Origin of the sequence: Plantactinospora sp. CA-294935, from assembly GCF_050936445.1 — a bacterium.
Lineage (GTDB): Bacteria > Actinomycetota > Actinomycetes > Mycobacteriales > Micromonosporaceae > Plantactinospora.
Window position 1 is genome coordinate 8,438,608 of record NZ_JBNJMU010000001.1, and the last position, 56,445, is coordinate 8,495,052.

General features: G+C 71.6%; 50 protein-coding genes and 2 pseudogenes (2 of these 52 cut by a window edge). 28 read left to right on the forward strand and 24 right to left on the reverse strand.

All coding sequences use genetic code 11. The features are described from left to right. On the reverse strand, positions 1-535 hold the 5' portion of the coding sequence (locus ACQEVC_RS37015; protein WP_432887576.1) for an iron chelate uptake ABC transporter family permease subunit. 140 nt of this gene lie to the left of the window's left edge; 535 of the gene's 675 nt are visible here — the first part of the coding sequence; its start codon is at positions 533-535; its stop codon lies beyond the left edge, outside the window. 294 nt (positions 536-829) lie between these two features. On the opposite strand from ACQEVC_RS37015, the gene ACQEVC_RS37020 reads away from it, so the two are divergent. The 5 genes from ACQEVC_RS37020 (at position 830) to ACQEVC_RS37040 (ending at position 5,687) form a co-directional block, all read left to right on the forward strand. Beyond that, positions 830-1,834 carry an ABC transporter substrate-binding protein gene (locus ACQEVC_RS37020; RefSeq protein WP_432887578.1) on the forward strand — a complete coding sequence of 335 codons (1,005 nt, stop codon included), beginning with the start codon at positions 830-832 and terminating at the stop codon, positions 1,832-1,834. Further along, entirely contained in the window at positions 1,821-2,873 is a 1,053-nt protein-coding gene (locus ACQEVC_RS37025) for a FecCD family ABC transporter permease (RefSeq protein WP_432887581.1), read from the forward strand. Before ACQEVC_RS37020 ends, ACQEVC_RS37025 begins: the two co-directional genes overlap by 14 nt. Positions 2,874-2,877: 4 nt before the next feature. Beyond that, positions 2,878-3,951 (forward strand): FecCD family ABC transporter permease, encoded by a 1,074-nt coding sequence (locus ACQEVC_RS37030; RefSeq protein ID WP_432887584.1) that lies wholly within the window; start codon positions 2,878-2,880, stop codon positions 3,949-3,951. Next, on the forward strand, positions 3,948-4,721 hold the full coding sequence (locus ACQEVC_RS37035) for an ABC transporter ATP-binding protein (RefSeq protein ID WP_432887587.1): 774 nt from the start codon (positions 3,948-3,950) through the stop codon (positions 4,719-4,721). The genes ACQEVC_RS37030 and ACQEVC_RS37035 overlap by 4 nt, the downstream gene beginning before the upstream one ends. A gap of 120 nt (positions 4,722-4,841) precedes the next feature. Continuing rightward, positions 4,842-5,687 (forward strand): siderophore-interacting protein, encoded by an 846-nt coding sequence (locus tag ACQEVC_RS37040; protein WP_432887590.1) that lies wholly within the window; start codon positions 4,842-4,844, stop codon positions 5,685-5,687. Here the strand turns inward: ACQEVC_RS37040 and ACQEVC_RS37045 are convergent. From ACQEVC_RS37045 to ACQEVC_RS37090, 10 genes are all read right to left on the reverse strand, one after another. Further along, positions 5,674-6,711, reverse strand: coding sequence for a Gfo/Idh/MocA family protein (locus tag ACQEVC_RS37045; protein ID WP_432887594.1), 1,038 nt, complete (start codon positions 6,709-6,711; stop codon positions 5,674-5,676). The genes ACQEVC_RS37040 and ACQEVC_RS37045 overlap by 14 nt on opposite strands. Before the next feature lie 5 nt (positions 6,712-6,716). Then, a complete protein-coding gene (locus ACQEVC_RS37050; protein ID WP_432887597.1) occupies positions 6,717-7,967 on the reverse strand; it encodes a pyridoxal-phosphate dependent enzyme in 1,251 nt (416 codons plus the stop codon). Then, a complete protein-coding gene (locus ACQEVC_RS37055) occupies positions 7,964-8,878 on the reverse strand; it encodes an IclR family transcriptional regulator (protein WP_432887600.1) in 915 nt (304 codons plus the stop codon). Before ACQEVC_RS37055 ends, ACQEVC_RS37050 begins: the two co-directional genes overlap by 4 nt. Next, complete coding sequence (locus ACQEVC_RS37060; RefSeq protein WP_432887603.1) at positions 8,875-10,077, reverse strand: M20 family metallopeptidase; 1,203 nt, start codon at positions 10,075-10,077, stop codon at positions 8,875-8,877. The genes ACQEVC_RS37055 and ACQEVC_RS37060 overlap by 4 nt, the downstream gene beginning before the upstream one ends. A gap of 74 nt (positions 10,078-10,151) precedes the next feature. Continuing rightward, complete coding sequence (locus tag ACQEVC_RS37065) at positions 10,152-11,693, reverse strand: xylulokinase (RefSeq protein ID WP_432887605.1); 1,542 nt, start codon at positions 11,691-11,693, stop codon at positions 10,152-10,154. Then, positions 11,690-12,631 (reverse strand): sugar phosphate isomerase/epimerase family protein, encoded by a 942-nt coding sequence (locus ACQEVC_RS37070; protein WP_432887607.1) that lies wholly within the window; start codon positions 12,629-12,631, stop codon positions 11,690-11,692. The genes ACQEVC_RS37065 and ACQEVC_RS37070 overlap by 4 nt, the downstream gene beginning before the upstream one ends. Before the next feature lie 50 nt (positions 12,632-12,681). Next, positions 12,682-13,458 carry an SIS domain-containing protein gene (locus ACQEVC_RS37075; RefSeq protein WP_432887610.1) on the reverse strand — a complete coding sequence of 259 codons (777 nt, stop codon included), beginning with the start codon at positions 13,456-13,458 and terminating at the stop codon, positions 12,682-12,684. Further along, positions 13,455-14,303, reverse strand: coding sequence for a carbohydrate ABC transporter permease (locus ACQEVC_RS37080; protein ID WP_432887612.1), 849 nt, complete (start codon positions 14,301-14,303; stop codon positions 13,455-13,457). The genes ACQEVC_RS37075 and ACQEVC_RS37080 overlap by 4 nt, the downstream gene beginning before the upstream one ends. Then, positions 14,300-15,262 (reverse strand): carbohydrate ABC transporter permease, encoded by a 963-nt coding sequence (locus ACQEVC_RS37085; RefSeq protein ID WP_432887615.1) that lies wholly within the window; start codon positions 15,260-15,262, stop codon positions 14,300-14,302. The genes ACQEVC_RS37080 and ACQEVC_RS37085 overlap by 4 nt, the downstream gene beginning before the upstream one ends. Continuing rightward, complete coding sequence (locus tag ACQEVC_RS37090; protein WP_432887618.1) at positions 15,259-16,581, reverse strand: ABC transporter substrate-binding protein; 1,323 nt, start codon at positions 16,579-16,581, stop codon at positions 15,259-15,261. Before ACQEVC_RS37090 ends, ACQEVC_RS37085 begins: the two co-directional genes overlap by 4 nt. 229 nt (positions 16,582-16,810) lie before the next feature. Here ACQEVC_RS37090 and ACQEVC_RS37095 point away from each other — a divergent pair, with 229 nt between their 5' ends. From ACQEVC_RS37095 to ACQEVC_RS37120, 6 genes are all read left to right on the forward strand, one after another. Next, positions 16,811-17,536: a GntR family transcriptional regulator gene (locus ACQEVC_RS37095; protein ID WP_432887621.1), complete on the forward strand. Its 726-nt coding sequence runs from the start codon at positions 16,811-16,813 to the stop codon at positions 17,534-17,536. Continuing rightward, entirely contained in the window at positions 17,533-17,928 is a 396-nt protein-coding gene (locus ACQEVC_RS37100) for a RidA family protein (RefSeq protein ID WP_432887624.1), read from the forward strand. Before ACQEVC_RS37095 ends, ACQEVC_RS37100 begins: the two co-directional genes overlap by 4 nt. 5 nt (positions 17,929-17,933) lie before the next feature. Further along, positions 17,934-18,683, forward strand: a complete 750-nt coding sequence (locus tag ACQEVC_RS37105; RefSeq protein ID WP_432887627.1) for an MBL fold metallo-hydrolase — start codon at positions 17,934-17,936, stop codon at positions 18,681-18,683. 150 nt (positions 18,684-18,833) lie between these two features. Beyond that, positions 18,834-19,226, forward strand: coding sequence for a hypothetical protein (locus ACQEVC_RS37110; RefSeq protein ID WP_318396327.1), 393 nt, complete (start codon positions 18,834-18,836; stop codon positions 19,224-19,226). Then, on the forward strand, positions 19,226-21,721 hold the full coding sequence (locus ACQEVC_RS37115) for a DUF4132 domain-containing protein (RefSeq protein ID WP_432887631.1): 2,496 nt from the start codon (positions 19,226-19,228) through the stop codon (positions 21,719-21,721). The genes ACQEVC_RS37110 and ACQEVC_RS37115 overlap by 1 nt, the downstream gene beginning before the upstream one ends. Before the next feature lie 145 nt (positions 21,722-21,866). Continuing rightward, a complete protein-coding gene (locus tag ACQEVC_RS37120) occupies positions 21,867-22,211 on the forward strand; it encodes a hypothetical protein (protein WP_432887633.1) in 345 nt (114 codons plus the stop codon). A gap of 153 nt (positions 22,212-22,364) precedes the next feature. On the opposite strand, the gene ACQEVC_RS37125 is transcribed toward ACQEVC_RS37120, so the two are convergent. The 4 genes from ACQEVC_RS37125 to ACQEVC_RS37140 all read right to left on the reverse strand — a co-directional run bounded on the left by ACQEVC_RS37125 (position 22,365) and on the right by ACQEVC_RS37140 (position 25,634). Next, complete coding sequence (locus tag ACQEVC_RS37125; RefSeq protein WP_432887636.1) at positions 22,365-23,792, reverse strand: NAD(P)-binding domain-containing protein; 1,428 nt, start codon at positions 23,790-23,792, stop codon at positions 22,365-22,367. A gap of 185 nt (positions 23,793-23,977) precedes the next feature. Further along, positions 23,978-25,240, reverse strand: a complete 1,263-nt coding sequence (locus tag ACQEVC_RS37130; protein WP_432887639.1) for a M28 family metallopeptidase — start codon at positions 25,238-25,240, stop codon at positions 23,978-23,980. Beyond that, a complete protein-coding gene (locus tag ACQEVC_RS37135; protein ID WP_432887641.1) occupies positions 25,237-25,470 on the reverse strand; it encodes a hypothetical protein in 234 nt (77 codons plus the stop codon). Before ACQEVC_RS37135 ends, ACQEVC_RS37130 begins: the two co-directional genes overlap by 4 nt. A gap of 17 nt (positions 25,471-25,487) precedes the next feature. Continuing rightward, on the reverse strand, positions 25,488-25,634 hold the full coding sequence (locus tag ACQEVC_RS37140) for a hypothetical protein (RefSeq protein ID WP_432887644.1): 147 nt from the start codon (positions 25,632-25,634) through the stop codon (positions 25,488-25,490). An 83-nt stretch (positions 25,635-25,717) separates the two neighbouring features. Between ACQEVC_RS37140 and ACQEVC_RS37145 the strand changes: the two genes are divergently transcribed. The 4 genes from ACQEVC_RS37145 (at position 25,718) to ACQEVC_RS37160 (ending at position 28,272) form a co-directional block, all read left to right on the forward strand. Next, positions 25,718-26,095 carry an ArsR/SmtB family transcription factor gene (locus ACQEVC_RS37145; protein WP_432887647.1) on the forward strand — a complete coding sequence of 126 codons (378 nt, stop codon included), beginning with the start codon at positions 25,718-25,720 and terminating at the stop codon, positions 26,093-26,095. A 106-nt stretch (positions 26,096-26,201) separates the two neighbouring features. After that, positions 26,202-26,507 (forward strand): ArsR/SmtB family transcription factor, encoded by a 306-nt coding sequence (locus ACQEVC_RS37150; protein ID WP_432887649.1) that lies wholly within the window; start codon positions 26,202-26,204, stop codon positions 26,505-26,507. Next, entirely contained in the window at positions 26,507-27,595 is a 1,089-nt protein-coding gene (arsB, locus tag ACQEVC_RS37155; RefSeq protein WP_432887652.1) for an ACR3 family arsenite efflux transporter, read from the forward strand. Before ACQEVC_RS37150 ends, arsB begins: the two co-directional genes overlap by 1 nt. Before the next feature lie 260 nt (positions 27,596-27,855). Beyond that, positions 27,856-28,272, forward strand: a complete 417-nt coding sequence (locus tag ACQEVC_RS37160; protein ID WP_432891915.1) for an arsenate reductase ArsC — start codon at positions 27,856-27,858, stop codon at positions 28,270-28,272. Positions 28,273-28,299: 27 nt separating this feature from the next. On the opposite strand, the gene ACQEVC_RS37165 is transcribed toward ACQEVC_RS37160, so the two are convergent. After that, the gene (locus ACQEVC_RS37165) at positions 28,300-29,139 is read right to left on the reverse strand and encodes a M55 family metallopeptidase (RefSeq protein ID WP_432887654.1); all 840 of its coding nucleotides are present in this window, start codon (positions 29,137-29,139) and stop codon (positions 28,300-28,302) included. Positions 29,140-29,194: 55 nt separating this feature from the next. Beyond that, on the reverse strand, positions 29,195-30,406 hold the full coding sequence (locus ACQEVC_RS37170) for a PP2C family protein-serine/threonine phosphatase (protein WP_432887657.1): 1,212 nt from the start codon (positions 30,404-30,406) through the stop codon (positions 29,195-29,197). Positions 30,407-30,584: 178 nt separating this feature from the next. On the opposite strand from ACQEVC_RS37170, the gene ACQEVC_RS37175 reads away from it, so the two are divergent. Further along, positions 30,585-31,580, forward strand: a complete 996-nt coding sequence (locus ACQEVC_RS37175) for a helix-turn-helix domain-containing protein (RefSeq protein ID WP_432887660.1) — start codon at positions 30,585-30,587, stop codon at positions 31,578-31,580. A gap of 230 nt (positions 31,581-31,810) precedes the next feature. On the opposite strand, the gene ACQEVC_RS37180 is transcribed toward ACQEVC_RS37175, so the two are convergent. Continuing rightward, the gene (locus ACQEVC_RS37180) at positions 31,811-35,587 is read right to left on the reverse strand and encodes a S8 family serine peptidase (protein WP_432887662.1); all 3,777 of its coding nucleotides are present in this window, start codon (positions 35,585-35,587) and stop codon (positions 31,811-31,813) included. 197 nt (positions 35,588-35,784) lie between these two features. Between ACQEVC_RS37180 and ACQEVC_RS37185 the strand changes: the two genes are divergently transcribed. Both ACQEVC_RS37185 and ACQEVC_RS37190 read left to right on the forward strand, forming a co-directional pair. Then, entirely contained in the window at positions 35,785-36,129 is a 345-nt protein-coding gene (locus ACQEVC_RS37185) for an ArsR/SmtB family transcription factor (RefSeq protein WP_432887664.1), read from the forward strand. Next, positions 36,129-36,860, forward strand: a complete 732-nt coding sequence (locus ACQEVC_RS37190) for a cation transporter (RefSeq protein WP_432887666.1) — start codon at positions 36,129-36,131, stop codon at positions 36,858-36,860. Before ACQEVC_RS37185 ends, ACQEVC_RS37190 begins: the two co-directional genes overlap by 1 nt. Positions 36,861-36,945: 85 nt before the next feature. On the opposite strand, the gene ACQEVC_RS37195 is transcribed toward ACQEVC_RS37190, so the two are convergent. Next, positions 36,946-38,139, reverse strand: a complete 1,194-nt coding sequence (locus ACQEVC_RS37195; RefSeq protein WP_432887669.1) for an FUSC family protein — start codon at positions 38,137-38,139, stop codon at positions 36,946-36,948. A gap of 508 nt (positions 38,140-38,647) precedes the next feature. On the opposite strand from ACQEVC_RS37195, the gene ACQEVC_RS37200 reads away from it, so the two are divergent. Next, entirely contained in the window at positions 38,648-39,574 is a 927-nt protein-coding gene (locus tag ACQEVC_RS37200; protein ID WP_432887671.1) for an SDR family NAD(P)-dependent oxidoreductase, read from the forward strand. Positions 39,575-39,725: 151 nt separating this feature from the next. Here the strand turns inward: ACQEVC_RS37200 and ACQEVC_RS37205 are convergent, their stop codons facing one another. After that, positions 39,726-40,469, reverse strand: a complete 744-nt coding sequence (locus ACQEVC_RS37205) for a DUF2470 domain-containing protein (RefSeq protein ID WP_432887673.1) — start codon at positions 40,467-40,469, stop codon at positions 39,726-39,728. A 49-nt stretch (positions 40,470-40,518) separates the two neighbouring features. Here ACQEVC_RS37205 and rpsD point away from each other — a divergent pair, with 49 nt between their 5' ends. Then, positions 40,519-41,127, forward strand: a complete 609-nt coding sequence (gene rpsD, locus ACQEVC_RS37210; protein ID WP_432887675.1) for a 30S ribosomal protein S4 — start codon at positions 40,519-40,521, stop codon at positions 41,125-41,127. A gap of 136 nt (positions 41,128-41,263) precedes the next feature. Here the strand turns inward: rpsD and ACQEVC_RS37215 are convergent, their stop codons facing one another. Beyond that, complete coding sequence (locus ACQEVC_RS37215) at positions 41,264-42,310, reverse strand: lytic polysaccharide monooxygenase auxiliary activity family 9 protein (protein WP_432887678.1); 1,047 nt, start codon at positions 42,308-42,310, stop codon at positions 41,264-41,266. A gap of 381 nt (positions 42,311-42,691) precedes the next feature. Here ACQEVC_RS37215 and ACQEVC_RS37220 point away from each other — a divergent pair, with 381 nt between their 5' ends. From ACQEVC_RS37220 to ACQEVC_RS37235, 4 genes are all read left to right on the forward strand, one after another. Then, on the forward strand, positions 42,692-43,342 hold the full coding sequence (locus tag ACQEVC_RS37220; RefSeq protein ID WP_432887679.1) for a GntR family transcriptional regulator: 651 nt from the start codon (positions 42,692-42,694) through the stop codon (positions 43,340-43,342). A 2-nt stretch (positions 43,343-43,344) separates the two neighbouring features. Continuing rightward, on the forward strand, positions 43,345-44,385 hold the full coding sequence (locus ACQEVC_RS37225; RefSeq protein WP_432887682.1) for a 1-aminocyclopropane-1-carboxylate deaminase: 1,041 nt from the start codon (positions 43,345-43,347) through the stop codon (positions 44,383-44,385). Between the two features lie 214 nt (positions 44,386-44,599). Next, complete coding sequence (locus ACQEVC_RS37230) at positions 44,600-45,493, forward strand: sulfotransferase domain-containing protein (RefSeq protein WP_432887684.1); 894 nt, start codon at positions 44,600-44,602, stop codon at positions 45,491-45,493. A 638-nt stretch (positions 45,494-46,131) separates the two neighbouring features. Then, a complete protein-coding gene (locus ACQEVC_RS37235; RefSeq protein ID WP_432887687.1) occupies positions 46,132-47,484 on the forward strand; it encodes a hypothetical protein in 1,353 nt (450 codons plus the stop codon). 61 nt (positions 47,485-47,545) lie between these two features. On the opposite strand, the pseudogene ACQEVC_RS37240 reads toward ACQEVC_RS37235, so the two are convergent. Beyond that, positions 47,546-47,824: pseudogene (locus ACQEVC_RS37240) on the reverse strand (hypothetical protein); the annotation flags it as partial. A gap of 40 nt (positions 47,825-47,864) precedes the next feature. Between ACQEVC_RS37240 and ACQEVC_RS37245 the strand changes: the two are divergent. Both ACQEVC_RS37245 and ACQEVC_RS37250 read left to right on the forward strand, forming a co-directional pair. Then, positions 47,865-48,482, forward strand: coding sequence for a GNAT family N-acetyltransferase (locus tag ACQEVC_RS37245; RefSeq protein ID WP_432887690.1), 618 nt, complete (start codon positions 47,865-47,867; stop codon positions 48,480-48,482). Between the two features lie 464 nt (positions 48,483-48,946). Then, positions 48,947-52,021, forward strand: a complete 3,075-nt coding sequence (locus ACQEVC_RS37250) for an AfsR/SARP family transcriptional regulator (RefSeq protein WP_432887692.1) — start codon at positions 48,947-48,949, stop codon at positions 52,019-52,021. A gap of 156 nt (positions 52,022-52,177) precedes the next feature. Here the strand turns inward: ACQEVC_RS37250 and ACQEVC_RS37255 are convergent, their stop codons facing one another. Continuing rightward, positions 52,178-53,791, reverse strand: a complete 1,614-nt coding sequence (locus ACQEVC_RS37255; RefSeq protein ID WP_432887695.1) for an FAD-binding oxidoreductase — start codon at positions 53,789-53,791, stop codon at positions 52,178-52,180. 569 nt (positions 53,792-54,360) lie between these two features. On the opposite strand from ACQEVC_RS37255, the gene ACQEVC_RS37260 reads away from it, so the two are divergent. After that, positions 54,361-55,080, forward strand: coding sequence for a hypothetical protein (locus ACQEVC_RS37260; RefSeq protein WP_432887697.1), 720 nt, complete (start codon positions 54,361-54,363; stop codon positions 55,078-55,080). Positions 55,081-55,455: 375 nt separating this feature from the next. Here ACQEVC_RS37260 and ACQEVC_RS37265 read toward each other — a convergent pair. Next, positions 55,456-55,842, reverse strand: a pseudogene (locus ACQEVC_RS37265) (DUF4394 domain-containing protein); the annotation flags it as partial. Between the two features lie 158 nt (positions 55,843-56,000). On the opposite strand from ACQEVC_RS37265, the gene ACQEVC_RS37270 reads away from it, so the two are divergent. Then, positions 56,001-56,445, forward strand: the 5' end (the start) of a protein-coding gene (locus ACQEVC_RS37270) for a TolB family protein (protein WP_432887699.1). The gene runs 791 nt beyond the window's last position; only the first 445 of its 1,236 coding nucleotides appear in the window; it begins with the start codon at positions 56,001-56,003; its stop codon lies beyond the right edge, outside the window.

Consider the following 56,445-nt stretch of genomic DNA (forward strand, 5'->3'; position numbering starts at 1 on the left):
CCCACCAGCCGGGACGCTCGTCACCGACCATGGCGGTGACCAGACCGGCCGGGATCTGTGCGGGTGCGATAGGCGTCCGACCGAGCGTGTCGGCCAGGCTGACCAGGATCGCCCCGACCAGCGCGGCGACCGGCAACATCCGGGCGTGCCGGCCACCGACGAGCGCCCGTGCGATGTGCGGGGCGACCAGGCCGACGAAGCCGATCACACCGATGGCGGAGACCGCGGTGGAGGTCAGCAGCGCCGCGCCGGCCAGCGCGACCAGCCGGGTCCGTCCGAGGCGTACGCCGAGCACGCGGGGCGTGTCGTCGTCGAGCGACAACAGGTCCAGGTCGCGCCGGGCCAGGGCCACGACCGGGGTGAGCAGCAGCAGGGCGATGGCCACCGGCACCACCTGAGCCGCCGTACGCCCGTAGGTCGAGCCGGAGAGCCAGGTCAGGGCCTTGGCGGTGTTCCAGGGGTCGGACCGGCCACCCCGGTGACATCCATCGCGAAGCCGATCGCACGCGGCCCGTCCGGGTCGCCGGCACGCCACCGGCCACGGTAGGGATGCCGGCCGTACCCGACGACGTCGCGCACCAAACCTTTGATCAAGTCAAGCCGACGTAGATCACAACCGGGTACCCGGGGCGGCCGTGGATAGCGGAGTTCGCGACCGGCCGCACCATTCGACGGCGCCCCGGCGCCTCGTCCGAGCAGCCCGCCGGGACCTGGACCTTCGGGTGAGTCCGATCATGCCGGCTAGCCAAGAGGCACTGCTGTGCTTAGCCTAACCTAACCGCTGAGCCGCCGAGGCTCGGTCGATCCCGAGAGAACGGAAACCACCACCATGCGCGCATGGCGTCCGGTCCTGGCCGTGACCGCGTTGAGCGTCGTGCTCGCCGGCTGCGGCAGCGGCTCCGACACCGCCGACACCCCCGCCGCCGGCGGTCCCTGGTCCTTCACCGACGGCTCCGGCCAGCTCGTGAAGGCGGACAAGACCCCCAGCCGGATCATCGCGCACGCGGGTGAGGCGGCCGCGCTGATGTCCTTCGGCATCAAGCCGGTCGGCATCTTCGCCGACGAGTCGGTCAAGACCGACCCCAACCTGCGCAACCTCGACCTGGCCGGGATCGAGATCCTCGGCGAGGAGTGGGGGAAGATCGACGTCGAGAAGGCCGCCGCGCTGCGCCCGGACCTCATCGTCGGCGACTGGTGGCCGGCGGAGAAGGCGCACAGCGGCCTGGAGGAAGGCGTCGACGAGAAGAGCAAGAAGCTCGCCGAGCTGGCCCCCGTCGTCGGCGTCACCCAGGGCAAGTCGATCGTCGCGCTGGCCGAGGGGTACGAGGATCTCGCCGAGAGCCTCGGGGCCGACGTGGACAAGCCGGAGATCGCGGCGAACAAGAAGCGCTTCGAGGAGGCGGTCACCGCCTTCAAGGCCGCGACCGCCGGCAAGCCCGGGCTGACCGTCGCGGCGATGTCGCCGGCCGACGACAAGGTGTACGTGGCCAACCCCGAGTACGCGCCCGAACTGCTCGACCTGCAGGGCTGGGGACTGAAGGTGATCAACCCGGGCAGCCCGGACCCCGGCTTCCCGTACTGGGAGAACCTGAGCTGGGAGAACGCGGACAAGTACCAGCCGGACCTGATCCTGTGGGACGGCCGCTCCTTCACCCCCACCGCCAACGCGGAGTGGGGCAAGAAGCAGCCGACCTGGTTCAAGGTCAAGGCGGCCAAGGCCGGCGCGACCGTCTCCTGGCCGGCGTTCTGGCTGCACACCTACGGCGACTTCGCCACCGAACTCACCAAGCTGACCGAGGCGGTCAAGGCCGCGGATCCGAATGTCGGCAGCTAGCCGCTACGCGACGCACGCCCCGGGGCGCGGCGGGCGGCGAGCCTCGGCTCTCTGGCCCGGGCTCGCCGCACTCTGCGTACTTCTCGTCATCGTCGGATTCCTGAGCGTGACGATGGGCTCGCGCTCCATCGGGCTCTCCGAGGTGCTGCGCGCCCTCGGCAACCTGGGCGACGACGGGTCGATCGCCAGCACCGTCACGCTGGAACTGCGGGTCCCCCGTACCCTGCTCGGCATCCTGGTCGGGGCCGCGCTCGGCGTCGCCGGGGCGATCCTGCAGGGCGTCACCCGCAACCCGCTCGCCGACGCCGGGATCATGGGCATCAACTCCGGTGCCGCCGTCCTGGTCGTTTTCGCCATCACGGTGCTCGGGGTACGCGGCGTCGGCGTCTACATCTGGTTCGCCTTCGCCGGAGCGATCGCCGCGCTCGTGCTGGTGTACGCGATCGCGTCACTGGGCCGGGAGGGCGCCACGCCGGTCAAGCTGGCCCTGGCCGGAGCGGCGGTCACCGCCGGTCTCGTCTCGGTGACCACCGGGATGGTGATGACGAACGTGGACGCGCTCAACGAACTGCGGTTCTGGCAGGTCGGCTCGCTCGCCGGCCGGTACACCCCGATCCTGACCGGGGTCGCGCCGTTCCTGCTGCTCGGCCTGGCCGCGTCACTCGGCTTCGGGCGCGCCCTCAACGGCCTCGCGCTCGGCGAGGACACCGCCCGCGGCCTCGGCCAGCACGTCACCCGGACCCGCACAGCCGCCTTCGCCGTGGTCGCGGTACTCGCCGGCGCCGCCACCGCCGCCTGCGGGCCGATCGTCTTCGTCGGACTGGTCGTACCGCACGTGGCCCGGCTCATCTGCGGTCCCGACTACCGGTGGATCCTGCCGTACTCGATGGTGCTGGCGCCGATCGTGCTGCTCCTCGCCGACGTGCTCGGCCGGGTCGTGGCCGCCCCCGACGAACTCCAGGTCGGGGTGGTGCTCGGCGTGCTGGGCGCGCCCGCGTTCGTGACCATCGTCCGCTACGGCCGGCTCTCGGAGGTGTGAGCGGATGACCACGACGACGACCCACCCGACCACCGCACCGACCGGTACCGGGGCAGGCTCGGCGCTGCGCGGCAACCGGCGGCGGCGCCGGGCCCGCTCCACCGCCCTGACCTGCGCCCTGGCCGTGGCCGTGGCCGCGCTCTTCGTCCTGACCATGATGGTGGGCAGCTTCCGGCTCGGCGCCGGTGAGGTCGTCGCCTCGGTACTGCACCTACGCGACAACCCCAGCGTCGACTTCGTCGTGCGCGGCCTGCGGCTGCCGACCGCCGCCTCCGCCCTGACGGTCGGGCTCGCACTCGGCGCCTCCGGGACGATCTTCCAGCAACTCCTGCGCAACCCGCTCGCCTCGCCGGACTTCGTCGGCATCACCTCCGGGGCCGGGCTCGCCGCCGTCACCGGGATCGTGCTGCTCCAGGCCGGCGGGCTCGCCGTCAGCGGGCTCGCCCTCGGCGGCGCGATCCTCGCCGGCCTGCTCATGTATCTGCTGGCCTGGCGCGACGGGGTCACCGGCTACCGCTTCATCCTGATCGGCATCGGCACGTCGGTCTTCTTCGACGGTCTCATCGGCTACGTGCTCAGCCGCGCCCGGCTCTTCGAGGCCCGCCAGGCGATGCACTGGCTGACCGGCTCCGTCGGGCAGGCCAGCACCGACGAACTGCGCCTGCTCGCCGGTGCCCTGCTCGTCCTGCTCCCCGTCGCGGTACTGCTCCAGCGACCGCTGCGGGCCCTCGAACTCGGCGACGACGCCGCCCGTACCCTCGGCACCCGGCCCGACCTCAGCCGGGCCGGCCTGCTCGCCACCGCCATCGTGCTGGTCGCCCTGGCGGTCTCGGTGGCCGGCCCCATCGCCTTCGTGGCCCTCGTCGCCGGCCCGATCGCCAACCGCCTGCTCGGCCCGGCCACCGGCGGGATCCTGCCTGCCGCGCTGGTCGGCGCCGCGCTGCTGCTGACCGCCGATCTCGTCGCCGTGCACCTGCTGCCGACACCGCTGCCCACCGGCGTGGTGACCGGCGCGGTCGGTGCTCCCTATCTGCTGTGGCTGCTGGCCACCACGAACCGGCAAGGAGTGGGTGGATGACCCGACTGCGCGCCGAGGACCTGACCCTCGGCTACGACAACCGGACCGTCGTCGCCAACCTCGACGTCACGGTGCTGGACGGCCGGATCACCGCGATCGTCGGCGCCAACGCCTGCGGCAAGTCCACCCTGCTACGCGGTCTGGCCCGGCTGCTGCCGGCCCGCGGCGGCGCCGTCTACCTCGACGGCCGGGCCGTCGCCGACCTGCGCACCCTCGACGTGGCGAAGGTGCTGGGGCTGCTCCCGCAGACCCCGGTCGCGCCCGACGGCATCACCGTCGCCGACCTCGTCTCCCGGGGCCGCTATCCGCACCAGGGCTGGTTCCGGCGCTGGACCGACCGCGACCACGAGGCGGTCACCCGGGCGCTCGACGCCACCGGCACCGCGGACCTGATCGACCGGCCGATCCGGGACCTCTCCGGCGGCCAGCGCCAGCGCGTCTGGGTCGCCATGGCCCTGGCCCAGGAGACCGACCTGCTGCTGCTCGACGAGCCCACCACCTTTCTGGACATCAACCACCAGGTCGAACTGCTGCGCCTGCTCCGCAAGCTGAACGCCGAGTCCGGCAAGACCATCGTCGTCGTCCTGCACGACCTCAACCTCGCCTGCCGGTTCTGCGACCACGTCATCGCGATGTCGGACGGCGCGATCGTCGCCGAAGGCTCCCCGACCGACGTGGTCAGCGCCGAACTGGTCGAGAAGGTCTTCGGGCTCGACTGCATGATCGTGCCCGACCCGATCGCCGGCACCCCGATGGTGGTACCCGTCTGAGGGCGCGCGCCCGGTGCGCCGCGCCAACCGCTCCCGCTCGCCCGGATCCGGGCGCCCGGGCGTGCCGCGACAACCACTGAAGTACCCGACTACGGACCGGAGACCGGAGGCGAGCAGAAGATGGCCAGGACGAACCTGAATGCGACCAGGGTCAAGCCGGAGGTGTCCGAGCTGCTCCACCTGCGGGTGCTGCGCAGTGAGCGGATCTCGCCGCACTTCCAGCGGGTGACCTTCGGCGAGCAGGACGCCGGACGGTTCCGCCCGATGGGATTCGACCAGTGGTTCCGGCTGTTCATCCCGGTCGCCGACGACTCGCTCGGCAAACTGCCGGACCGGCTCAACACCCTGGCGTATCTGCGGTTCCTCACCATCGCCAAGTCCTCCCGGCCGGTGCTGCGCAACTACACGGTGCGCGGCTACCGCAACGAGCCGGGCAACGGACCGGAACTCGACGTCGACTTCGTCATCCACGGTACGGCCGGCGATCCGGGCGCGGGTCCGGCCGCCACCTGGGCGCAGACCTGCCGCCCCGGTGATTCGGTGGCCATCCTGGACGAGGGCATCGGGTTCAACCCGCCCGCGCCGGTCGACCAGGTGCGCCTGGTCGCCGACGAGAGCGCCCTACCGGCGGTCGCCGGCGTGCTCGCCTCGCTCCCGCCGGACACCCGGGGACACGCCGTCATCGAGGTACCCGCCGAGGCGGACCGGCAGCCCCTTTCCGCGCCGGCCGGCGTCGAGGTCCGCTGGCTGGTCCGCGGCGACCGGCCCGGCGTACCCGGGACGCTGGCGCTCGCCGCGGCCCGGGACCTGCCGGCGGCCGACTCGCCGTACTACGGCTGGGTGGCCGGCGAACAGGCGCTCGCCACCGGGCTGCGCCGGCACTGGGTCAGCACCGGTGTGCCGAGGGAGAACATCATGTTCTGCGGCTACTGGCGGGCCGCCCGCACCCGGGTCAGCGCCGCCTAGGCTCCACCGGGGCGCCGGTACGCAGCGACTCGACGACGGCTTCGGCCGCCGCGACGCCCCAGCACGCCTCCTCGACCGGCATGACGTCCGGCTCGCGCCGGCCGGTGAACACCGCGATGGCGTACCCCACCTCGCGGCGCAACGCCCCGCCGACCACACCGTCCTCCTCCGGCCACAGCGACAGGTCGGGAACCTGGACCCCGGCCCGGGTCCACTCCACCAGCGCGTCGCTGACCAGTCGCTGCTTGAGGATCCCGTCCAGGCCCAACACCTCGACCTCGCCCACGATGGCCCCGTCCAGGGTCAACGGACCGTCGTCCAGGGTGCCGGGCGCGGTCGCCGGCACGAGCCAGGCGGACTCGACAGTCGCGATCACCCCGTTGTCGAACTCGAGGAGGGCGCTGACCACACTGGGTGCCGCGTCACCGGCGGCGCCGCTGCGCATCGCCACGACCCGGCGTACCGGGGTGCGGGCGAACGAGATCGCCAGGTCGATGTCGTGGATGCAGGACTCCCAGACCGGATGCACCCGGTCGCCGAAACTGAGGAACCAGGCGCGGCTGAAGTCCCGGCGCAGCCGCAGCGCGCACGGTGTGCCGACGGCGCCCCGTTCGATGCCGGCCCGCATCCGGGACATCGGTGCGGTGAACCGGGAGATGTGCCCCACCACGACCTGCCGCTGGTGGGCCGCGGCGGTGTCGGCGATCCGCCACGCGTCGGCGGCCGACAGGGCCAGCGGCTTCTCGACGAAGACGTGGCTGCCCGCCGCCAGGGCGGTCACGGCCAGCCCGACGTGTGAGGCCTCGTCGGAGGCGATCACCACGACCTCCGGGCGGATCCGGTCGAGCAGCGGGGTGAGGTCGGTGTCGGTCGCCTCGACGCCGTGCGCCCGGGCCACCTCGGCGAGCCGGGCGGTGTCCGGGTCCACCAGGCCGACGATCCGGGCTCCTGCCTCGGCCCAGACGCGGGCGTGCAGGGCCCCGAACCGCCCCACTCCGGCGATGACCACGGTCGGTCCGGCCATGACGATTACCTCCCGGGGATGGACGGGTCTTTGGCACTCCGGCCGGTGGGCACCGTAGGAGCCGAGGGTGCCTGCGCACCCCGGCCGGCGGGCCCGGCGGGAGTGAAGGGTTCTTCGGCGCCGTGGCCGGCGTCGTCGGCGAGGGTGGAGGGTTCCTTGGCACCGTGGCCGGTGAGCACGGCGACGGCGCGCGATCCCGCAGGCACGGCGGAGGTGTGCAGGGCCGCCACGGCGGCGGCCGCGGCCGGCTCCACGAACAGCCCGTGCCGGGCCAGGTCACGGGCTGCCGAGGCGATGGCCGGCTCGTCGACGGCGACGATCGCGCCGCCGCTGTCCCGCGCGGCGGCCAGGGTCAGCAGGCCCTCGTCCTCGTAGCCGCGCAGCGCGTCGGCGATGGCGGTCGCGGCGGTCGGGGCGACCACGACGGGCTCGCGCAGCGACGACTCCCAGTCCGCCGCGTCCCAGGCGCGGGCCAGCGGAGCGCACGCCTGAGCCTGCACCCCGACCATCCGGGGCAGGGTACCGGTCAGGCCCGCGTCCCGCAGATCGGTGAAGCCGAGCCAGATGCCGCGCAGCAGCGGACCCGCGCCGACCGGTACGACCAGCACGTCCGGTACGGCGCCGAGATCCTCGACGAGTTCGGCCGCGATCGGCCGGTACGCCTCGGTCAGCAGCGGGTTCCGGTACGTGGTGGTGACGTTGAGCCAGTCCTCCCCCTCGGCGCGGGTCGCGGCGGCGTACGCGTCGCTGTAGTGGCCGTCGACCAGTTCCACCTCGGCACCGTGCGCCCGGGCGGTCGCCAGCTTCGCCCCCGCGTTCGAGCCGGTGGCGCAGAAGATGCGGCAGCGCAGCCCGGCCGCCGCGGCGTAGCTGGCGGCCGACACGGCGGCGTTGCCGGTCGAGGCGAGGACGAGACCGTCCAGTCCCCGGTCGAGGGCGGCGGACGCGGCCAGCGCCATCGCCCGGTCCTTGAAGGAGAGCGACGGATTCAGCGACTCCAGCTTGACGTGTGCGTCGACCCCGCCACGGCGCAGCGGCAGCAGTGGTGTCGCGCCCTCGCCGAGGGTGACGGCGTGCCCGGTCCGGGGCAGCATCCCGGCGTACCGCCACAGTCCGGTTCCGCAGGTGCGCCGGCAGTCCTCGGCGGAGACCGGGGTCAGGTCGAGCACCAGCGGTGAACCGCAGCTCGGGCAGCGGTAGGCGGGGAAGTCCGTGCGCTGCCGGCACCGGACACACGCGACGGTGAAGTCCCTCATCGCGTCGCCGTCGGTATCGAGCGCGCCGCGGCCGGCAGGGATCGCGGCTCCGGCGTCCGGCCGCCCGAACCGGCCTGCGGGGCGGCACCGTCACGAGCGGACGAACCGGCCTGCGGGGCGGTGACGGCACGGGTGGGCGGACCGCTCCAGCCGAGCCGGCCGGAGAGGTCCGCGGCGGCGGCCCGGACCTGCGGACCGAGCCGGCCGGCGGCCCCGGCGTCGAACCGGGTGGCCGGGGCCGAGATGCCCAGCCCGGCGACGACGTGGCCGGTGTGGTCGAAGACCGGGGCCGCGACGCAGCAGATGCCGAGTTCACTCTCCTGCAGGTCGCGGGCGTAACCGTCGGCCCGTACGCCGGCCAGCAGCGCGTCGATGTCGGCGCGGACCACGGGCTCGCCGGAGAGCCGCCCGTGCGCCTCGATCACCTCGTCGAGGACGTGCGCCGGTGAGTGGGCGAGGATGGCCCGACCGATCGCGGTGGTCAGCGCCGGGTTGGTCTGGCCGACGCGGCTGTACATCCGCACCGGGGACGGACTGTCGACCTTCTCGATGTAGACGACGTGCACCAGGGCGAGCACGCCGAGGTGGCAGGTCTCGCCGGTCCGGGCGGAGAGTGGTCGCATCACCCCCAGCGCCTCCTGGCGCAGGTCGAGTCCGTCGAGATAGGAGCGGGCCAGCGTCATCGTGCCGGCGGCCAGCGCGTACCGGCCGTCCGCCGTCTCGCGGACCAGCGCGGTGCCGCGCAGTACGCCGAGCATCCGGTGCAGGGTGGTCGCCGGGATCTCCGTCGCCTTGACGAGTTCGGTCAGCGAGGCACCCGGTGGGCTCTCCGCGAGCGCCCGGAGCACCGCGACGGTCCGCTCGACCGCCCGCAGGCCGTCGGGCTTCCGTTCGTTGTTGGCCATCTTCATGCCCTCATCTCGGCCTCGGCGTCCAGCCGGCGCACCGACAGCATCCGCTGTGCCATAGCACGATAGACCTCGGCGGCACCGCGCAACTGGTCGACGAGAACCCACTCGGCCAGGGAGTGTGCCTGGGCGATGTCGCCCGGTCCGCAGACCGCCGCCGGGGTGCCGGTGGCGGCGAGCAGGGCGGCGTCCGTCCAGAACTGCAACCCGACGGGCTCCGGGTCCGCGGCGACGGCGCAGAGCATCCGCAGGTACGGGTCGTCGGCCGGGCAGTCGAGCGGGGCGTGCACGAAGGTCGCCGTACCGGCCATCTCCTCGACCGTGGCGTCCACCCGGGAGTCCGCCCGACTCAACTCCGCCACGACCGCGCGCAGCTCGGCGAGTACCTCGTCGTGCCGTTCCGACGGCAGCCACCGCCGGTCGAGCTGGACGACGCAGGACGCCGGGACCATCGGCGGCCGGTCACCGCCGGCCACCACCCCGACGTTGACGGTCGCCGGGCCGAGCAGTGGATGGCGGCGCCGGTCGAGCGCGGGTACCAGGTCCCGCTCGACCGCGTTGATGAACCGGGCCGCGTGGTAGACGGCGTTGACCCCGTCCTGCGGGACGCTGCCGTGCGTCGCGACGCCCCGGAACGTCGCCTGCGCCCACATCGCGCCCTTGTGCGCCCGCCCGACGCGCAGCATCGTCGGCTCGCCCACGATCGCGAAGTCGGCGCGGACGCCGGCCCCGACCAGCGCCCGCATCCCGGGGCTGCCGTTCTCCTCCCCGGCGACGGCGGTCAGCAGCAGCTCGCCGTCGAAGGTGACGTCCGGCGCGGCGAGCAGTTCGACAACGGCGATCATCGCCGCCAGGGCGCCCTTCATGTCGACGGCGCCCCGGCCCCACAGCCGCCCGTCGGAGACCCGGGGCAGCAGCGCGTCCGGCATGCCGTAGGGCGGCACGGTGTCCAGGTGCGCGTTGAGCATCAGCGTCGGGCCGGGCCGGGTGCCGGGTACCCGGGCGATCACGTTGGCCCGGTCGCCCTCCACCGGCTGGGTCTCGACCTCGGCCCCGCAGCCGCGCAACCGGTCGGCGAGGTAGTCGGCGACCGCGCGCTCCTGCCGGGGATGGTCCTGGTGGCCCTCGATCGCGATCAGCCGGGCGGCCTCCGCCAGCACCGCGTCCGGGTCGATCCGCCCGATCGTCGAAACCTTCTCCACCTCGCCCTGCGGTCCGCCGGACCGCAGGGTCGGACGCGGTGCGTGAGCGCCGCGCGGTTCAGGTCCAGAGAGGTTCATTCCGCACCGCCTGCGGAGAGGGCCGGATCGCGGTGCAGTTCGGCGACGGCCACCGCGCCGGCGGTGTAGCGCCGGCGGGCCCGCCGGTAGCCGGCCCGGTGCTCGTCCGGGGCGACCAGCGGCTCGCTGTCGTCCAGCGCCGCGCCGGCGGCGGCGACGTCCGGCCAGACTCCGGCACCGATCCCGGCCAGCGCGACGGCGCCGCGCGGCGAGGCGTCCTGGCGCAGCCGTCGCACGGGCGCGTCGCACACGGCGGCGAACGCCTCGCACCACACCGCCGAGCGGGTCACCCCGCCACCGACCCGGATCTCGGTCGCGGCGCCCGCGCCGTCGAGGAGTTGCTCCACCGCCGCCGCGCAGGCGTAGGCGACTCCTTCGAGGACGGCGCGGGCGACGTCGGCGGGACCGTGTTCCGGCGCGGCGCCGAGCAGCGCGGCCCGGACCGCCGGATCGTGGATCGGGGCGCTGGCGCCGAGCAGGTACGGCAGGAAGGTCAGTCCACCGGCGCCGGGGGCGCTCCCCCGGGCCAGCCGGTCCGCCGTGCCGTCCGGCACCTGCGGGGTACCGCTGGCGAGCAGGTTCCGCTCGGCCCAGCGGATCGCCAGCCCGGCCGCGTACGAGGAGACCATGCCGAGGAAGCCGTCCTCGCCGGCCCGGGCGAAGACGAACCGGTCGACGCCGGCCCGAGGCTCGGGCACCGGGGTGACGATCTGGGCGGCGGTGCCGACGTTGACGTAGACCCGGCCGTCGGCGACCGCCCCGGCCCCGAGTGCCGCGCAGGAGACGTCGCCGCCGCCGGCCACCACCGGGGTACCGGCGCGCAGCCCGGTCGCCTCGGCCGCCTCGGGTAGGACCGTCCCGACGATCTCCGCCGAGCCCTGCACCCGGGGCGCCAGCCGCTCGTCGGCTCCGCAGCGGGCCCAGAGTCGCGGCTCCCACCGCCGCCGGCCGACGTCGTAGAGCAGGGTGCCGGCCGCGTCGGTGGGGTCGCTGCCCCAGTCGCCGGTGAGGTGGTGCCGCAGCACGTCCTTCGGCTGGACCATCCGGACGGCCCGGCGTACCGCCTCGGGTTCGTGCCGGACCAGCCAGGCGAGCTTGGGTGCGCTGAACGCCTCCACCACCGGGTTGCCGGTCAGCTCGCCGAACAGGTCGCCGTGCTCGCGCAGTTCCCGCACCTCGGCGACGGCCCGCCGGTCCGCCCAGGTCATCGCCGGGCGTACCGGCCGGTCCCGGTCGTCGAAGAGCGCCACCGCGTGCATGTGGCCGCTCAGCCCGACCCCGGCCACCGCCGCGGGGTCGAGCCCGGCGAGTGCCTCCCGCACCGCGCCGGCCGCCGCGCGCCACCAGTCGGCCGGGTCCTGCTCGTACCGCCCCGGCCGGCTGGTGTCGGACGGGTAGTCGCGGTAGGTCCGGGCCACGGTGGCGCCGGTTCCGGCGTCGACCACCAGCACCTTCACCCCGGTGGTACCCAGGTCGACCCCGACCAGCAGGGAGTTGCCCGACCCGGCGGCGGTCAACGGCTGTGGTGCGGCGGTCAACGGCTGCGCCGGGGGACGAAGCCGAACTCCATCAGGTATTCCAGGGACTCCTCGGCGACCCGGTCGAAGTCGGCGAGGCCCACCCCGGCCGGCTCGCCGACCCCGATGTTGCCGCCGACCTGCCAGCCCTCCCACTCGACGCTGACGTACCCGTCGAAGTTGATCTCCGCGAGCGCCTCGTACGTCTCCCGGAAGTCCACCAGCCCGCCGCCGAACCAGATGTGGTTGCAGTGCACGATCGTCGGCAGCCCCACCTCGTCCTTGATCTGCACGATGTCGATGTACGGGCCGAGTCGCTTGATCGCCTGCTTGACGTTCATGAACGGCTTCACCGCGACGTAGAACGCGCCGGTGTCCATCGTCATCCGCAGGTTGCTCGCGCCGACCTCGTCGAACATCCGCTCGATCAGCTCGACCCGGTTGAGAATGGTGCCCTGCAACAGCTCGATGCTGACGTTGAGCCCGAGCTTCGAGGCGTGCGCGGCCACCTCGGTGATCGCCTCCCGGCACTGCCGCCAGGCGTCCTTGCGGCTGAGCAGCACGTTCAGCGGCGGGTCGTAGTAGCCGTCACCGATCAGGGTGCAGACCGACTTCGCGCCGAGTACGGCCGCCGCGTCCAGGGCCTTCTTGAACGACTCGATGCCGCGCTCCCGGTCGAACTCCCGGGGGCTGACGAAGGTGGTGTGGTGGCCGAGGTAGCCGATGTCGATGCCGACCCGCTCCGCCGTGGCGCGCACGTCCAGGAGCTGCTGGTCGTACTCGACCTTCGGCACCTCCAGCAGCTTCGCGAAGATGAAGTCGACGCCGTCGTAGCCGTACTTCGCGGTCTGCTCCACGCACCAGGTCGCCGGTTTGTTCCCCCAGGAGTTCCAGGCCGGTCCGGCGGCCTCCAGCCGGCCCCAGGGCATGTTCGGCCAGACCTCAAAACTGATCTTCACCGTTGGTCTCCCTTCTCCAGGTGTGCGACGAGCTACGGGTGCCCGACGGGCTACAGGTGCGGGACGAGGTCGGACATCCGGCGCGCCGCCTCGCGGTTGTGCTCGGCCGCGCCGGGCATGTTCGCGCTCATGAACACCTCCGGCGTCTCGCCACGGCGGATCTGGATGCCGAGCGCTTCGACGATGATCGCGTCGAGCAGGGCGAGACCGACCACACTGGACGACGGCCCGGCGGACGGCAGTCCGGAGCCCAGCTCGACGAGCGCGTCGCCGGGCGGGCAGTGGTTGTCGACGACCACGTCGGCGATGTCGTGCAGCCGTGGGCCGGGCCGGTCGATCGCCGACGCGTACCGCCGGGAGGTGATGGCGATCAGCGGCAGGCCGCGCGCCTTCGCGGCCTGGCCGACCTCGACGGGCAACGGGTTCGCGCCCGAGTTGGACGCGATCAGCAGGACGTCACGCTCGCCGTCGAGCCGGTAATCCGACAGCACCGACTCGGCATGGCCGTGCTCCCGCTCCAGCACGGTGCTGCGGACGGCGCCCTCGTGCAGCATGTGCGCCGGCTTGAGGATCGGGCAGACCCGCACGGCGCCGCCGGCCCGGTAGAACGCCTCCTCCCCGAAGATGTGCGAATGGCCGCTGCCGAAGACGTAGAAGAGGCCCTTCGCGGCCCACGACCGGGCGACCAGCTCCGCGGCCCGGCGCACCGCCGGCAGTTCCTCGGTCAGGGCGCGGCCGAGGACCTCCTGCACGCGTGCCGCGTACCCGGTGGCGGTCACGTCCGACGGCGACCAGGCCGCGCGCCGCGCGGGCGCCGGCCCACTCACTTGACCGCTCCCGCCGTCAGCCCGCCGACGAAGTAGCGGCCGGCGAAGAGGAACGGGACGATGGCCGGGATGACCGTGCAGAGCGTGCCGGCCATCAACAGCCCCCAGTTCACGGTGTACTGGCCCATGATCGCGCTCAGCCCGATCGGCAGGGTCTTGAGCTGGTCGCTGACGATGAGCTGCGAGGCGAACACGAATTCGGTCCAGGAGAAGACGAAGGCGTAGACGGCGACCGTGGAGATGCCCGGTGCGAGCAGCGGAAGGACGATCCGCAGCATCATCCGGACCGGACCGGCCCCGTCGACGGCGGCGGCCTCGTCGATGTCCCGGGGGATCGCGAAGAAGAAGCCGCGCAGCAGCCAGGTGCAGAACGGCGCGGTGAACGCGACGTTCACGATCACCAGCGCGTTCCTGGTGTCGATCAGCTGCACCGCCGCGAACGCCTGGTAGAGCGGCACCAGCAGCAGGGTCCCGGGAATCATGTACGCCACCAGGATCATCCCGGCCAGCTTGTTGCCGCCCGGAATGCGCAGCCGGTAGAGCCCGTACGCCGCCGCGAACGACACCAGCACGGTGAAGAACGCGGTGGACAACGCGATCACGAAGCTGTTGGTGAGGTAGCTCGGATAGTCCGTCGCGGTGAAGAGCTGCCGGAAGTTGTCCAGGGTCGGATCGGTCGGGATCAGCGTCGGCGTCGTACGCAGGATCTCCTCGCGGTCCTTGAACGCCGAGATCGTGATCCAGTAGAGCGGGCCGAGCACGATGGCGGTGAGCAGGACCCAGGTGACGAGGCGCGGCAGCCGTGCCCAGGGCAGCCGGCCCGTCACGGACAGCGGGGATGTCATGAGTCCTCCTTCGGCTTCGCGACGCGGATGTAGAAGAAGGCGACGGCGGCCAGCAGGATGATCGTGATCACGCTGACGGCGGCGGCATCGCTCGCCTGGAACTGGTTGAACGCCTTGTTGTAGATGAAGATCGGGGCCGTCGTCGTCACGTCGGCCGGTCCGCCCTTGGTGACCAGGTAGATCGAGTCGACGATGTTGACCGACCAGAGCGACCCGACCAGCCCGAGCGCGAAGAGCACCGGCTGAAGCAGTGGGAACGTGATCCGCCAGAAGATCCGCCAGGCGTCGGCGCCGTCCACCCGGGCGGCCTCGTAGATCTCGGCGGGGATCGTCCGCAGTGCGCCGAAGATGACGACCGCGCCGAGCGGGAACCAGTGCCAGCTGTTCATCAGGATCAGTGCCGGCATCGCCAGGGCGCTGTCGCCGAACGGGCTGCCCAGCCCGTCGATGCCGACCGCGGCACCGAGTTTCGGCACGATGCCGTAGTTGCTGTTGCTGAGCCACTGCCAGATGACCGCGACCGCGACGGTGGGGATCACCCAGGGGATGAGCACCCAGGTCCGGGAGGCCCGGGCCCAGCGCCCGGAGCGGCCGATCAGCAGCGCGGTGCCGAAGGCGATGATCGTCTGCACCACGAGGTTGCCGGCCAGCCAGATCGCGGACCGCCCGAGGGAGGCCCAGAACGCGCCGTCGACGAACGCCTCGGTGTAGTTGTCGAGGCCGACGTAGTTCGAGCTGCTGCCGACGACCCCCTGGTCCTGGAGGCTGAGCAGCACGGTGTTCAGCAGCGGGTAGCCGATCACGCCGAGCATCACGAGCACCAGTGGCGCGACGAGGCCGTACCCGAGCAGGTGGGTGTGCCAGGGCCGGCGACGGCGGCTGGCCGTCGCCGGCTGCCCGGCGGCCCGGGTACCGGGGATGGCCTCCCCGGTACCCGGTACCGCGTTGCGGCTGCTCACTTGGCGACCGCCGCACGCATCTGCTCGTCACCCCACTTGACCGCCGCCTCCGGCGACTCGCCGCCGCTGTAGATCCGCTGCACGACCTGGGCCAGCACGTTCTGCCCGGAGATCTTGCCTACGGAGTCGACGTACTGGCCGTCGACGAAGCCGAACAGGGCGCCCGTCTTCGACTGTTCGAGCATGGCGTCGACGCAGCCCCGGTACTTCTGGATGACCTCGTTGCTGGTCCAGGACTCGGCGGTGGCGCCGTCGGCGGTCAACGGCAGGAACAGGCCCGGCTCGGCGTTGAGCAGGGTGCCGTAGTTCTCCGGTTGGAGGACGTACTTCAGGAAGGCCTCGGCACCGGCGGCCTTGGCGTCGTCGTTGGACATCACCATCGCGGCGTTGGAGTAGTAGATGCTGCCCGGCTTGCCGCCGGAGTCCGCCACCGGGATCGGGGCGCAGCCCAGGTCGCTCGCGGGGCGGCCGGACTCCTGCTCGAACGGGGCCAGGTACTGCCCCTTCTCGATCGCCATCGCCGCCGCGCCGCTGTTGAACGCCGCCTGCGGCTCGCCCCAGGAGTAGTTGCCGCTGTCCGACGGCGACTGCTTGAGCAGGTCCCGGTAGAGGGTGAGGGCCCGGACGGTCTCCGGGGTGTTGAAGTTGACCTCACCGGTGGGGGTGAAGAAGTTCCCGGCCCCGCTGGTCAGCATCAGGCTGTAGAGCACCTGGTCGGTGGCGAGGTTCTTGCCGGCCGGCAGCGCGATCCCCTTCTGGTTGCCGGCGGTGAGCTTCTGGGCGTCCGCCAGCAGTTCGCCGGTGGTCTTCGGCGGTTCGTTGATGCCGGCCTTGGCCAGCAGGTCCTTGCGGTACCAGAGCATCTGCACCATGCCGTAGAGCGGGACGGCCCAGTACTGGTCGTCGTCGCGGTACGGCGCCTTGGCCGCCTCGCCGAAGGTGTGCGCCTTGTCGAGCTCCTCCACCAGCGAGGTCACCGGCCGGACCGCGCCGAGCGGGCGGACGTAGGTGGTGAAGTCGGGGATGGTGAAGAGGATGTCGGGCTGCGTCTTGGACTGCACCGCGCCCGAGATCTTCGTGTAGATCTGGTTCCAGTCCTGTACCTGCGCCTGGATCTTGTATTCCGGGTTGGTGGCGTTGTAGCCGTCGATCAGCTTCTGGAACTCCGCGACCCGGTTCGGCGGCTGCTCCATGTGCCACAGGATCAGGGTCTTGTCGTCGCCGGCCGGCCCACTCGAGCCGCCACAGGCGGCGACCGACAGGCCGGCCACCGCAACCACGGCCGCAGCGGTCAGCCGCTTGAACTTCCCGTACCTCATGAGGTGGTACTCCTCTCACGGCCTTCAGGTATCCCGCGAGCTTCCGGATCGTCACGACTCTTCGTGCGGTTGACGACGACGCTGCGGACTAGACGGACCGAGCGGTGTTGGAATAATGTTCCGGACCATACCGAGGCGGTCTAGACCAGTCAAGAGCAAGGGAGCAGCCGGGTCTGGGCCCGACCTGGCCGGGTACGGCCGCAAGCCGGAGATACGGGATGCTCACTTCATGTCAACGCCGAAACACGTCGCGATCACGAACGCTCTCCGCGAGCAGTGCCGGAACCTGCCGGTGGGGTCCCGGCTGCCCTCGGAGAAGGATCTCGCCGTGCGCTTCGAGGTCAGCCGGATGACGGTCCGGCAGGCCCTCGACGCACTGGCCACCGACGGGCGGGTGGAACGCGTCCCCGGCCTCGGCACGTTCGTCCGCCGACCCACCGTGGCCATGGGCCCCCACCTGACCTCCTTCACCGAGGACATGCGCTCCCGGGGGCTGCGGCCGAGCAGCCGTCTGGTGGCGATCGAGGAGGTCGCCGCCTCCCCCGAGGTCGCCCTCGACCTCGGGGTCGAGGTCGACAGCCCGGTCATCCGGCTGGAGCGGCTGCGATTCGCCGACGACGAGCCGATGTGCCTGGAGGACGCCCACCTCCCCGCCCGGTTCCAGCGCGTCCTCGAGGCCGCCGAGCTGGAGGGATCGCTGCACGAGGTGCTGGCGAAGGCGGGTGTGGTGATGGCGGCGGCCCGCCGCCGGGTACGCGCCGTGCCCGCGCCGTCCCGCGACGCCCAACTGCTCGGCCTGCCGGAGCACGCCCCGGCGCTGGAGATCGTCGACGTCTTCTACGACCCCAACCGCCGCCCGGCGCAGCGTTCCCGGTCCCGCTACCGTCACGACCGCTACGAGGTCATGTCCGACCTGCACCGCCCCAGCACCGAACCGAGGGAGACCGACACATGACGTGGACCGCCCACACCAGCCCAGACCTGCCCGAACCGGCCGGGCCGTACAGTCACGTCGTCGACACCGGGTCCCTGGTCTGGACGGCCGGCTTCGGACCGAAGGACCCGGCCACCGGCACCGTCCCGGAGGGCATCACCGCGCAGACCGCGCAGGTGCTCGACAACGTCGAGGGCGCGCTGCGCACGGTCGGGCTGGGCCTTCGGGACGTCGTGAAGGCCACCGTGCACCTGCAACACCTCGACCGCGACTTCGCCGCCTACAACGAGGTGTACGCCAACCGCTTCCAGCCGCCCTATCCGGTACGCACCACCGTCGGCAGTACGCTCGCCGGAATCCTGATCGAGGTCGACGTCGTGGCCGTACGACGCCAACCGACGCCCGCGGGTTGAGCGCGATGGGCGCCGTTCCGCTGCTCGAATCCGTCTGGCTGGTCGGCAGCGGGAGCCACCCCGAGGCTCTCACCGACCCGCACGACTGCCACTGCTATCTGATCTGGGACGGCAGCGGCGGCGTGCTGGTCGACACCGGCACCGGACTGGGCGCCCGGGCGTGGCTGGCCGCCGTCGCCGAGGTCTGCGACCCGGCCGCCCTGAGCGGCGCCATCGTCACGCACTACCACGCCGACCACGCCGGTGGCGCCGCCGCGGCCCGGGCCGCCGGGCTGCCCGTCCTGGCCAGCGCCGAGACCGCGGCAGCGCTGGCCACCGCCGACGAGTCGCGCACCTCGCTGGCGGCGGCCCGCGCCGTCGGGGTCTACCCGTCCGACTACCGGCTGGCACCCAGCACAGTGGATCGGGTACTGGCCGGCGGCGACATCGTCCGGGCCGGCGAGCTGGACGTCGAGATCCTCGACGCGCCCGGCCACTGCGACGGCCACCTCGTCGTACTGCTCCGCCGCGCCGGCCGGACCATCCTGTTCAGCGGTGACTGCCTCTTCGCCGGCGGACGGGTGAGTCTCCAGGCGATCCACGACTGCCGGCTCGACCGGTACGCCGAGACGGTCAACGCGCTGGCCGGGCGCGAGGTCGACGTACTTCTTCCCGGCCACGGCGAGCCGGTCCTGCGCGACGCCTGGGTGGACATCGGCCGGGCGGCCGAGTCCTTCCGCCGGCTCGTCCCCCCGCCGAACGTCCTCACCTCCTGACCACCCTCGGCAGGTGGGGCAGGCGGCCCGCAGGGCTGGATCTGCGGTGACAGGTGGAGGCGTGCCGGGGCACCCGCCGCGGATCACGAATCCGGTCCGATGGCGCCACGGCCGGCCCCTTGTCGGTGGGCGGCCCTAGACTGCGACGCCATGGCGATGGTGAGTTTCGTCGACGAGACGACCGCGGGCGAACGCAGCGCCGCATGGCATCTGGAAATCTTCGAGGAACGCCTGCCGGTGCGGGAGGTGATCCGTCGCCGCGTCTTCCAGGAGGTCGCCGAGCACAACGCGAAGGGTGGCGACCACTTCCGCGGGCTGGTGCAGCCGACCGGCACCGAGCGGACACTCAACGGTTTCAAGCTCAGGCAGCCGCGCCGGATCGACCCGCAGGAGCAGGCCGACCGCGCGCTGGAGGCGTTCTCCCGCAACGGTTTCATCGTCCTCGTCGACGACCGGCAGGTCGACGAGCTGGACGCGGTCGTGGAGTTGACCCGGGGCACCCGGATCACCTTTCTCAAGCTCGTACCGCTGGTGGGTGGCTGATGCCGACGCCGGTGCTCTTTCCCGAATACGGCGATCGGATGGCGGAGCTGGCCCGGCGCGGCGACGTCCAGGGCCTCGCCGACGAGGCTCTGGCCTACGCCGCCGTCTACACCGGTCACTGGGGCCACGAAAGCCGGCACGTGACCGACGCGCTCGGGCTCGTCGCACCGGAGCGCAAGCCCGAGCTGCTGATGGCGATCCTCGACCGGTGTTGCCGGATCACCGAGACCGACCATCGCCGGGTCACCAACGAGCTGTTGGAAATCCTGGTCAGGCGCTACAGCAAGATCTCGACACCGGATTCGGCCGCCGTCGCGCTCGGCTTCGGCGCCCGGCACACCGCCTACTTCGACGGCGAGGAGCAGCGGCGGATGGCCGAACTCCTGCTGGACGCCGGGCGGCCGCTGCCACCGGAGGTCGTCGCCGTACTGCGCCGGACGGTCGCACACGGCTACTGGGGCTCGGCCGAGGCACTCAAGCCGTTGCTGGCCAAGCTCGACGCACCGGCGCTCAACTCTGGCGAGGCGTGGGCCGACCGCGCCCTGGCCGACGTCGCGTCGCTCGACCCGGACGAGGCCCGTCGCTGGCATGAGCTGTTCCGGCACGCGGTGACCGCGACGAGCGCCAAACCGTCGCAGAAGTGGGAGACGGCCGCCCGCAGGCTGCTCGACGAGCTGCCCGAGCCGGGTGACCGGCTGCGGAGCTGGCTCGCCCTGGTCGGGCAGCCGCGCACCATCCGGCTCAACCGCACACGCTGGGAGCACGACGTCAACGAGGCCTTCGACCAGTTCAACACCACCCCACTGCGTGGACTGGTCTGGATGACCTCCTTCCTGCCCGACCACCCCGAGACCCCACGGACGCTCGGCGCGCTCGTCGAGACGGCGCTGCGCAAGGTCGCCGGGCTCGGCCCGCGCAGCCCCAAGATTGCCAACGCCGCCGTTTACGCGTTGTCGCGGGTGCCGACCGAGGAGGCGCTCGCCCAGATCGCCCGGCTCGCCGCCCGGGTCACGTTCAAGGGCACGCTCAAGGAGCTGAACGCGGCCCTCGACGCCCGAGCGGCGGCGCTGGGCCTGACCCGGGACGAGGTCGAGGAACTCGCCGTACCGGCGTACGGGCTGACCGAGGTGGGCCGGCGGGTCGAACACTTCGGCGACGCGTCGGCGACGCTGGACGCCACCTCCGGAACGGTCACTGTGACCTGGCGCAACAGCACCGGGAAGATCGTCAAGTCGGTCCCCGCCGCGGTACGGTCCGCCCACCCCGAGCAACTCGCCGACTTCAAGGCCGCCGTGAAGGACGTCGAGAAGATGCTCTCGGCCCAGACGGAACGCCTCGACCGCCAGTTCCTCGCCCAGCGGGTCTGGCCGTTCGACGCCTGGCGCGCCCGCTACCTCGACCACCCCCTGCTCGGTACGCTGGCCCGCCGGCTGATCTGGCTCGTCGACGACGTGCCCTGCGCCTTCGCTGACGGTGCTCTGCGTACCCACGAGGACAAGGAGATCGCGGCCGGCGAGACGGTCCGGCTGTGGCACCCGATCGGCCGCGAGGTGGCCGAGGTGCTCGCCTGGCGCGCATGGCTGGAGGCCAAGCAGGTGACCCAGCCGTTCAAGCAGGCACACCGCGAGGTCTACCTGCTGACCGCGGCCGAGGAGAACACCCGGGTCTATTCCAACCGGTACGCGGCGCACGTCCTGCGCCAGCACCAGTTCCATGCCCTGACCGCGGCTCGGGGATGGCGCAACAAGCTGCGGATGATGGTCGACGACGCCTACGAGCCGGCCACCCGCGAGCTGCCGCAGTGGGGACTGCGCGCGGAGTTCTGGATCGAGGGCATCGGCGACGACTGGGAGGCCGACACCACCGAGTCGGGGGCATACCTGCGGATCGCCACCGACCAGGTCCGGTTCTATCCGATCGGCGCGCCCGAGCACTACGCGCACGCCGGTGGCGGCGGCTACGAGCAGTGGGTGTCCCAGGACGCGCAGCCGACCGACCCGGTGCCGCTGGCCGAGATCCCGCCGCTGGTGCTCAGCGAGGTGCTGCGCGACGTCGACCTCTTCGTCGGCGTCGCCAGCGTCGGCAACGACCCCACCTGGCAGGACGGTGGTCCCGGAGGGCGATTCCGCGAGTACTGGGCGTCCTACAGCTTCGGCGAGCTCAGCGGCACCGCGCAGACCCGCCGGGAGATGCTCGAACGCCTCGTCCCCCGGCTGGCCATCGCCGACCGGGCGAAGGTCGAGGGCCGTTTCCTCGTGGTCCGGGGCGACCTGCGCACTTACAAGATCCACCTGGGTTCGGGCAATATCCTGATGAGCCCGAACGACCAATACCTCTGCATCGTGCCGAAGCAGACGGCCAGTTCCTCGACCGGCGACGTCTTCCTCCCGTTCGAGGGCGACCGGGTGCTCGCCGTCATCCTCAGCAAGGCGCTCATGCTGGCGAAGGACACCCAGATCACCGACCGCACGATCACCCAGCAACTGCGGGGCTGACCCGGCCAGCAGCGATCCGCACGGCGGAACCGCTCCCCGCCGCCTGCCAGGTGTCTACTTTCGCCCCCAAACGCGCTTTTATCACCCTATTCTGATCTGGTGCCCGGTCGGTTGGCGCCGGGTCCGAGACGGGGGGATCAAGAGATTGAAGGAATCCGAGGGTGCGGACAAGGGCCCTATGGCGGGCGGTGGGTCGTTTGACTTTTTCGTGGTCAACATCTCCAGCGAGACGTTGACCGGCAATGTCACCTGGACCGGCGGCAGCAGGTCCGAGAGCCTGGACGTGGACGGCCTGGCACCCGCCGCCATGTCACGGCAACAGTCCATCTCGCCGCAGTCCGGCACGAACGACTACTGGCAGTGGTCGGAGAAGGGCGAAAAATACAAACTCAACGTGTACGACAAAGACCGCTACACCGCCGTGGTTATCAGCGACTACGGCATCGGCGTTCTGGTCACCAATACCAGCCCCGACACCTGGGCCTGGTGAGATCGGAGGTGGCGAGCTGAGCTGGAAGATCTGCTGGCGCGGTCCGCGCACCGGTTCGGGCGTGCGGAGCCGCGCCAGCCGGCGCTCAGCCGACGGCAGAGCCGCGCCAGCCGGCGCTCAGCCAAGGAGCTGCGGCGGCGAGGACCACGGCTTTCAGCCGGCGCAGCAGCCGCCGGCGGGCTCCGTGCCGGGTGCGGCGGAGACCTCGACCAGGGGCAGCGGCGCGGCGATCAGGCCGCCCGAGATGCCGGTGGCGAGTCCGCGTGGGCTGCTGACCGGGGCGGCGTCGGCGGTCGGGGTGCCGCAGCAGCCGCCCGCGCCGGCGGTGTCGTCGTCGACGATCGGGTTGCTGTTGCAGACCCCGGTCTCCGGCAGGTCGAGCTGGACGTCCCGGGCCGCCGTCCAGTCCCCGGCGAGGGCGGCGACGACGGAGCGGGCCTGCTCGTAGCCGGTGGCCATCAGGAACGTCGGGGCCCGCCCGTAGCTCTTGACCCCGATCGCGTAGTAGCCCGGCTCCGGGTGGGCGAGTTCGTCGACGCCGTGCGGCGGCACCGTCCCGCAGGAGTGCTGGTTGGGATCGATCAGCGGCGCGAGGGCCCGGGTGGAGCCCAGAATCGGGTCCAGGTCGAGACGTAGCTCGGTGCTGATCGAGTGGTCGGGCCGGAACCCGGTCGCCGAGACGATCCGGTGCACGGCCAGCGTACGGGTTCCGTCGGAGACCTCGACCCGCCCGTCGGACGTCGGGACGAGCCGGTGCACGGAGAAGCCGGTGACCAGTTCGATCCGGCCCGCTTCGACATGCTCACGCAGCCGGGTGCCGAGGGCGCCGCGCGCCGGCAGGGCGTCGGCGCTCTCCCCGCCGTAGCTGCGGGCCGGGCTACCGGCCCGGATCGCCCAGCCGACCTTCGTCCCGTCGACCCGTGTGGCGAGGTCGGCGAGGGCGAGCAGGGTGTTCGCGGCGGAGTGGCCGGCGCCGACGACGAGGGTGTGCCGGCCGGCGAACCGGTCCCGGTCGACACCCAGGACGTCGGGTAGGGCGTGTTCGATGAACGCGGCCGCATCGGCCTCGCCGTGCGCGGGGATGCCGGAGGCGCCGAGGACGTTCGGGGTCGCCCAGGTGCCGGTGGCGTCGACGACCGCCCGGGCGAGCAGGTCCTCGCCGGAGCCGAGCCGGATCAGGATCGGCGCACCCTCCCGGCCGGCGGAGCGGAGCCGGTCCACATCGAGCCGGGTCACCGCGGTGACCCGGGACCGGTACCGGATGTTCGGCTTGAGCGCGGGAAGGTCCGCCAGCGGCTGGAGGTATTCGGTGACGAGCTGGGCGCCGGTCGGCAGGATCTCGGGATCGGGCTCGACCCAGCCGGCGTCGCGCAGCATCCGGGCGGCGGCCTGGTCGACGTTGTACCGCCAGGGCGAGAAGAGCCGCACGTGCCCCCACTGGGCGACGGCCGCGGCAGGGCCGTCGCCGGCCTCGAGAACGGTGAACGGCAGTCCGCGCGAGTGCAGGTGGGCGGCGGCGGCCAGCCCGACGGGCCCGGCGCCGAGCACCGCTACCGGCAGATCTCCCAGTCGGTCGCTCATCACAACTCCCTATCTTGAAAGTGCGCGAAATTGCAGGTCGGACGGTGTCTTCGCCCGATCCGGGTCGGTTGACGCGGGGTCAGGTGATCGCGAGGCCGGACGGTGGCCGGTGTGGTCGAGGCGCCTCGGGCCGTGGTTCAGGTCGGGGCGCCCGGCAACTCCGCCACCCGCCTTCATCGCGCACTCTATCGCTTATCGCCGATTGACGATGGAAGTCGGGTCGAGGCGCGCGCGGCGAGCCACACGGTGGCGACGACAAGTCGGGTGATCGCCGCCAGCGTGTCCGACTCGACCCGATCCGGCGTGTCGGACGGGCTGTGGTAGCCGGCCATCCCGGCCCCGATCCCGATCGCGGCCAAGCCGGCGCCGGCGTAGCGGCGATTGTCCGAGGCGACCGGGCCGGCCGCCAGGGGTACGCCGGTGCGCCGGCCAGCCTGGTCGAGGACGGCGAGCAGGCCGTGCGCGGGACCACCGGCCTCCACGGCGGCGGCCCGGTGCAGACGTCCCGCCCCGTCCACGTTGACCACCAGCGGATCCGCGCCGGTCTCGGCGAGCCGGGCAGCGTGCCGGGCGGAGCCGAGCGCACCCACCTCCTCGCCGTCGAGCAGTGCCACGGACAGCCCGGGGCCGGCCGGCATTGCGGCGGCGAGCACCCGGGCGGCGTCGAGGACCACCGCGACGCCGCTGGCGTTGTCGGCCGCGGCCGGCTGCCGGAGCCCGGGGTGGTCGCCCACACCGTCGAAGTGCGCGGCCAGCAGCAGGTCCGGCTCCCCCGCCACCGGTGGCCGGAGTCGGCCGTGCAGGTTCGCGGCGGTCACGTCGGCGCGCCGGATCGGGGCGTCGGCCTCGAACCAACCGCCACTGCGGGCTACGGCCACCCGGCCGACCCTGTCGTGGACCGGGCCGGACAGGGTGATGACCGGCAGCGGGCCCGGATCCGGACCGGCCAGCATCGTGAACTGCCAGCCGTCCGCATCGACATCGCGCGCCACCAGCAGCCCGGCCGCCCCGTCGGCGGTGCCGTACGCCTCGAACAGGCCCGTCGTGGCCGGCACGACGAGCCAGCGGTCGCGCGGATCACATGCTCCGGCAAGACCCAGTGGGCCACGTCGGGCCGACGGCAGGTCGGCGGAGGCGAGGTGCAGGGAGGCGTCGCTGCCGAAGGAGAGCCCCGAGGTGGTGGTCCGGTCACCCCACCGGGCGGTCGGCGTGGCGTAGATGTCGGGCACCCCTCGTACCGGAAACGGGTCGGACGTCACGGCGGCGCCGAGGTCGGTCAGCCGCGCGGCGAGCCAGGCCCGGGCGGCGATGTTGCCCGCCGTGCCGACCCGCCGGCCGGCGAAGGCGTCACCGGCGAGCGTGCCGACGGTCGCGATCGCCCGGTCGGCCGAGACGGCCGCCAGTGCCGCGTCGATGCCGCCGACCGGCGGGCCGGAGCGGCCGGTCATCCGCAGCAGCCCTGTCCGGCGGCGACCGCTTCAGCCTTGGCGGCCGGAGCACAGCATGAGTTGGCGGCGACCGCCCCTGCCGGGGTTCCGCAGCAGGTGCCACCGGCAGGGTCGGGCAGGGTGATGTTCGCGGTCTGGGCGGAACCGCCGCAGCAGCCGGTGGATCCAGCGACGTCCAGGGCGGCGGCCGGGTCTCCGGCGAAACCACCGGCGTTCTCGTGCACGGTCATCTCGGACTCCTCGGTGGTCAGCGGGGCAGGGTCAGGCGGTGGAGGTGCGTGTGGTCGCGCTCGTAGCGGCGGCGGGCGCGCTGGTCGGGGGTGGTGACCTCGGCGCAGCCGTCGCAGAACCGGACTCCCGTCTCCGGGGCACGACGGCGGAACAGGCGGAGCATCGACTTCTCCTCACAACGGGCTGTCTTGATGTTCTTCGAATCAGAGATTTGCACGCTGATTCGACATCTGTCAACCTAGACGCATGTCGAAGCAGTCGCCGACACTCAGCCTGACCGATCTCAACGCCGGGGTGCCGTGCTGCGCGCCGATAACCGAACAGCGAATTCCGGCGGAGACCGCCGCCGTACTCGCCCCGGCCTTCAAGGCGCTCGGCGATCCGGTGCGCCTCCAACTGATGTCGATGATCGCCTCGGCACCGACCGGGGAGATCTGCGTCTGCGATCTCACCCCGGCGTTCGGCCTGTCCGGGCCGACGATCTCCCACCACCTCAAGACGCTGCGCGAGGCCGGCCTCGTCGATGCCGAGCGTCGGGGCACCTGGGTCTACTACCGCGCCCGGCCGGTCATCATGGGCCAGCTCGCCAGCCTCCTCGGAGTCGGGAGCCCGGCGAACACCTGAACCCGCCACCCCGGCCGTTGCCGGAGTTGGCCAGTGCCGCCTGGTACATCCGATGTTCACCTGAGCCCGCTGGACGAGGGATGACCTCGGATGGTTACATCAGGGTGTGCTGATATCAGACGCGCCTGATGTGATCAAATTGCTCGCCGACCCGCTCCGGGCGCAGATCGTCGACCTCCTCGCCCAGGGGCCGGCGTGCACCTGCCACCTGGTCGCCGACACCGGCGCGAAGCAGCCCAACGTCTCCGGACACCTGCGACAACTCCGCGACGCCGGCCTGGTCGTCGCCGAACCGCACGGCCGGTTCACCTACTACCGGTTGCTACCCGACGCCCTGGAAGCCGCCGCCGTCCAGCTCACCGACCTCGCCGCCCAGGCCCGGGCCAACGCCGAATCCCGCCGGGAGTGCTGATGACCACCACCCGCACCGTCGACCCGGCACCCGCGCTCGTCGCCCGGCTCTCCCACCTCGACCGCTTCCTGCCACTGTGGATCGGCCTGGCGATGGTCGCCGGGCTGCTGCTCGGCCGGGCGATCCCCGGGTTCGACACCACGCTGGAAGCGGTCGAGATCGGCGGCATCTCCCTACCGATCGCCGTCGGGCTGCTGGTCATGATGTACCCGGTGCTGGCAAAGGTCCGCTACGACCGGCTGGACGCCGTCACCGGCGACCGCCGCCTGCTGATCTCCTCCCTCGTACTGAACTGGCTGGTCGGCCCGGCGGTCATGTTCGCCCTGGCCTGGATCTTCCTGGCCGACCACGCCGAGTACCGCACCGGCCTGATCATCGTCGGCCTGGCCCGCTGCATCGCCATGGTGATCATCTGGAACGACCTCGCCTGCGGCGACCGGGAGGCCGCGGCCGTCCTCGTCGCCCTCAACTCCGTCTTCCAGGTCCTCGCCTTCGGCGTACTCGGCTGGTTCTACCTGTCGGTACTGCCGGACTGGCTCGGCCTGACCGGAGCGGCGTTGCAGGTATCCGGCTGGGACATCGCCGGCAACGTACTGATCTTCCTCGGCATCCCGCTGCTCGCCGGCTACCTCACCCGACGCCTCGGTGAGCGCCGCAGGGGCCGAGTCTGGTACGAGGACACCTTCCTGCCGAGGATCGGCCCGATCGCGCTGTACGGACTGCTGTTCACCATCGTCATCCTGTTCGCCCTGCAGGGCGACGCGATCACCAGCCAGCCGTGGGACGTCGCACTGATCGCGGTGCCGCTGCTGGCCTACTTCGCGGTCATGTGGGCCGGCTCCTACGCCCTCGGCCGGGCCATCGGGCTCGGCTACGAACGGACGACCACCCTCGCCTTCACCGCAGCCGGGAACAACTTCGAACTGGCCATCGCCGTGGCGATCGGCACCTTCGGCATCACCAGCGGCCAGGCCCTCGCCGGCGTCGTCGGACCACTCATCGAGGTACCCGTCCTCGTCGCCCTGGTCTACGTCAGCCTCGCCCTGCGACGGCGCCTGTTCCGCACCACCTCGGCAAGCCCATCGTGACCGACCCACCCCGATCCGCTGACAACGCCGTGCCGGATCAGGCGCACGGCGTCCGGCTGACGAGGGCCGACGAGCAGCCCTTGCCCGGGCCGTTCGGCCGGCACGTCAACGAGCCCTACCGACCCCGGTTCCGCAGCTCACTGCTCGACCGGCGGCTGCCCGGGCTGCCCGAACGCGTCACCGCCGGCCGGGACGCCGGCCCAGCCGGCACCGGAATGCCGTCGGCGCGCCCGCGCCGCCCGACCTCGAAGGAACCGATCATGTCCGACAAGCCCAGCGTCCTGTTCGTCTGCGTGCACAACGCCGGCCGTTCCCAGATGGCCGCCGGCTGGCTACGCCACCTCGCCGGCGACACCGTCGAGGTACGGTCCGCCGGCTCGGCGCCCGCCGACCGGGTCAACCCCGCCGCCGTCGAGGTGATGCGGGAGGTCGGCATCGACATCACCACCCAGGTCCCGAAGCTGCTGGACTGGGAGACGGCCGAGGCCTCCGACGTGATCGTCACCATGGGCTGCGGCGACTCCTGCCCCGTCTTCCCCGGCAAGCGTTACGAGGACTGGCAGCTCGACGACCCTGCCGGCCAGGGCGTCGATGCGGTCCGGCCGATCCGCGACGAGATCCGGACCCGGGTGGAGAAGCTGCTGGCGGAGCTGGCGGCGGGCCGGTCCGCGGGGTGAGGCACCGCTGCTCGGAACGGGAACGGATCAGCCGGGCTTGATCTGGGCGAGCTGCACCACGAGCTGGACCACTCGGTACGCCTCGGCCATGTCACGCCCGGTGAACGCGAGTGTGCGGCCGCCCGCCGCCCGGGTGACGCCGGGCACCAGGGTGGCGAGGTCGACGGTGTACGGGCCGTACAGGTCGAGCTCGATCCGAACCGGAGTGGGAGCCGGCACCGGACGGATCCGCCGGCGTCCCCGGACCGCGTCGGCGGCGCCCAGACGAATCCGGTCCCGGGCCTCCCTGGGGTGCAGCGTCTCCGCCGCCGCCTGGCCGAGCGCCTGCTTGACCTCGACGGTCACCGCCTCCGGTACCAGGTCCCGAAGCTCGGCGCAGGCCGCGTCGTCCCCGCTGAGCAGCACCACCGGTACTCCGTAGTGGCCGGCCACAGCGGCGTTGAGCCCGATCTCCCCCACCGACCGTCCGTCGAGCCGCAGGTCGAGTACGGCGTCGCTGATCGTGTGCGCCAGCACGGCCGGCCCGGCACCGGCGCGGGCGTGGTATCCGACGAAGAGCAGCGCTTCCACCCCAGCTTCGAGGCCTGCCACCATGCCCAGCGGGCGGGGCCTGCCCCGAATCAGCCGTGCCCGCCGGTCGAGTTCCTCCGGCAGCAGGTTGCGAAACGGGCCGTGCGAGTCCGCGACGGAGACTTCGGCGTCGGGCTCGGCGTCCAGCACGCCGGCGATCGCCGCGTTCACCTCGGCCGTCATCAGTGCCCGGCCGCGTTCGTAGTCGTACCCGCCCGAGTTCGTCTCGGTGGGGTGCACGACCCCGGAGACGCCCTCCAGGTCGGCGGAGATCAACACCTTGGGCCGATTCGTCATCGCACCACCGTAGTGGCGCGGGTGTTGCCGAGGATCCGCGCTCGGGTGCGGGCGGTCAGGGGTTGGTCCGGACGACGAGGATGGCGATGTCGTCGGCGCGGCGGGGGGCGGCCAGAGTGTTGACGATGTGCGCGCAGAGCGCTTCGGGTGGGCCCGCCTCGGCCAGGGTACGGAGTCGTTCGATGCCGGTGTCGATGATTTCACCGCGTCGTTCGACGAGTCCGTCGGTGTAGAAGATGGCCGTGGTGTCGGCGGGGAGCTGGATCTCGGAGTACTGGCGTTGTGGTTGGTCCCGGCCGAGTCCTACCGGCTGGCCGATGGGGAGGTCCAGGACCCTGCTCGGTTCACCGGGGGCGCTGATGACGGGCTGGAGATGTCCGGCGAGAGAGATCAGGATCCTGGTCCGGTCGGGTGGGACCATGGCGTAGAGCACCGTGGCGAGGCTGCCGGCCTCGAAGTGGTAGATCTTGCGGTCGAGGAGCGTGAGCGCCTCGGCCGGATCGTCGCAGACGAGGGCGTAGGCCCGCAGTGCGCTGCGGATCCGGCCCATGACCACCGCGGCGGGAAGGCCGTGGCCGGAGACGTCGCCGATGACGATGCCCAGCCATCCGGAGGGCAGGGTGAAGACGTCGTACCAGTCGCCGCCGACTCCCGCGTCGTGTCCGGGTACGTACCGGGCGGCCATCTCCAGGCCGGGGATCCGCGGTAGGCGGCTCGGTACCAGACTGTGCTGCAGGGCGAGGGCGGCGGCCCGGTGGATGCGGTTGGAACGGGTTCGGCAGGCGGGGCCGGCCCGTTCGGCGACCGTCTGCAACAGTTCCACGTCGTCGGCGGTGAACTGTCGGGGGTACAGGCTGCCGACGTGCAGCACGCCGACGACGTCGTCGGCGGCGAACATGGGCACGCCGACCAGCGATCGGACACCGGCATCCAGCAGGATGGGGTTGACCACGTTCGACGTGTCGACGCGGTCCAGGATGACCGGCTCCCTGGTGGCGGCGATACGCCCCGCGAAACCTTGACCGAGCGGAATTCGGATACCCTGTCGAACTTCCTCTTCCAGACCCCGGGTTGCGGTGGCGACAAGCTGCTGTGCGTGGTCGTCGAGCAACAGGACGGCGGCGGTGTCGGCTCCGAGCAGCTCGCGGACTCGGTCGAGCAGCTCGTCGAGCAGTTCGTCCGCGGCGGAATGGGACAGGGCGGCATCGACCACCGCCTCGATCTGGCGTAGTCGCTGAGTGCTGCCTCGAACCTCCGGGTCGATCACCTGGGCAGCCTACCCCGCGGTAACCTGCCGTTCCGTCGATCGTCCGCCCGAGGCGTACCGGCGCCGGTCCGGCCGGCCGGCACCGCCGCCGCAGCCGCCCCGGCGTCCTGGCCGTGCACGGACGGCGCCGTCTGCTTCGTAGAGTCTTCGCAGTCGGCGGGGAGTAGGGGAGGCGGGCATGTTCGACGACACCGGGCTGCTGCGACCGCAGGAGGAGCAGGCGTACCGGCTGCTGCTGCGCCTCTCCGCGGCCCGGCCGGCCGACCTCGCCAGGCTGGCCGGCGTACCACTCGACGAGGCCGGCGCGGTGTTGGATGGCCTGCGGAGCAAGGGGCTGGCCATGGCACGCCCCGGGCCGGACCCGGTCTTCGAGCCGCTGCCGCCGGACGTCGCGCTGGGCAACACCCTGCTGCGCCGGCAGGAGTCGCTGGAGAACGCCCGGCAGGCGGTGGCCGCGCTGACCGAGGAGTACCGGACCAGCGCCCGGCGCCGCAACGCCGACCACCTGGTGGAGGTGGTGGTCGGCGCGGGTGCGTTGCGCGACCGGCTGCGCGACCTGCAGGACTCGGCCCGCGAGGAGATCCTCTGGTTCTGCCGCGCCAATCCGCTGGCCATGTCCGGCTCGGAGAACGCCGAGGAGTCCGGTGCGCTGGCCCGCGGGGTGCGCTACCGGGCGATCTACGAGCGGGCGCTGCTGGAGGCACCCGGCGAACTGGAGAGCATCGCGGAGAGTGTCCGCGCCGGGGAGGAGGCGCGTACCCTGCCGACGTTGCCGGTCCGGATCGCCATCGCCGATCGGTCGACCGCGATCTGCCCGCTGGTACCGGACGACGAGCGCGACGTCGGGGAGCCGACCGCCGCACTTATCCGGCGCAGTGAGCTGCTGGACGCCCTGCTGGCGCTCTTCGAGAGCCACTGGGACCGGGCGACGCCGATCCGCTGGGACGCCGATCGCGGTGGACTGGCCGACGCGGCCCCCGACGATGCGCTGGACGACGGCGAGCGGTTCCTGCTGTCGTTGTTCGTGGCCGGCTTTCCCGACAAGTCGATCGCGTCGCAGCTCGGCGTCAGCCGGCGGACCGTGCAGCGACGGCTGGAGCGGTTGATGGCGCTGGCCGGGGTGGACACCCGGACCGGGCTGGCCTTCCAGGCCGCCCGCCGCGGCTGGCTCTGACGGAACGGACGGCACCCGCGGTGCGGTGACAGCCGCGCCGGTCCGGACGGGACGACAGCCGGTCGGCACCGGTCCGGACGCTGACGGCCGATCGACACCAGTCAGGCCGGACGGCGGCCGTGCGCCGGTTCGGGCGGGACGGCAGGCAGTTCGCCGGTTCGGGCCGGACGGCGGCCGTGTGCCGGTTCGGGCGGGACGGCAGGGAGTGCGCCGTCCCGCCCCGGGGCCGCTCAGCGCAGCCCGTACGCCCGGATCACGGTCTGGGTGACCGCGTTGCCGGACCGGTCGGTGGCCCGGACCCGCAGCGACACCGTGCCCTCTCCGGCCGGAACGCTCGCCCGGTAGGCGTTGCCGTACCCGGTCACCCGGACCGACCGCCAGGTGGCGCCCTCGTCGAAGGAGACCTCGGCGGTCAGCCTGGTTCCGTTCGCGGTGGCGTGACCGTCCTGGTGCCGGACGTGCAGCCCGACGGTGTGCGGCCGGCCGCTGGCCCGCCCGGTCAGGTCCACCGGCGCGGCGTAGTCGACCTGCAACAGCGGCAATGGCCGGGCCTCGTCGCCGGACCGCTGCCCGGAACGGAACTGCCACACCGTCTCGGTGCGGGTGCCCCAGATCCACTCTTCGGCACCGCGCTCGGTGGTCAGGGCCAGCCGGTAGTTCGCCTCGGGCCCGGTGGTGAGCACGTCCTGCCGGGCGTCGGGCAGCTCGGCCAGCAGTTTCCCGTCACGCCACAGCGTGGCGCCCGCCCGGAACGTCTCGCCGATCGTGTAGTGGCCCTCGGCGTCGACGAACTCCGGCACCCGCAGCGCGAGAGTGTTCCCGGTGCGGGTGGAGACCAGCTCCGGTATCCCGCGCGGCGAGGCCGGGCGGACCACCGGGGCCAGCCAGGTCTCCTCGGCCCTACGGGCACGGTAGCTGGTCGGCCGCTCGGCCATCCCGCTGTCGAGCGCGCCCATCTCGTTCCACGGCCACTCGTGGCTTACCCGGTGCTGCCAGACCGAGTCGCCGGTGGTCACCCACTCCTCGCGCTCCTTCGGGGTGGCCACGAACCGGGACGTGTCGTTCCATGCATAGGTCTGCCAGGGGCGCCATCCGAACCGCTGCTCCTTCGCCCAGGGGAATCCGCCGTTGTCGGCGTACCGGGTGGTGATCCGTGTCGAGTTGGTCGGGGTCACCCGGTAGACGATCCGGTCCGGGATCCGGTTCCGCTCCACGTGCTGCACGTCGTAGAGATAGGGGCTGGAGGTGGTCAGGGTCAGGTCCAGCGTCGCCCGGCCCCGCTGCGCCCGGGCGATCAGCCGCTGACCGTCGTCGTTCGCCACCGCCAGCATCGGGATCGGCTCCCGATCGCCGGTGGGCCGCCACACCGTCCACGCCGACCAGTCCGCCGGACGCACCATCAGGGTCACCGCCGCGCCGGCCCTGGCCGCCGCCGCGGTCACCTCGCTCTCGCTCGGCGCGTCCTCCCCGCCCGGTTCGTTGCTGGACTCGATGAGTACCGCCGCGCCGCGCACCTTCGCCTCGGCCAGTTCCTCCGGGGTGCCCCGGCCGGCGTGGACGAGGGGGAACCGGCGGGTGCCGTCGTACGCCGGGGACTGCCCGGTCAGGTTGACGTCGAGCGGACCGGTGACCCCGGCGACCTCGGCGCGCACCATCGGCGCGACGAACTGCCACCGGGACGAGAACTCGTACTGCCCACTGGTCAGCCTGCCGGTCGGGGTGACGTTGACCTGCTGGATCGTGCTGAAGTGCATGGTGCCGTGGCTGATCTGCCGACCGGTGCCGGTGACCCGGTGCGAGTAGTAGCTCAGCACCGCCTGCTGTTCGGCCGGCCGGGGCGTCTCGATCCGGATCGGGGTGCCCTTGCGGGCGTCGAGCAGCACCTCGATGTCCCGGTCGACGCGCAGTTCCGGATCGGTGATCAGGGTGGCCTGCTCGTCGAGTACGCCGCCGTCCTCGATCAGCGCGTGCAGCAGGTACGTACCCTCGCCGACCTCGATGGTCTTGGTCTCCCCCGGCCAGAGGAAGTTCAGGTTGTCCCAGCGGTAGTTGTCGCCCATCAGGGCGACGACCGGCACCGCCACCGGCTGGCCGGCCCGGCCGACCGCGCGGAGGGTTACCTTGTGCCGGGGGCCGTCCAGGCTCACGCCCACCGCCGTGCTGGCGAGCACGCCGCCCGGCCCGGTCGCGGTGATCCAGCCGCCGAAAAGTCCCCGGTCCAGCTTCGCCAGGTCGACGGTGACGGGTACCTCGATCGACCCTCCGGCCGGCACGGTGACCGTACCGGAACCGGTCGTCACGGCATCGGTCTCGGGCACTTCGGTGGCGACGTCCTCCAGCTCGACGGCGAGGCTGAGGGTGACCGGCGCCGGCCCGTCGTTGGTGTACGTGACGACCTTGCCGACCGGCACCGCAGCCGCACCGGCCCGGGCGGTGACGGTGGTGTCCGGGTCGGTGTGCAGGCCGAAGTCGACCTGGCTGCTGGCGTACACCCGCTGGCTGGCCGCGCGGGCGACGTCCACCCGGCCGGTGCCCTGGTCGAACACCGACAGCTCCGGGTTGGTCCGGGCGGTGCTGACCAGCACGTCCTTCAGCCGCGCCGGTGACCAGTCCGGATGAGCCTGGGCCAGCAGCGCGGCCGCACCCGCCACGTGCGGCGTCGCCATCGAGGTGCCGGAGGCGGCGGTGTACCGGTCGTCGACCGGGGTGCCCATGCCGGTGCCGGCGGCGCGGGCGGCCACGATGCCCACCCCCGGGGCGGTGATCTCCGGCTTCAGTCCCTCGTCGCCGAGTCGGGGGCCCCGGCTGGAGAAGTCGGCCAGCGACTCGTCCCGGTCCACCGCGCCGACGGTCAGCGCGGACGGGGCCGCGCCGGGCGTACCGACGGTGTAGTTCGCGCCCTCGTTGCCGGCGGCCACCACGAAGAGGGTGCCGGTGTCGGCGGTGATCCGGTCCAACGCCTGGCTGAGCGGGTCGGTGCCGTCGGTCGGTCCGCCGCCGAGGCTCATGTTGACCACCGCCGCGCCCTGCTCGGCGGCCCACTCCATCCCGGCGATGATCCAGGAGTCGTAGCCGACGCCGTCGTCGCCGAGCACCTTGCCGGCCAGCAGGCTCGCGCCGGGGGCCACCCCCTTGCGGGTACCGCCGGATCCGGCGCCGGTGCCGGCCACGGTCGCCGCGACGTGCGTACCGTGTCCATGGTGGTCGGTGGTGTCCGGGCTGCCGCTGAAGTTCCGGGCCGTCACCTTGCCGGCCAGGTCCGGGTGGGTCTGGTCGACCCCGGTGTCCAGTACCGCCACCTTCACCCCGGAACCGTCCAGGCCGGCCTGCCAGGCGGCCGGGGCGCCGATCTGGGCGACGCTGCGGTCCAGCACCGGCCGGACCCGGCCGTCCAGCCAGATCTGGCTGATCCCGGCACCGAGCGCGGATGTGGCCGCCGAACGGGCCGGGTCGGCCGGACGAACCTGCTGCCAGAAGCCGGCCAGCGAGTCCTTACCGGCCGCCAGTGCGGCGCCGCCGATGCTGGCCAGCGGTCGGGTGTTCGTCGTACCGGCCAGGGCGCGGGCGGTGCCGGCAGCGGGGTTCTGGTAGCGGACGATCAGCGGCAGGCTGGCCGCGACGCCGTCCGCGTACCCGTCGGCGATCAACTCCTCGACGTCGAACAGGTCCGCGTCCAGGGTGCCCGCCGAGACGTACGGCACGACGTCGCTGGGCAGTACCCGCAGCCCGCCGTCCACCTCGACGGTGTGGAAGGTGATCCGTTCCCGTCCGGCCGCCGGGCGGACCGAGGCCGCGTATCGGCCGGCACCGGCCGGGGAGACCTCGACGACGTCGCCGGTGATCAGGGTGACCCGCGACCCGGCGGCGGCCGCACCGAGCGCGGCCAGCGACCCGGTGACCGGGGGTACGGTCGACGGAGGCGCGGCGGTCGCCGGTGGTGGCCCGGCGGCGGTGAGTGCGAGTACGGCGGCCAGCACGGCAGCGGTACGACGCAGCGGAGATGACATGGCGGGGTCTCCTTCGACTCTCGCGAAGACGCCGTCAACGGCGACAGTCGGAGTCTGTGGCCGGAGCATTTCCTTGGTCATCAACCTGCGGTGCCGCAGAGGCGACATGGCGCCATGTGGACACCCGGCCGGCACGGCGGGTACCTCCGGCGTTCACCCAGCGGATAGCCTCGCCGGACCAGACAGTACAGCGTTTGATGTACTATCGCGGTGTGGAGACGCTGACGCACGGCGAGGTGCTGGCCCGATTCGGTCACGCGCTGTCGGACCCGACGCGGGCACGACTGTTGTTGGCCCTGCGGGAAGGGCCGGGTTACCCGGCCGAACTGGCCGAGTTGCTGGGGACCACCCGGCAGAACCTGTCCAACCATCTCGGCTGCCTGCGCGGCTGCGGCCTGGTGGTGGCCGTACCGGAGGGTCGCCGCACCCGCTACGAGCTGGTCGACGCCCGGATGGCGCACGCGCTGGGCGATCTGCTCGGCCTGGTGCTGACGGTGGATCCGGCCGCCTGTCCCGACGCCACGGCGAAGGGTTGCTGCTGATGGCCGCGCCGCTGCGGCTCGAACCGCCCGGGCCGGCGCCGGCCCGCCGCGCCCTGCTCGCTCGACGGATCCGGCTGCTGGTCGCGGCGACGATCACCTACAACGTCGTCGAGGCGGCGGTGGCGATCACCGCCGGCACCCTCGCCTCGTCGACCGCCCTGATCGGATTCGGTCTGGACTCGGTGATCGAGGTTTCCTCGGCGGCGGCCGTGGCCTGGCAGTTCGCCGGCCGGGACCCGCAGTCCCGGGAGAGGATCGCGTTGCGGATCATCGCGGTCTCGTTCTTCGCCCTTGCCGGCTACGTGACGGTCGAGTCGGTACGCGCCCTCCTCGGCGGCGCCGAGGCCGCACACTCCACCGTCGGCCTCGGGCTGGCCGCGCTGTCACTGGCGGTCATGCCACTGCTGTCGTACGCGCAGCGTCGCGCCGGCCGCGAACTCGGCTCCCGCTCGGCGGTCGCCGACTCCAAGCAGACCCTGCTCTGCACCTACCTGTCGGCGGTCCTACTGCTCGGGCTCGGCCTCAACAGCCTGTTCGGCTGGTCCTGGGCCGACCCGGTCGCCGCGCTGGTCATCGCGGCCGTCGCGGTCCGGGAGGGGCGCGAGGCATGGCGCGGCGACACCTGCTGCGCCGTCCCGCTGACCGCGTCCCCGGCCACCGCGCGGTCCGCCGCCACGACCGCCGACGATGCGTGCGGCTGCCCACCGGACTGCTCCTGCTGTCCGGACTGACAGCCCGCGGCGTACGGGCCTTCGCCGACCGACCAGGTGCCGGCCGGGCCCGGTCGCCGCGGCCCGTCCACCCCGGCCGGCACTGTCAGGAGGTTCCGTCGCCGCCCGGACGCCTCGGGCGGCCCTGCGGATCCGCTCCACCCCGGGTCTCGTCCCCGGCTTCGAAACTGTCTCCCGGCGTACCTCCGGCCCGGCGTACCTCCCGCTCCGCCTCGTCATGCGGTAGTCCGGTCGTTCCGAGCAGGTCGGTGGCGATGGCGCGGATCTGCGCGACCACCACACTGCCGGAGAAGCCCAGACCCTGCCGGTAGGCGGCGCTCGCCTGTTCCACGGCGTGGCACACCAGTTCCACGGCCCCCTTCGGCATCGAACCGCGGCGAAGATCGCGCTGCACCACCTTCGCCGCCTCCGCCAGACCACAGAGCGAGGCCACGAGTTCCTTCGGCGCCGGTTCGTCGTCGCGCAGCAGGGTCACCGCCCGCCGGGTCAGCACCCGGGCGTTACGGACGGCGCGCTCGACGTACTCCGCAGCCTTCACGTACTGCTGCAACGCGGCACGCGACCGCCAGCGCAGCGGCGCGATGGTGGCGGCCTCCCGCCCCTGGGGCAGCACCTCGTAGAACTCGTCGAGCTTCTCCTCACCACGCGTCAGCGCCGCCAGCGCCTCCTGCACGGGATCCTGATCGCGCTCCGCAAGGCCCCGCGCGGTCACTGTCAGGCCTTCGACGAGTACGTTGAGAGCCGGTCGGGCCACCCGCGACACCACGGTCACCGGATTCACCGGCAGCAGCAGGGCCATCACCGACAGCGCCACGGCGCCACCGATCAACGCGTCGATCAGACGGGTGAAGTAGATGCCCTCGGTGGGCGGTCGCAACGTGGCCACCAGTACCGACGAGGTGGCGGCCTGGGACACTATCCCCGCCGACCCACCAGCCAGAATCGTCACCGTCATGGCCAGCGCGGCCCCCACACCGATCTGCCACGATCCCCTCCCGATCACATAGATGAGCCCGTCGCCGACCGCGATACCGGCCGTCACGCCCAACACCAGCTCCACCGCCCGGCGCAGTCGCTGACCGGCCGATATCCCGAGGGTGACCATGGCCGCGATCGGAGCGAACACCGGTTGCGGGTTGCCGATCAGCTCGGCGGCCAGGAACCAGGCCAGCGCCGCCGACACGGCGCTCTGGGCCACGACCACCTCGACCGCCCGCAGTTGGCGCCACCGTTCGACCAGCGCGCCGCGAACTCTGCCGCTGACACGCCGGGTGATCATCACCGCCGCCTGGGCGGCGAACCTTTTTCGACCTGAACCGCGCGGCGCTCACACACCGCGTTCGACCTTGCGGTCCACCGCACCGCAAGGGGAGGTTGAAAAAGGTTCAGTCTGCCGGCCACCACAGTGCCACGATAGGGAGGAACTCCGGATACAGCGGTTGGATCCGGCATATACGGCGTACCGGCGGCGACGTCCGGATCCCGGCCGAATCATGCTCGCCGGTGCGCGGGCCCGAGCCGGCCCCCTGCCGCCGACCCGCCCGCCGGAGCTGCGGTGGTCCCACCAGGGCCTGTCGGCGAGGGCTTGAAGTGCCCTCTGGCGGGAATGCCGGGCCGGTAGGGCAGACGATCATGGGGAGCGAAGAGTGGCGGCGATCGGAACCGGCACTTCATCGCAGGTCGCGATGGTGGTCGCCTGCCGCGCAACGCACCGCGGGCGCGCTGCGGCAGGTGCGGGCGGTTTCCGGGCGAAACCTCGCAGCACCGAACCAACCGAGAGACGGATCATGGCACGGATCGTCACACCGTACGGACGGCACTCCACCGCCGCGGAGGTCATCGACGGGATCGACCTGTCCGGACGCCGGGCCATCGTCACCGGAGGCGTCTCGGGCATCGGTCTGGAGACGGCGCGGGCACTGGCCGGGGCGGGGGCGCAGGTGACGGTGACCGCTCGGGACGACAACGCCCGCCAGGCAGTGGCCGACATCGTGGAATCGACCGGAAACCCCGAGGTACGGGTCGCCCGCCTCGAACTGACCGACGTCTCGTCCATCCGGACCTTCGTCGACGAGTGGGAGGGGCCGCTGCACATCCTGGTCAACAACGCCGGGGTGATGGCGCTGCCCGAGTTGCGCCGGACCGCGCAGGGCTGGGAGGAGCAGTTCGCCGTCAACCACCTGGGCCACCATCTGCTCGCCGTCGGGCTGCGTGACGCTCTGGCCCGGGCCGAAGGCGCCCGCGTCGTGTCGGTCAGTTCGAGTGCCCACCACCTCTCCCCCGTCGTTTTCGACGACATCCACTACCTCTCCCGCCCGTATCACCCCCAGCTCGCGTACGGGCAGGCCAAGACCGCCGTGGCGCTCTTCGCCGTCGGTGCGGCCAGTCGCTGGGCCGGGCTGGGGATAACGGCCAACGCCCTCAACCCGGGCGCGATCGCCACCGGCCTGCAGCAGTACATCGGCGGTGACCTCGGAGTTCCGGCCGACCTGCAGAAGAGCCCCCAGCAGGGGGCGGCCACCTCCGTCATGCTCGCCACCTCACCGCTGCTGTCCCACGTCACCGGCCGCTACTTCAACGACTGCGCGGAGGCGACGCCGGTCACCGTCAAGCCCACGGACGAGGCGGAGCTCGCCTCGTCCGTCGCCCACTACGCGATCGATCCGGAGCAGGCAGATCGACTGTGGCGGTTGTGCGACCGGATGGTCGGCTGACCCGGGGGCGGCGTCGCGGTCGTCCCGGTGGACGAGCCGGCGGAGCTGGCGGCACCCTGCCACCGGAGGCGGTGCGGTTCGCCGGTCGTCGACGTGCCGGCGACCGGCCGAGTGCGGGTGGACCAGGTCGGCGAACGGGGTACCCGAGCCGTCAGGCGGCCCGACCACCCGGGCGGTCGCCGTCGTTGCCGGACGCCAGGCAGCCGTGGCCGCCGTCCAGCATCGCCTGGACCGCGTCCGCGAGTTGGTCACCGTCGCGCAGCGGCATCGGGAAGCACAGCCGGATGTCGGAGTCGTGGTCGGGATGTTCCAGCCGGAGCACGATGCCGAACCGGTCCAGCGCCAGCGGTCGGATCTGGCGTACCCCGTGGAGCCGACCCGGCGGTACCAGCCTGGACAGCAGCGCGACCGTCTCGGGATGGTGGTCGTCGAGGTGGCAGAGCAGGTCGGCTTCACTGTCGGCCAGCGGATCCGGGCGGGCGACGGCGAACGCCGCCGGATCGATCGACGCGGTGGTACCCGCGGTGACCAGTTCGGCCGTTGCCAGCTCCAGTACGGCCGGCAGCTCCGCATCGGCGTCGGCGACGCCGTCGGCGACGGTCAACCAGCCGGTGAGAGTGGCCCGGGCCCGGACCCGGTCACGAACCGGGACGGGTGCCAGATCGGTCACCTCGACCAGCGCCACCAGCTCGCCCGACTGGCGCAGGTGCCGGGCGAGGCAGCTCACTGCGGGCAACTCGACGATCAGCCGCTCGGACGGCAGGTGGTGCCGGCCGACGAGATCCGCCCGGTGTCCGGGCGTGTGCAGGCTCAGCGACTTCGCCGCGACGAGCAGCGAGCGCAGGCGTTCGGCCGGGGAGCCGGCCAGTACGGGAGCGAGCTGGTTGCCAGACATGAACGCCTCCAGTTAGGTTAGCCTCACCTTACACACCAAGAGGTGATGGATGAACCAGGCACGCCCGAAGGTCAGGCGCTCCCGCGCCCTCGGCATCCCCCTCACGCCCAAGTGCGTGCGCTATTTCGAAAACCGCCCCTTCCCGCCGGGGCAACACGGCCGGGCTCGGCGCAAGGAGAGCGACTACAAGGTCCGGCTGCTGGAGAAGCAGCGACTCAAAGCGCAGTACGACCTGCGCGAGGGGCAGTTGCGACGCGCGTTCGACCGCGCGGTGCACCGCCCCGGCAAGACCGGTGAAGAACTCCTGATCGACCTGGAGACCCGGCTCGACGCGCTGGTACTGCGGGCCGGCTTCGCCCGCACCATCTACCAGGCCCGCCAGACGGTCAGCCACCAGCACGTCACGGTCAACGGCCGGCGCGTCGACCGACCGTCGGCCCGGCTGCGGCCCGGCGACACCATTGCGATCGCCGAACGCAGCCGCCACAAGGCGCCGTTCCTCGCCGCCGCCGCCGGAGCGCACGCCCCGGCACGCCCCGCGCCGTACCTCGACGTCAACCTGGCGGGCCTGGCCGCCCACCTCAACCGGCTGCCCGCCCGCGCCGAGATACCCGTCATCTGCGACGAGCAACTGATCGTCGAGTACTACTCGCGCTGACCGGGACGGAGCCGCCGGACCGGCACGACCCCGTCGACCGGTCCGACCCGACCGGCGGCTGCCCGCCGGACCGCCGCGGCGGCGAAGACCCCAACGGGGATGGCACCGAACGGCGCCATCCCCGTCGCGACTGCTCCTACCTGGCCGTACAGCTCAGGGTAGGTGCGGTGTTCGTGCCGCTCCAGGAACCGTTGAACCCGAAGCTGGTGCTGCCGTTGGCGCTCAACGCGCCGTTGTGACTGGCGTTCGCGGCGGTGACCGACGACCCGCTCGAGGTTATCGACGCGTTCCACGAACTGGTGATGCTCTGGCTGTTGGGCCAGGTCCAGCTCACCGTCCAGCCGGAGATCGCGGCGTTGCCGGCCCGCACCGTCACCTGGGCGCCGAAGCCACCGGTCCACTCGTTCGTCTTCGCGTACGTCGCGGTGCAGGCACCGTTGCCGGCCGGCGGCGGGGTGGTCGGCGGGGGGTTCGTCGGGGGCGGGGTGGTCGGCGGCGGGGTGGTCGGGTTGCCGCCACCACCGAAGATCACGTCACTGCACAGGTAGTACGGCTGGTCGAGGTGGCTCGCCTGCCAGATCGTGTAGACGACGTGCCGCCCGGTGCGGTTGCCCGCGTTCACCTGGGCCTCGTACAGCCCGGTGGTCGGGTAGCTGCCGGTGCGCAGCACCAGGTCGAGGCTGCCCCAGGTGAGCGGCTGGGTGGTCGGGTCGAAGCCCTGCTTGGTGATGTAGATCAGCAGGTAGTCGGCACCGTGCCGGGCCCCGTCGGTCAGCGTCAGCGTGAAGTTGTTCGGCATCGGCTTCGCGACCCATGCGCCGACCGCGTCGAGCGAGGCGTACAGCCCGCCCTGGGTGCGGCCACCGCTGCAGAGCTGCCCGTCCGGGACGGCGGCCTGGTGGTTGCCGCCGACGTTCTCCCGGAACAGGCCGTTCCAGTTCCACATCGTGTTGGGGTTGGCCTGCCAGGCCTGCGCACACATCGGGTCGGTCTGTGCCATGTTGGGGTTGAGGTGGTCGTCACCCCAGCGCTCCCAGCATCCGTAGTTCCGCGACGGCGGGTTGGTGACCGACCCGTGCGCCGAGGCCGGGCTGGCCTGGTTGACGACGACCGTCGTGAGCCCGGTGACGAGGACGGCAACCGCGGCGAATATCAGATGGCGGGCCGTTCGTGAGGCTTTCATCAGTGCTCCAGCATTCCGCCGACGTCTGTGTCGCTCGACGGGATGCCCTGGCCCACGAGGAAACACGCGCCGACCAACATGAAGGGTGAACCTTTTTCAATCTGAACCGCGCGACGCTCGTGCCCCGCGTTCGGCCTGGCGGTCCACCGGACCGCAAGGGGAGGTTGAAAAAGGTTCAATCTCGGAAGCGCAGGCAAGACGGCTGTGCTGCCTGCGATGGCGTGGGTGGCTCCCGCGATGATCCTACAAGGCGCATCCAGGGATGTGAATCTCTTCCTGGAATTCGCCAAGGCGACCCGCACAGCGCGCCCAGACCGGACAGGTGTGGCTGCGCCGACGCGCGGGCTTGCCCGATCATCCGCAGTGTGTGCAATATATTGCATGCCCGTCCCCGAGAACGCGCCGGCGATCGATCGACGCCTGCTCCGCGACGACGTCTACCACCGCCTTCGAGACGTCATCGTCGACGGCAGCCTCGCGCCCGGCGAGCAGCTCCGCGACGTGGAGCTGGCGGCCTGGCTCGGCGTCAGCCGTACCCCCGTCCGGGAGGCGTTGTTGCGGCTGGCCGAGGCCGGGCTGGTGGTGGCCCGGCCGGGGCGCTCCACGACGGTGAGCTCGCTGAACCTGCGTGACGTCCGCGACGCCCGCGACGTGGTCGCGGCAATGCACGAACTGGCCGTACGGGAGGCGGTGGGAAGCCTCAGTCACGCCGACCTCGAGGCGATGCGGGAAGCGAACCGCCGGTTCGGTGCCGCGATCGGGCAGGGCGACGTCGAGGCCGCGTTGCGTGCCGACGACGAACTGCACGGCATCCCGGTGACCGTGGCCGCGAACCGGGCACTGGCCGCAGTCCTCGAACAGTTCACCCCGGTGCTGCGGCGAGCCGAACGGCTGCGCTTCTCCTCGCTGGCCGGGCGTGCCTCGCTCGCCCGGCACGACGAGCTGATCCGGCTCTGCGCCGCCGGGGACGCGGACCGGGCGGCAGCGGTCGCCTTCGACACCTGGCGCACCCTACCGACCACCGAGGAGTGACCGTGGCCCTGTCCGACTTCCCACGCCACCGGCTGACCTTCGGGCCGAGCCCGGTCCACCCGCTGCCGCGACTGACCGCCCACCTCGGCGGTGCGTCGATCTGGGCCAAGCGGGAGGACTGCAACGCGGGACTCGCCTACGGCGGCAACAAGACCCGCAAGCTGGAGTACCTCGTCCCGGACGTACTGGCGCAGGGCGCCGACACGCTGGTGTCGATCGGCGGGTACCAGTCCAACCACACGCGCCAGGTCGCCGCCGTCGCCGCGTCGCTGGGCCTGAAGGCGGTGCTGGTGCAGGAGAACTGGGTCGACTGGCCAGACAGCGTCAGCGACCGGGTCGGCAACATCATGCTGAGCCGGATCATGGGCGCCGAGGTCCGGCTCGACCCGGCCGGATTCGGCATCGGGTTCAAGGACTCGTGGACCCGCGCCATCGAGGACGTGCGCAAACGTGGCGGCACGCCGTACCCGATTCCGGCGGGCGCCTCCGACCACCGGCTCGGCGGGCTCGGATTCGCCAACTGGGCGTACGAGGTCGAGCAGCAGGAACGCGAGCTGGGCGTCTTCTTCGACACCGTCGTGGTCTGCTCGGTCACCGGCTCGACCCAGGCGGGCATGATCGCCGGGTTCGCCGCCCTCGAGGAGGCCGGTGGCCGGCAACGGCGGGTCATCGGGATCGACGCCAGCGCGAAGATCGAGGAGACCCGCGCCCAGGTCGCCCGGATCGCCACAGCCACGGCCGAGCTGATCGGCGTCGCCCGGCCGCTGCGCGACGAGGAGATCACCGTCCTGGCCGGCTGGGCCGGCGACCGGTACGGGATCCCGGTGGAGTCGACCCTGGAGGCGATCCTGCTGACCGGCCGCCTCGAGGGCGTGATCATCGACCCCGTCTACGAGGGCAAGTCGATGGCCGGCCTGATCGACCTCGTCACCAGCGGCGAGATCCCGGAGCAGGCCACCGTCCTCTATGCCCACCTGGGCGGCCAGCCGGCGCTGAACGCCTACAGCGGCCTGTTCACCCACACCCGCCCGCCGAGCGCCTGACGTCGTCACCGCCCGGCCGAAGGGACGGGCGTCGGTCAGGCACACCGGGCGGTCCGCCGGTCGAGCGGGTCGATATCTGGTCGGTACGCGAACGGGTCGTCAATCGATGTAGCCTCGTAGGCTGGATCGTGCCCCCGACCCGGACCACCTGAACAGTTGTCCCGACTGTCCTGCGGCCTTCCCCCGCCGCCCAGGTATGGAGAGGATTTTGGCAATGATGAAACGTGCCGTTACCTTCACCAAGCATCACACGCCCAACTCGGTGCGCGTGGTGGCGCGGCGAGTGATGTGTGAGACCCACAATGCCAGACTGCGGCTCTCGGTTCCGGTCGAGTCGCGGAGCGAATTTGGAAACATATACCACTGCACGATTCGCAAAACGGCCAGCCAATGGGTCAAAGCCCTGTTCAACGACCCCGTCGTGTATCGGTACTCTGGATTACTGCCCTACGATCCGCGCCCCTACAAGTGGCGTTACCCGCAGGCCTTGCCGCCCAACCGCGTCGTCTCGTCCCTCTTCATGTCCTACAACGGCTTCATGCGCCTGCCCAAGCCTGACTCCTACCGGGCGTTCTTCGTCCTCCGCGATCCCCGCGACATCGTCGTTTCCGGGTACTTCTCCTATCGAAGTTCGCACACCGCCATGGGCGACATTCCGCAGGTACGGAGAGTGCTGCGAGAAAAGCCGTTCAAGGAGGGTCTGCTGTATGTCATCGATCATCTAGCCAACAAAGGCACATTCCGGTCGCTTCGCTCGTGGGCGACCGCTCCGAGCACCGAAGCCGTCGGCCTGTTCCGGTACGAGGACCTGACCGGGGAACAGCAGGCGGATGAAGTGGCTCGGCTGATGCGGCACTGCGGGATTCCCATCCCGCCGTCCGATCTCGACGCCCTGCTGTCCCGATACAGCTTCTCAAGAATGCGGCGTGGCGTAGAGACCGCCGGGTCGGTCTCTCACTATCGGAAGGGTGAGTCCGGCGATTGGCGCAATCACTTCGATGACGACGTCTACGAGGCATTCGTCGCGGCGGCGGGTGACCTCGTCGAGGTTCTCGGGTATCCCCCGCATGAGCCCTCGCCTCGTGCCCGGCTTGGCCAGGACTCCTGACCGTCCGGCCGACGCGATGCCGACGGGTGGGTGCGCCAGCGGTCGAACTCGACCCGGAGAGGCGTGCGGCCTGGTCATCGACCGGGACCGCAACGCCGCGCCGACTTGGGTGCCGGTGACGAACGCGGTGCCAGCCGTTGCGTTCCTCGAGCGGTGAACATTTTCCAACCTCCCCTTGTGGTCCGTCGGAGCGCGAGATCGGACGCGGCGTGTGAGTGCCGCGTGGTTCAGGTCGAAGAAGGTTCAGTGACAGTTGGGCGCCGGGGTGTGGGCGTTCGCGGCGCGCGATCACCCGCATCCCGTCCGGCCACCCCCTCAAGGTGAGTAGGCCGGTCAGTTCGGCGACTTGCGCACCCTCACGGATGCCGCCGTCGGCGTCGATGGCCGGTGACCACCCGGAGGTGGGGATGCCGGCGATAGCGGTCCGCCCGGCTTCGCCGATCGCCCAGCCGATCGATGCCCTTACAGGACAGGCACTTCCGCGTGAGGTGGCTGGGCCGCTCCTTCAAACCGCTCAAGTAGCGCGCGAGCTGCGCATTTGACTGTTCGTCAATTGCTGTTCAATCGTCGTCCTGCACGATCGCAGTCGAGGCGTGGCCTGATCCGGGCCTCGCTACTACTACGTGCAAGGAGGACACTTGAAGGTCCGACTACTCGGCGCCGCTGTCGCCGGAATCCTGGGAACCAGCCTGCTTGCGACACCGTCACAGGCCGCCGGAATGCTTCCGGCCGGAGGAGGCGTGGCGAGCCCTGCTGGGCGCGCCGAGAGGATCGAGATGACAGCGTCCCTCGATTCGACACAGGAGACGATGCCGTCGACAGCTCGCACGGCGGCCACTGGGGCATCCACGACGGCGCCGAGGGGTTTGAACGAGGCGGAGCGTCAGGACCTGGAGAGGCTGGCCCAGCGAACGGGTGAGCCGCTCGGTGCGATCCATAAGCGCCAAGCTCAATCTGGGAGTATGAACCGAGCGCTGGCACGCCTCGACCAGGTTGCGCCGGGCATCATCGCCGCAGCCGAACTCCGGGGAGACGGAACATACCGCGTCTATGTCAAAAGGGCTTCGCCACAGCAGATGGACGCGGCCCGAACCGGACTGGCCCACCTGCCGGTGACCATCGTTGGCGACCGTCGGTACAGCAACGCGGACCTCACCAAAGTCCTGCCGTCCCTCAGCCGGCTCCTGGATGCGGCGTCGCCCGACGTCTACGAGGTCAGCTACGACGCAGCCACGGACCACTTCGTCGCGACGGCCTCCGCTACCGCCGCGAAAGACATCCGTGTGGCATACCCGACACAGCGGGACGGGCTCGTCGACGTGGCCGGCATGCCCGTCGAACTCGTCGTCAAGGAAACCCCGTCGGACGCCACTCCCGAAACGACAGTGGTCGGTGGTGCAGGGCTGAACACCAACGACGGCGGGGTCTTCCAGGCGGCTTGCACCGGCGGGTTCACCGTGCGCACGACGACGGCAGTGGGAACGTTGACAGCGGGGCATTGCCCAAACTTCCTCCACTATGGAAGCGAACGGATCCTGAGTTTCGCGGCTGAATGTGACCCCACCTCCAGCACTTGTGAGAATGGGGACATGCAATGGCATGCCACACCATCGATCGCGCCACGCTTCCGAGCCTACAACAACGTATATCGCGACGTGGAAACGGTTGGATTCCCGGTGGTAGGCGAAACAGCATGTCACTATGGGATCGGAACCGGCATCGGAACCTGCGGCACGGTAAGACAGGCAAACACCTGCCTTAGGCTGGATGCGCCCGAATTTGTGGCGACCAGACTGTGCAACGCAGCCACAATGACCGCCGACATCTCAGAGCCCGGCGACAGCGGCGGCCCGTGGTTCTACGGAAACACAGCCCTGGGAATCCACCATGGCCAGTACACGTACGCTGGGGAGGATCAGTCGGTCTCCGCGTTCACCCAAACCGCCAACCTGCGGCACATCCTCCCAGGCGTGAACATCGCCTACAAGTAAGTTGAGTTGTGAAGGCGGTGATCCCTCGCAGATTACGTGATGCGCGGGTGAGATCACTTGTTCCCCGGTGGCATAGCACGTCGATGTCGCAGATCGCCTCGGCACCGTCGGCGGTCATCACCGCCAGGTCGGCCAGCACCGAACCGCGATCACGGCCCGGCCACCAACCCTGCCGGGCCTACGCCCCCGAGACAGCCTGCGTCAGCCCGGCCCGATCGGCCAGCATCCGCAGCAGCACCCGCACCGCGCGACCCACGCCCTCCGGTACGCGTCGAGCGCCCCCGCCAGGTCTCCACTCCGATACAGAGCTTGAATTGACGGGATTACGTCCTGCGTTAATCGCGTCGCGTGCTGATCGTTCCAGGGGTTAGCCTGGCGCCGTGAGTTCAGGGGACAGCCTTCAGCGCGGATGTGTTGAGCTGGTGGTCCGGCAAGAGCGGGCCGAAGATCACGAGGCCGTGCGGGTGATTCACACCCAGGCGTTCGGCGACGGCGAACGGGTTCCTGCGCTGGTCGATGCGCTGCGCGCAGCTCAGACATCGCTTGCGCCGTTGTCGCTGGTCGCTACCGTCGGCGAGCGGGTGGTCGGCCATGTGATGCTCAGTGCCTGCCGGTTGGACGCCCTGCCCCGGCTCGTGGACGTGTTGTCGCTGTCGCCCCTCGGGGTGCTGCCGGAGTTCCAGCGTCGGGGAATCGGTACTCGGCTCGTGGCGCACGCTCTCGCGGGAGCTGACAGTCGGGGCATCCCTTTGGTGTTCCTGGAGGGCTCACCGCACTACTACGGCAAGCGCGGCTTCGCCGACGCCACGAAGTTGGGCTTTCGTCCGCCCACGCTGCGCTACTCGCCCGGCGTCTTTCAGGTCGCCAAACTGTCCTCGTACGAGGAATGGATGACGGGCACCTTCGTGTACTCCGATGCTTTCTGGGCCCTCGATTGTGTGGGCGGGCGGGGCGAGCGCCTCGCGGCGGCGGACCCTGGTGCCGCGCTTCCGAATTGATCCGACGCGCGGTTGGACACCCGGTTACAGCGGCTCCGGGTCGAGGGGCAGGGATCACCGTGTCGGCGACCCCCAGACCACCCTCGTCCGCCCCGAGGTCGCTGATCAGGCGGTCTTGGGCCAGGAAGCGGGCCAGGGCCGCCAACCTGCTGGGTGACACGGCGCCGTCGTCGAGCAGTATCAGGACGAGGATGCGACGCCGGTTGCCGACCGGTGCCGCGACCGGCTCCCCGTCCTGACGGATGTTCAACGGCCCCACCAGTCCGGCCGCGAGTTCCATCGCGACCGCTCCCCTCCCCCGTTGCTTGCCGTGGAGCACCGTCTACTCAGCAGCACTGCCTATTCATGATCAGACGTCCACCGTGGAGGAAGCGTGGAAGGAACGTGGAGAGCCTCCCCGGGTAACATCAACATCTTCCACTGCCGTCGCCGCGAAACCGTCGAAGTGCGAGGTCGGAATGCTGATGGTTTCGGTACTGGGGCCGGTGCAGGTGCTCCGCGGCGGCGTCCCGGTCCGACTGGGCCCGCGACAGGTCGAGGTGCTGTCGATCCTACTGGTCAACCGGGGCACGTCGGTGCCGGCCAGCCGGATGGTGAAACTGATCTGGGGCGATGCGGTCCCGCCCGGCGCCCCGGCCACGCTGCGCAGTCACGTGTCGCACCTACGCCGGGCGCTGCATCCGGCCTCCCCCGGCGCCGCCGACATCATCAGTGGTGCCGGTAACCCCTCCGGCCGGGGATACCGGCTGGATCTGGCTCCGGAACAGATCGACGCACACCGGTTCGAGCAGGAGTACGCACGGGCCCACCACCTGCTGCGGGCACACGACGCCGAGGAGACGGGCCGGGCCGTCGCCGTACTGCACGACGCCCTGGGACTCTGGCGTGGACCGGCCTTCGCCGACGTGGCCGACCGCCCGTTCGCGCTGAACGAGGCGGCCCGGCTCACCGCGCTGCACCGCTCGGCCCGGCTCGTCCATGCCGAGGCGCTCGCCTCGCTCGGCCGGTACGGCGAGGTGATCATCGCGCTCTCCGGTGTGGTGGCCGAGGAGCCGTACGACGAGGGGCTGCGCCGGCTCCTCGCCGTCGCCCTCTATGCCGAGCAGCGGGTGGACGAGGCCGCCCAGCTCTGCCGGGCGGGCCTGGTTCTGCTGCGCCAGCGCGGCATCGACGCCCCCGACCTCCAGGAGTTGCAGCGCCGGATCCTGCGGCGCGACGTCCCGCTGCACGGTTCGCCGCCCCGAGCGACCGGCGCCGTCACGGCCGGACCGGGAGAAGCGGCCGCCGGACCCACACCCGCCCCCACCGTCCGCACTCCGATCGACCCGACCCAGCCCGCGACCAGCCCCGCCGACGCCAACGCCACGAGCGCAAGCGCCACCAGCACCAGCACCAGCACCAGCACCAGCACCGCCACCGCCACCGCCACCAGCACCAGCACCAGCACCGACACCGACACCGACACCGACACCGACACCGACACCGACGAGTCAATCCCCGCCGGGCCGGTCGCGCCACACCTGCTGCCGCCGGATCCGGCACGTTTCGTCGGCCGCGCGACGGAGTTGGCCGACATCCGACGGCGACTGGACGACCTGACCGACCGGGCCGAGACGATGGTGATCACCGGGCCGCCGGGAGTGGGCAAATCCAGCCTGGCGATCCGGGCCGGGCACGCGGTGGCGGACCGGTTCCCCGACGGCCAGCTATACGTCAACCTGCGCGGCTTCGACCAGACCGGCCCGGCGCTCGGCCCCGGTGAGGCGATCCGAGGTTTCCTCGACGCGCTCGGGATACCGCAGCAGCAGTTCCCCGTCACCGAGGCGGCCCAGGCCGGCCTGTACCGGGCGAGGCTGGCCGGCCAGCGGATGCTGGTGGTGCTGGACAACGCCCGCGACGCCGACCAGGTACGCCCGTTGCTGGTCGGGTCGCCGGGCTGCGCCGTACTCGTCACCAGCCGCAACCAGCTCGCCGACCTGGTCACCACCGAGGGAGCGCATCCGCTCGGCCTGGATCTGCTCTCCGAGACGGAGGCCCGGCAGTTGCTGGCCCGCCGCCTCGGCGACGAGCGGGTGGCCGACGAACCGGAGGCGGTGGCGGAAATCGTCAGTCGGTGCAGCCGGCTCCCGCTGGCACTGGCGATCGTGGCCGCCCGGGCGGCCGACAACCCGCGTTTCCCGCTCGAATCGTTCGCCGACGAGCTACGCCAGGCCGACCAGGGCCTGGACGGGTTCCGGGCTGCCACCCCGGCCACCAACATCCGTACCGTCTTCTCCTGGTCCTACCACACCCTCAGCCCGCCGGCCGCTCGGCTGTTCCGGCTGCTCGCCCTCCCGCCCGGCCCCAGCATCACCGTGCCGGCGGCGGCCAGCCTCGCCGCCGAGCCGGCCGACCGGCTCCGCCCGGTCCTCACCGAGCTGGCCGCCGCGCACCTGGTCGCCGAGGTGTCACCCGGCCGGTACGCCTGTCACGATCTGTTGCGGGCGTACGCCATCGAGCTGGCCGGCGAGGACCCGGAGCCCGAACGACAGGCCGCCGAGCGCCGCCTGCTCGACCACTACCTGCACACGGCCCGTGCCGCCGACCGGCTGATCTGGCCACAGCGGGACCCGATCGCCATCGCGCCGCCCCGGGCCGGGGTGGTCCCCGAGCAGCTCACCGACCAGCACTCGGCGCTGGCCTGGTTCGCCGCCGAGCACGCTGTACTGCTGGACGTGGTCGCGCGGGCGGTCGACACCGGATTCGACGCGCCCGCCTGGCAACTCGTCTGGACCCTGGTGAACTTCTTCGACCACCGGGGGCACTGGGACGACTGGTTGGCCAGCGTCGGGCGGGTGATGCCGGCGCTCGACCGCCTCGGTGACCGGTCCGCCCAGGCGCACGCCCACCGCCTCCTCGGTGCCGCGTACGTGCGGTTGCAGCGCCACGACGACGCGCGGGCGGCGTACCGGCGCGCACTGGATCTCTTCGGCGAACTCGGTGACACGGTCGGCGAGGCGTTCACCCACCGCAGCCTGGGCTGGCTGGCCGAACGCCAGGGGGACCCGGCCGGCGCGCTCCGCAGCGACCTGCAGGCGTTGCAGCTCTTCCAGCAGGTGGGCCACCTGGACGGCCAGGCCAGCGCGCTCAACTCGGTCGGCTGGTGCCAGGCGTTGCTCGGCCGGTACGAGGAGGCGATCGACCACTGCGAACAGGCCCTCCTGCTGCATCGGAAGAACGGCAACCGGGGCGGCGAGGCCAGCGCCCTGGACAGCCTCGGCTACGCCCATCACCTGCTCGGCGACCACGTTTCGGCGATCGGCTACCTGCGGCAGGCGGTCGAGCTGTGCCGGGAACTCGGACGGTGGACCCAGGAGGCGGAATCCCTGCACCGCCTCGGCGACGCGCAGTACGCCGCCGGGGCCGTACCCGATGCCCGCCTGGCCTGGCGGGCGGCGCTGGCCATCCTCGACCGGCTGGGCCGCCCCGAAGCCGCCACGGTCCGCGGCAAGCTCGACCGTGGCGGCCCCGGGGCCGGTCCGCCGACGGGTCACCTTTAGTATCCGCCGTCCTGGTATACCCGTGGGTTCCGATCCCGGCGTCGGCCAGGGTTGGCCGGGATCAGCCTGGTTGGACGGCCCCGGCGGGGCGCCGGGGGGTTGGCCGGGATCAGCCTGGTTGGACGGTCCCAGCGGGACGCCGGGGGTTGGCCGGGATCAGCCTGGTTGGACGGAGAGGCCGTGCCGGAACACGTCCCGGGGATCCCAGCGCGCCTTGGCCCGTTGCAACCGGGGATAGTTGGCCCCGTAGTACAGCGAGTGCCACGGCACGCCGGAGGTGTTCCAGGCCGGGTCGGCGAGGTCGACGTCCGGATAGTTGATGTAGGAACCGTCGTTGACGTCGCCGGGCACCGGCACTCCGCCGGTGTCCGCGTACACGTCGCGGTAGAACTCGCGGATCCACGCCAGGTGCCTGGCGTCCTCGGCCGGGTCGGCCCAGCCCGCGAGGTAGAACAGCTTGATCACCGAGTCGCGCTGCGCGGTGGCGGTCGCTGCCGACGGTACGGTGTTGATCTGCCCGCCGTAGGTGTTGAGACTCAGCGACCCGGCCGGGTTGTCGTAGTCGCCCCGGGTCAGGTGATGGTATGCGGCGGCGATCTGCCGATCGGTGAGCCCCCGGCGGAGGTAGCCCGCCTTGGTCTTGAGCCGCCACTGCTTGCCGTCGTCGCCGTTGCCTCTCAGCGCCGAGGTCAGCCACGGCAGGACCTCCTGGCTACGGACGGGCGCGACACCGACACCCGTGTTCAGCACGGCGACGTGCTCGTCCAGCAACCGGGCGGCGTCGGCACCGTCGGCAACCTGGCCGATCAGCGTGTGGTTGCCCGCCGGCCGGCGGGACAGCAACAGTTCGCCGTACAGCCGGGATTGCGGGGTACCGGGAGCGCGGTGCCGCGTGCACCAGTCGCCGAAATTGCGGGCCAGTCTGGCGAATCCCCGCTCATCCATGCCCTGCCACGGCCACTGGACCGTGAAGGTCAGCACGGATGCGGGCGGCCGGGGCAGCAGCCGGCTCGGGTCGTCGCCGGTCGCCCCTGGCGAGCGGAACCAGTACCGGGTGACGACTCCGAAGTTGCCGCCCCCGCCACCGGTGTGCGCCCACCACAGTTCCCGGTTGGGGTCGTCCCGGTCACGGGTGGCGACCACGGTACGGGCCGTACCCGACTGGTCCACCGTGACGACCTCGACGGCGTAGAGGTGGTCGACGACCAGTCCGTGCAGCCGGGACAGCGGCCCGTACCCACCGCCGGCGACATGCCCACCGGCACCTACTCCGGGGCACGAACCGCCGGGCAGGGTCACGCCCCAGCCGAGATAGAGGCGGCGGTACACCTCGCCCAGGCTGGCGCCCGCCTCGACCGCGAACGCGGACCGCAGCGGATCGTAGTAGACGCCGGTCATCCCGGACAGGTCAATGACCATCCGGACCTGCGGATTGTCGACGAAATCCTCGAAGCAGTGCCCGCCGCTGCGTACCGCGATCCGCTGGCCGGCGCGCACTCCGGCCTGCACCGCGGCCCGAACCTGTTCGGTCGAGCCGACCACCCGGACCTGGTCGGGGGTGCCGACGAAGCGCCGGTTGCCCCGGCGGACCAGATCCGCGTAGCGCGGATCGTCCGGGCCCACCGCGACCGGCCCCAGCGGTGGCGGGCAGCCGTCGCCCGGAGCGGCGACGGCGGGTGCCGGCCGGTGAACCTGCTGGGCGGCCACCCCGGTGGCGACCGCGGCGACCGCGGTGGCACGGAGCAGATCTCTACGGCGGTGTTCGGCCATCTGGCGGATGCTCCCGTTCTGGTGGTGGCGGCGCCGCTTCGGTGCGGTCGACGCCCCGCTGTTCGAGGTCGCCGACAACGCTAGGAGTGTTGGCGGGGCACGGAAATCTTGCTGGCCACCACGTTTGTAAGGGGGAAGGCCCTACCGGCCGGCGGGCGGCCGACTCCACCGGCACCCGCCCGCGGCTTCGCCGGTCGCCGCGGCACCCGTTGCCGAAACCTTTTCGGCGAGGCCGATCGGAGCGCGCCCTTCGGTGGCCTCATGGCGCCCCTATTAGGAGAGATCACACGTTCCAAAGGATTTTGTCGCATCGAGCCTCGTCGAAGTATTGCCGAAAAGGTTTTCGTCCGGCAGGGTGGCGATGAGACCGACTGACCCCACGGCCGGAATGCCGATGCCGCTCGCACCGCCCGGACGACACGGTCGGTGACCGTACCGCTCGGACCGTCCCGTTACCGGCGCCGGTCGACGGGGTCCCCACGATGCCGGAGGGTCGGCTGCGCTGTGCGGCGTGCACGTCCCACAGTGCCCGCCGCCGCCCCCGGCCCTGGCCCACGGAAGGACGAGGAATGAGAATCGAACTGAAGCGGCCACCGACACGGTCGAGATGGCGTGGCTGGCGCGCCGGGATGGCGTTGGGCGTACTGGTGGCGACGGTCCTCACCGCGGCCACCGTCGCCCCGCCGGCCGCCTCCGCCGCCCCGCCGAACGGGACCGTACGGGTCTTCTGGCTCAAGCCCGCCGACGTGGCGTACGACCAGCGCTACCCGGACGGCATCGCAAACGTGATGCGCGAGGCGCAACGGTACTACCGGCAGGAACTGGGCCGGACGTTCCGGCTGAACGACCCGGTCGTCGAGGTCGTCGACGGAGACCAGCTCCGCACGTGGTACGAGAACACCCCGGCGTGCGGGGACAAGTACTGGTGGACCGTGTGCAACATGCAGGCCGAACTCAGGCGCAAGTTCGGCCTGGGCGCACCGGACAGCCGCTGGATCAACGTCGGCGAGATCAGCGCGGAGGGCGAGGGCGCCGGAGGCGGCGGCGGCAACGGCTGGGTCATCCTCAGTGGCCACGACGCGGACGGTGCGGCGGGCATCAACGGAAACATGAATCGCTGGTACGGCGGCATGGTGCACGAACTCGGCCACGCCCTGGGCCTGCCGGACTCCACCTACACCGACGGCACACCGATGTCGGCGTCCTTCTACAACTACCCGAACACCCACTTCAGCCAGGCGCAGAAGGACAGGATCCTCAGCGGTCGGTACGGTTCCTTCCTCTCCTGAGCCTTCCTCTCCTGAGCCTTCCTCTCCTGAGCCTTCCTCTCCCGGACGGTGCCGTCCGCGCGGCTGCCCGGAGCCGGCGCAGGCCGCGAGCCCGCCCCCGGCCAGGTGCCGGGGGCGGGCTCGTCGGTGCCGGCGTCCCGCTCGACGCGATGGTGCAGCACGAACAGCACCAGCAGCAGCCGCAGGTCGAATCAGCTTCCGTCGAGCGCGACGGCGATGTCGCCGACCGGCAGCGGAAGCTCGCCCACCGGGGTCGCCGCCCCGGTGAGCAGGTCGACGGTGTGGAACGTGGCCGAGCCGTCCGTGAGCATGAGGACGGCGAACGCTGACAGCGCGGTGGTCTTGCCGTTGGTCAGCTTGCTGAAGATGTCGAGGCCCGCGTTGGGGCCGGTTGCTGAAGATGTCGAGGCCCGCGTTGGGGCCGGCGTCCGGGCCGAGCCGGCCGGTCGGGACCAGCAGGCCGTCGTTGGCCGGCGACTGGATGACCAGCTGGTCCGAGACCGAGTTGAGGTCGAACAGCGTGGTCCCGGTCTCCGCGTTCAGGTCGTTGTTCGTGTACGCGGCAGCGGTCACCCCGGTCGCCGTCGCGGTCGACGGCGAGTTGGTCAGCGGCTTGTCCACCGTCGTGACGCCCGCGCCCGAGCCGTCGTCTATGTTGTGCCGCAGGCTCTGGCCGGTGTCGCTGATCACCCGCAGCCGGTTGGCCGCCGGATTGAAGTCGACCCCGAACATCGAGCCGTGCAGCGGGACACTGAGCTGCACGGAGCAACCCGGCCTACGACCGGGCGATACCCACTACCCACCACCAGAACGACCGTCAAACCTCGTCCGAACCAATCCACCGGGCTTAATGAAAGACGGAAGTTGGGCGCAAGGCCGCCGGGCCACCACGCCGCCCCGCGTTCCGCTTTAATGGACCCGTGTCGACGCCCCGCGCCCGGACTGTGGCGTACTTCGCCGCCGCCGCTGTCCTCGTCGTCGCCGCGGCGCAGGTGCCCGGCCGGCTCGCCGCGCGGCATGACCCGGCCCCCGCCGAGATCGTCCCGAGCCAGGTGCAGAACCCCTGGCTGTGGCAGGCGACCGTCGGCCAACATCCGGTCGGGCCCGCCTCGGTGCTCTTCTTCACCGCACACACCCGCTATCTCGAGTCGACCGGAGTCGTGGTCGGCCGCGACGGCGGCTACCGGCTGCTGCCGATCAGCGTCGGCGAGGGGCACGGGCTGCTCTCGCCGGACGGCCGCTGGTACCTCCGCCCGGGCACCGGCAGCCTCGTCGACCTGCGCAGCGGCGACGAACGGCGTACCCACCGGCCGGGTCTGCACCCGCTGGCCTGGTCTCCGGACGGAAGGTCGGTCGTCGTCAGCA

Coding starts and splice junctions, on each gene's coding strand:
- ACQEVC_RS37020 (WP_432887578.1), top strand. CDS start 830: ATGCGCGCATGGCGTCCGGTCCTGGCCGTGACCGCGTTGAGCGTCGTG.
- ACQEVC_RS37025 (WP_432887581.1), top strand. CDS start 1,821: ATGTCGGCAGCTAGCCGCTACGCGACGCACGCCCCGGGGCGCGGCGGG.
- ACQEVC_RS37030 (WP_432887584.1), top strand. CDS start 2,878: ATGACCACGACGACGACCCACCCGACCACCGCACCGACCGGTACCGGG.
- ACQEVC_RS37035 (WP_432887587.1), top strand. CDS start 3,948: ATGACCCGACTGCGCGCCGAGGACCTGACCCTCGGCTACGACAACCGG.
- ACQEVC_RS37040 (WP_432887590.1), top strand. CDS start 4,842: ATGGCCAGGACGAACCTGAATGCGACCAGGGTCAAGCCGGAGGTGTCC.
- ACQEVC_RS37045 (WP_432887594.1), bottom strand. CDS start 6,711: ATGGCCGGACCGACCGTGGTCATCGCCGGAGTGGGGCGGTTCGGGGCC.
- ACQEVC_RS37050 (WP_432887597.1), bottom strand. CDS start 7,967: ATGAGGGACTTCACCGTCGCGTGTGTCCGGTGCCGGCAGCGCACGGAC.
- ACQEVC_RS37055 (WP_432887600.1), bottom strand. CDS start 8,878: ATGAAGATGGCCAACAACGAACGGAAGCCCGACGGCCTGCGGGCGGTC.
- ACQEVC_RS37080 (WP_432887612.1), bottom strand. CDS start 14,303: ATGACATCCCCGCTGTCCGTGACGGGCCGGCTGCCCTGGGCACGGCTG.
- ACQEVC_RS37090 (WP_432887618.1), bottom strand. CDS start 16,581: ATGAGGTACGGGAAGTTCAAGCGGCTGACCGCTGCGGCCGTGGTTGCG.
- ACQEVC_RS37095 (WP_432887621.1), top strand. CDS start 16,811: ATGTCAACGCCGAAACACGTCGCGATCACGAACGCTCTCCGCGAGCAG.
- ACQEVC_RS37100 (WP_432887624.1), top strand. CDS start 17,533: ATGACGTGGACCGCCCACACCAGCCCAGACCTGCCCGAACCGGCCGGG.
- ACQEVC_RS37105 (WP_432887627.1), top strand. CDS start 17,934: ATGGGCGCCGTTCCGCTGCTCGAATCCGTCTGGCTGGTCGGCAGCGGG.
- ACQEVC_RS37110 (WP_318396327.1), top strand. CDS start 18,834: ATGGCGATGGTGAGTTTCGTCGACGAGACGACCGCGGGCGAACGCAGC.
- ACQEVC_RS37115 (WP_432887631.1), top strand. CDS start 19,226: ATGCCGACGCCGGTGCTCTTTCCCGAATACGGCGATCGGATGGCGGAG.
- ACQEVC_RS37125 (WP_432887636.1), bottom strand. CDS start 23,792: ATGAGCGACCGACTGGGAGATCTGCCGGTAGCGGTGCTCGGCGCCGGG.
- ACQEVC_RS37130 (WP_432887639.1), bottom strand. CDS start 25,240: ATGACCGGCCGCTCCGGCCCGCCGGTCGGCGGCATCGACGCGGCACTG.
- ACQEVC_RS37135 (WP_432887641.1), bottom strand. CDS start 25,470: ATGACCGTGCACGAGAACGCCGGTGGTTTCGCCGGAGACCCGGCCGCC.
- ACQEVC_RS37140 (WP_432887644.1), bottom strand. CDS start 25,634: ATGCTCCGCCTGTTCCGCCGTCGTGCCCCGGAGACGGGAGTCCGGTTC.
- ACQEVC_RS37145 (WP_432887647.1), top strand. CDS start 25,718: ATGTCGAAGCAGTCGCCGACACTCAGCCTGACCGATCTCAACGCCGGG.
- arsB (WP_432887652.1), top strand. CDS start 26,507: ATGACCACCACCCGCACCGTCGACCCGGCACCCGCGCTCGTCGCCCGG.
- ACQEVC_RS37160 (WP_432891915.1), top strand. CDS start 27,856: ATGTCCGACAAGCCCAGCGTCCTGTTCGTCTGCGTGCACAACGCCGGC.
- ACQEVC_RS37165 (WP_432887654.1), bottom strand. CDS start 29,139: ATGACGAATCGGCCCAAGGTGTTGATCTCCGCCGACCTGGAGGGCGTC.
- ACQEVC_RS37175 (WP_432887660.1), top strand. CDS start 30,585: ATGTTCGACGACACCGGGCTGCTGCGACCGCAGGAGGAGCAGGCGTAC.
- ACQEVC_RS37180 (WP_432887662.1), bottom strand. CDS start 35,587: ATGTCATCTCCGCTGCGTCGTACCGCTGCCGTGCTGGCCGCCGTACTC.
- ACQEVC_RS37185 (WP_432887664.1), top strand. CDS start 35,785: ATGTACTATCGCGGTGTGGAGACGCTGACGCACGGCGAGGTGCTGGCC.
- ACQEVC_RS37190 (WP_432887666.1), top strand. CDS start 36,129: ATGGCCGCGCCGCTGCGGCTCGAACCGCCCGGGCCGGCGCCGGCCCGC.
- ACQEVC_RS37195 (WP_432887669.1), bottom strand. CDS start 38,139: ATGATCACCCGGCGTGTCAGCGGCAGAGTTCGCGGCGCGCTGGTCGAA.
- ACQEVC_RS37200 (WP_432887671.1), top strand. CDS start 38,648: ATGGCACGGATCGTCACACCGTACGGACGGCACTCCACCGCCGCGGAG.
- ACQEVC_RS37205 (WP_432887673.1), bottom strand. CDS start 40,469: ATGTCTGGCAACCAGCTCGCTCCCGTACTGGCCGGCTCCCCGGCCGAA.
- rpsD (WP_432887675.1), top strand. CDS start 40,519: ATGAACCAGGCACGCCCGAAGGTCAGGCGCTCCCGCGCCCTCGGCATC.
- ACQEVC_RS37215 (WP_432887678.1), bottom strand. CDS start 42,310: ATGAAAGCCTCACGAACGGCCCGCCATCTGATATTCGCCGCGGTTGCC.
- ACQEVC_RS37220 (WP_432887679.1), top strand. CDS start 42,692: ATGCCCGTCCCCGAGAACGCGCCGGCGATCGATCGACGCCTGCTCCGC.
- ACQEVC_RS37230 (WP_432887684.1), top strand. CDS start 44,600: ATGATGAAACGTGCCGTTACCTTCACCAAGCATCACACGCCCAACTCG.
- ACQEVC_RS37250 (WP_432887692.1), top strand. CDS start 48,947: ATGGTTTCGGTACTGGGGCCGGTGCAGGTGCTCCGCGGCGGCGTCCCG.
- ACQEVC_RS37255 (WP_432887695.1), bottom strand. CDS start 53,791: ATGGCCGAACACCGCCGTAGAGATCTGCTCCGTGCCACCGCGGTCGCC.
- ACQEVC_RS37260 (WP_432887697.1), top strand. CDS start 54,361: ATGAGAATCGAACTGAAGCGGCCACCGACACGGTCGAGATGGCGTGGC.